Source organism: Limnohabitans curvus, from assembly GCF_003063475.1.
GTDB classification, from domain to species: domain Bacteria; phylum Pseudomonadota; class Gammaproteobacteria; order Burkholderiales; family Burkholderiaceae_C; genus Limnohabitans; species Limnohabitans curvus.
This window is the reverse complement of the sequence record NZ_NESP01000001.1, coordinates 57,672-113,128: the sequence shown is the minus strand read 5'-3', so window position 1 is coordinate 113,128 and position 55,457 is coordinate 57,672. Positions and strand designations below refer to the sequence as shown.

Here is a 55,457-nt window from a genome sequence, read left to right as displayed (position 1 = left end):
TTTGCGCGTGCCGATGTGGAGAAGGTGACCCGTTTGATTCGCATCAACGAGTACAAACGCCGTCAATCGCCCGTGGGGATTCGTGTGACCCATCGCAGTTTTGGCAAGGATTGGCGTTATCCTATAACCAATAAATTTCGCGCCTGACCAGGCCCTTCCATTGAACCCCAAGGATTCGAATCATGAAGCAAATTACCGCTGTTATCAAACCATTCAAACTCGAAGAGGTGCGCGAAGCATTGGCTGAGTGTGGTGTGACCGGTTTGACCGTGACTGAGGTCAAAGGCTTTGGTCGTCAAAAGGGCCATACCGAGTTGTACCGTGGTGCTGAGTACGTGGTCGATTTTTTGCCTAAGGTGAAGATTGAGGTGACCGTGAAGTCCGCTGACGTGGACAACTGCGTGGATGCCATCGTGCGTGCCGCTCGCACTGGCAAGATTGGTGACGGCAAGATTTTCATCACGCCTGTGGAGCGCGTGGTGCGTATCCGCACGGGTGAGTTGGACGAAACAGCGATCTGATTTAGCGATTTAAGTTTCGTTTTTCAAATGCAAAAGCCGCAGCCTATCAGGGCTGCGGCTTTTTTTATGCGTGTGAAATTAGAGGCCGGCCAGTTGAGGTTCAGGCGAAAAACCTGCAGCTTGCACCAGATCTTGCAGCAAGGCGGTTGGCTCTGTGCCGCTGCGAATCAAGTCCATTTGCCAATCGTTTAAAAAGCCTTGATTCACGCTGTTTTGCGCAAACTGCAGTAAGCCGTCGTAATAGCCCTGAGTGTTGAGCAAACCAATGGGTTTGTCGTGATAACCAAGCTGGCGCCAGGTCCACACCTCAAAGAATTCTTCAAAGGTGCCAATCCCGCCTGGTATGGCTAAAAACACATCGGCACGTTCGGCCATCATGTGTTTGCGTTCGTGCATGGTGTCCACCACGTGCAGTTCGGTACATGCGGTGCGGGTGTTTTCTTTGGTTTGAAGTGCTTTTGGGATGATGCCCACCACACGTCCACCCGCGTCAGCGGTGGCTTGTGCCACCAGGCCCATCAAACCGTTGTTGCCGCCGCCGTACACCAGTTGGCCGTTGTGTTGACCAATCCAAGTGCCAACTTGGCGAGCCACATTGGCGTATTCGGGCTGAGCGCCGCTGCGTGAACCGCAGTAGACGCAAACAGAAAAAGCTGGGTTGCTCATGAACGTCTTCAAGCGAAAAAGTTGGCGTAGATGGCTGCGGCCCAAACGGCGATGCAAAGCAGCAAGCTCAACAGCACGGCAGCGCTGCCTGTGTCTTTGGCACGTTTGGCCAGTTCGTGCCATTCGGGGCCAATGCGGTCGATGGCCGATTCAATGCCTGTATTCAGCAATTCAATGACCAAGACCAAGACGACGGTACCCATCAACAAGGCTGTTTCAAGCCAAGTTTGGCCGACGTAAAAAGACAAAGGCACTAAAAAGAATGATCCCATGGCTTCTTGGCGAAAGGCTTTTTCATACCATCCCGCTTTGAGTCCGCTCAGTGAGTAACCGAAGGCGTGCCAGACGCGGTCGAGGCCAGTTCTGTGTTTTTGTGGGTTTGCACTCATGCGTTGAACTGTAACGTTTAGGTCTTGGACTTTATGGGGTCGGCGGGCGCTGCGTTGACCAAGCGTGTGCCAGCCAAAACATCATGCCAAAACTGTCTTTGAGGGTGAAAGCGACTGAGCAAGGCCCAGACGGCCACCCAGCCCATGAACAACACAGTGGTTTCTCCACCAGTGAGTTTGTAGGGGGCGATGATAGCCAAGGGGGGGATGAACCAAATCCAGCTCACGATGTAGCGCGCGAAAGCACGTTTTTGACTGAGTGCATTACCTTGGGCATCAACCACGCGGATATGCCAAGTTTTCATGGCCAAGGTTTGGCCTTTGTGACCAAACCAAGTGAAGTAAATACCGATAACCAGAAAGAGGAAGGCTTGCAGCCCGTGGCGGTTGTCTAGCGCGTGGCGTGATTGGCTGAGGGTGCTGAACAAATAGCCCGAAATAAAGAGCACACCAAACAAAAGCAGGCCCTCATAGATCCAGCAAGCCATGCGGCGACGTAAGCTGGGAGCCCTCAAATCCGAGATCATTGAGGCGTAGCCGTGCTTTCAGAGGCCGGGCTGGTCGGTGCAATTGTGGTTGTCACGGGGGTGGGTAGCAAGGTGGCAGGCGCGGCTTGGTCTGTTGCAATGCGCGGCAATGTTTTATTTGTGTTGGCTATTGGCGATGACGTTAGCTTGGTTGCTGCCACAGGTTTGACTGCTGGTGCGGCCCCTAAAACAGGTTGGTTTTGTTGGGCTGCAAGTTTTTGCTTGGCTTCGGGGGATAGGGCTTGGTAGGCCTCCCATTTTGCTTTCTTGTCTTCTTGTGGCAACTGTTGAGCCCCTGCAAAATTAAGTCTTGCCGCCGTGCGTTGCTGTGGGCTCAGAGCAGCCCAGTCTCGCATGCGGCTTTGCAAGGTGTTTTGCTCATCTGCAGACAATTGTGCAAAGTTTTGGGAAATAGCCAACCATTTGCGCTTGTGTGGCTCGTTCATGGTCGGCCACAGCTGAGACAAGGGGGAGAGCGCTTGTTGCTGAGACTCTGTCAAATCCATCCACAGGGGACGGCCAGGCAAGCTGGGTGCTGCTTTGGCGGAAGTTGGGGATGGCGTTTGGGCACAAACCAATTCGCAGCCGAAGAGTGCTGCGCCGCTCAGTAAGAGCAGTGCGGCGAGCTTGGCAGTGATGGCACGTGACAACATCATGTGGTTTTAGTCTTTGGTGTCGCTGGTGATGGGGTTCTTCAAGAATTGAAGAAAACCAGGATCGGCATAAGCTGCGGGTGGCAAGTCGTCGATAAGGAGGGCTGAGTCAACTTCGGCCAACTCGTTGGCACGGTCATCGTCCATGACGTTTTGAATCAGAGCCAAGCCAGCAACCAATGCAATCAGCGGCAAGAAAGACGCCAAGCGGCTCCAAATACTGAGGCCTTCGCTGCCGCCAAAGTTCAATAAAGCTGCACCGTTTTGGTGAACCACAGATGTGCTGGTTTGTAAGCTGGTTTGCGTCTTCAAGCGCGCAGCAACAGCCCTTGTGCGTGCAGCACGCAGACGCTCAGAAATGTCGTGGGGCAGATCAAGGCTGGCTGAATTCAGTTGGGCAGCAATGCGCAAACCAAACTGGTCTTGGGTCTTTGCGATATGTGTCATGGTTGAATTCCTTTTAGTTTGAGCGCTTTGCTGAGCGCCAGAACAGCCCGAGAGCAGTGAGTTTTGACGCTTCCCTCGGAGCAGCCCATGGCTGAAGCAGTCTCAGAAACGTCTAGGTCCTCCCAGTAACGCAGCAGGAAGGCTTCTCGTTGACGCGCTGGCAAATTTTGTATTTCTTCTTCGATATCGTGGACATTCGCAATGCTGGCGAAATTGTCTTCAGCACTTTGTGTGGTTTGGCTGTCGTTGTCGACGGCCAAAGCTTCTAAAAGATCAAATTCACCTTCTTCTTTGCCTGAATCGAAGTCGCTGAAGTTGCTGAACAATGCTTTACGCGTTTTGTTGCGTCGAAACCAGTCCAAGGTGGTGTTTGACAAAATGCGGTGAAACAACATGGGCAGCTCTGCCGCAGGCTTGTCGCCATAGTGTTCGGCGAGTTTCATCATGCTGTCTTGAACGATGTCGAGGGCCGCTTCGTCATCGCGAACGTGATAGACCGAGCGTTTGAAGGCTCGCTTCTCGACGCTTTTGAGGAAGTCTGACAGTTCTTGTTCGGTGGCCACTGACGAAGGGGTTCAAGGTTGAATCGGGCGCGATTATGGCACTTGGAAATTGTTTTTGTGTGCTTAAGACTGAATCGCGTTTAGGTTGATGCCATAATCTGAGATTGCAATTCGACAAAAAAGGCAAACGGGTCTGGGTCCGGCGCGAACCATGCGTCTATGGCTGAAGGTCCAAAGTTTCGATGCTGCCCCACAAGGGTTCGCCAAGAAGCACCCAAGGTTTTTCGTTGACGAAATTCACTCAGGTTAAAAGGTACAAAAATGGACAATACAAAGTCGGAATCGCATTCCGCAGCCGCCACTGACGGTCAAGCACAAGAACTGATGGGCGCCGAAATCCTCGTGAAGGCGCTGCAAGCTGAAAATGTCAAGCACATTTGGGGCTACCCCGGCGGCTCAGTTCTCTACATTTACGACGCGCTCTACAACCAAAACACAATTCAACACGTGTTGGTTCGCCATGAGCAAGCGGCGGTCCATGCTGCTGATGGCTATGCGCGTGCCACGGGTGACGTGGGCGTGGCGTTGGTCACTTCAGGCCCTGGTGCCACCAACGCAGTCACTGGTATTGCCACAGCGTACATGGACAGCATTCCGATGGTCATCATCACCGGTCAAGTGCCCACGCATGCGATTGGCTTGGACGCTTTTCAAGAGTGCGACACCATCGGCATCACGCGTCCTATCGTCAAACACAACTTCTTGGTCAAAGACGTTCGCGACTTGGCCTTGACGCTGAAAAAAGCGTTCCACATCGCCCGCAGCGGCCGTCCTGGCCCCGTGGTGGTGGATATTCCAAAAGATGTGTCTTTCAAGAAGACCACTTACGAAGGCTATCCTGCTGAAGTTCAAATGCGTTCGTACAACCCCGTGCGCAAAGGCCACGGCGGTCAAATTCGCAAGGCTTTGCAGTTGTTGATGTCTGCCAAGCGCCCTTACATCTACACCGGTGGTGGTGTGTTGTTGGGCAACGCCTCACAAGAGCTACGTACTTTGGTGGACATGTTGGGTTACCCCGTGACCAACACCTTGATGGGCTTGGGTGCCTATCCTGCCAGTGCGCCTAAGTTCTTGGGCATGCTGGGCATGCACGGCACGATTGAAGCCAACAACGCCATGCAAAACTGTGATGTTTTGTTGGCGGTGGGAGCCCGTTTTGATGACCGCGTGATTGGTAACCCCAAGCACTTTGCACAAAACGAACGCAAGATCATTCACATTGACATTGACCCTTCCAGCATTTCTAAACGTGTGAAGGTTGACATCCCCATCGTGGGCGATGTCAAAGACGTGTTGGTCGAAATGATCGACATGATCAAAGAGTCTGGCTTGAAGCCTGATGCCGCAGCCTTGGCGGGCTGGTGGGAAACCATTGAAGCTTGGCGCAAGCGCGATTGTTTGAAATATGACCGTGGTAACACCCAAGTCATCAAGCCACAGTACGTCATTGAGACGCTGCACAACATGACCAAGGGCACTGATACCTACATCACATCCGATGTGGGTCAGCACCAAATGTGGGCGGCGCAGTACTACGGCTTTGACGAGCCACGCCGTTGGATCAACTCTGGTGGTTTGGGCACCATGGGTGTGGGCATTCCATACGCCATGGGTATCAAACTGGCCAAGCCAGACAGCGAAGTGTTTTGCGTGACAGGTGAGGGCTCGGTACAAATGTGTATCCAAGAACTCTCGACTTGCTTCCAGTACAACACCCCCATCAAAGTGTTGGCGCTCAACAACCGATTCCTCGGCATGGTGCGCCAGTGGCAAGAGATCGAATACGAAGGCCGCTACAGCAGCAGCTACATGGACGCTTTGCCTGACTTCGTGAAGCTGGCCGAGGCCTATGGCCATGTGGGTATGTTGATTGAGCGCCCAGAAGATGTGGAGCCCGCACTGCGCGAAGCACGCCGACTCAAAGACCGCACGGTGTTCATCGATTTCCGCACCGACCCCTCGGAGAACGTGTTCCCGATGGTCAAGGCCGGCAAGGGCATCACCGAAATGCTGCTTGGCAGCGAAGACCTGTGAACGGGAAGGATGACACCATGAAACACATCATTTCCCTGATGCTCGAAAACGAACCCGGCGCGCTGTCGCGTGTGGTGGGCTTGTTCTCTGCCCGTGGCTACAACATCGAATCTCTGACCGTGGCGCCTACAGAAGACGCCAGCTTGTCACGCATGACCATTCAAACGCACGGCTCGGATGAGGTGATTGAACAAATCACCAAACACTTGAACCGTTTGATTGAAGTGGTCAAAGTGGTCGACCTGACCGAGGGTGCTTACACCGAACGCGAGCTGATGCTTGTGAAAGTGCGTGCCGTTGGCAAAGAGCGCGAAGAAATGAAGCGCATGGCCGACATCTTCCGTGGTCGCATCATCGATGTGACCGAGAAGAGCTACACCATTGAGTTGACGGGTGACCTGTCTAAGAACGATGCGTTCTTAGAGGCGATTGACCGCAGCGCAATTCTCGAAACCGTTCGCACGGGCGCTTGTGGCATTGGCCGCGGTGAGCGCATCTTGCGCGTGTAAATTCCAACCCTTTTCAAAGTATTTTTTAGGAGAACCCCGTGAAAGTTTTTTACGACAAAGATTGTGATCTGTCCCTCATCAAAGGCAAGACTGTGGCCATCATCGGCTACGGCTCACAAGGCCACGCACACGCACAAAACTTGAACGAGAGCGGCGTCAAAGTCGTGGTCGGTCTGCGTAAAGGCGGCGCTTCATGGGACAAAGTGGCCAAGGCCGGTTTGAACGTGATGGAAGTCAACGACGCTGTCAAAGCCGCTGATGTGGTCATGATCTTGTTGCCTGACGAAAACATCCCCGAGGTGTACAACAACAACGTCGCCCCCAACATGAAGCAAGGCGCTACATTGGCGTTTGCTCACGGCTTCAACGTGCATTACAACCAAGTGATCCCACGTGCTGACTTGGACGTGATCATGGTTGCGCCCAAAGGCCCAGGCCACACGGTGCGTTCTGAGTACCTCAAAGGCGGCGGCGTGCCATCTTTGATCGCTGTGTACCAAGACAAAACTGGCAAAGCCCGTGACTTGGCTCTGAGCTACGCGATGGCTAACGGTGGCGGCAAAGGCGGCATCATCGAAACCAACTTCAAAGAAGAAACAGAAACCGACTTGTTCGGTGAGCAAGCCGTGTTGTGCGGTGGCGCTGTTGAATTGGTGAAGATGGGCTTCGAGACTTTGACCGAAGCTGGCTACGCGCCTGAAATGGCTTACTTCGAGTGCTTGCACGAGCTGAAGCTGATCGTAGACTTGATGTACGAAGGCGGCATCGCCAACATGAACTACTCCATCTCCAACAACGCTGAGTATGGTGAGTACGTGACCGGTACCGAAGTGATCAACGAGCAATCACGCGAAGCCATGCGCAACGCGTTGAAGCGCATCCAAACGGGTGAATACGCCAAGATGTTCATCTTGGAAGGTAAAACCAACTACCCAAGCATGACCGCACGTCGTCGCTTGAATGCTGAGCATGCGATTGAAACCGTGGGTGCCAAATTGCGCGCCATGATGCCTTGGATTTCCAAGAACAAGCTGGTTGACCAAACCCGCAACTAAGCGCTGCTTTTTGCCTCAACAAGGGCCACTTCGGTGGCCCTTGTTGTTTTTGGTCGTGGTTGACGTAGCGCTTACACTGTAGGCCTACTTTTCGGAGCTCAACGAATGTCAGAACAACAAGATCAAACAGAAGAGTTTGTACCTCGCAAGCCCCGCAAAGGCATTTATGTCTTGCCTAACTTATTTACTTTGGCCGCCTTGTTTGGTGGTTTTTATGCCATTGTCATGGCCATGAATGACCGCTATGAGATGGCCGCCATTGGTGTGTTTTGCGCTATGGTGCTCGACAGCCTGGATGGTCGCGTGGCGCGCATGACCAACACGCAAAGCGCATTTGGCGAGCAAATGGACTCCTTGGCTGACATGGTGTCGTTTGGTGCTGCTCCTGCCCTGATCTCTTATGAATGGGCCCTCAAAGGCTTGGGCCGCTGGGGCTGGGTGGCTGCTTTTGTGTATATCTCGTGTGCGGCTTTGCGCCTGGCACGCTTCAACGTGAACACAGCGGTGGTTGACAAGCGCTTTTTCCAAGGCTTACCTTCACCTGCTGCGGCAGCCTTGGTGATGGGGTTCATGTGGCTGATGACCGAAATGGGCATTTCAGGCCCTGACGTGGCTTGGCCTATGTTTGCCATGTGCTTGTATTCAGGCTTGACCATGGTGACCAATGTGCCGTTTTACAGTTTCAAAGATGTGCAAATGAAACAAAGCGTACCGTTTGCCGTTATCGTCATGTTGGCGCTGGTGATTGCCGTGATCAACATTCACCCTCCCATTGTTTTGTTTGCGTTGTTCATGTTTTACGGCTTGAGCGGTTACGCGCTGTACGCTTGGCGCCGTACCAAAGGCATGCAAACCAGTGTCATCAGCACCTCCACCGATGAACCTGACGAAGCAGGTTTGCACAAATGAGACACCTGGTGTGCGCAGGGGTTTGGCTTTGTGCTAAATTCGGTGCATGACAAATTTTTCGCTGGCACTACTGCTTCTATCCCCCAACGGGCGGAGTTGGTAGCGCACGCGCAAACCCCACAAGGCCCGTATGCATCCGCAGCGGGCCTTTTGCTTTGGGGCTAAACCAAACGTTGCAAGTTTTTTAGGAATTCAGGAGTCCAGACCATGACCGACAAGCTCATCATTTTTGACACCACCTTGCGTGACGGCGAGCAATCGCCCGGCGCATCCATGACGCGCGACGAAAAACTGCGCATTGCCCGTCAGTTGGAGCGATTGAAGGTCGATGTCATTGAAGCTGGTTTTGCAGCCAGCTCCAACGGTGACTTTGAGGCTGTGCAAGGCATTGCCAACGCCATCAAAGACTCCACCATTTGTTCGTTGTCACGCGCCAATGACCGTGACATCAGCCGTGCGGCTGAGGCGCTCAAAGGCGCCAACCGTGCTCGCATCCACACCTTCATCGCAACGTCACCGTTACACATGGAGAAAAAGTTGCGCATGTCGCCCGAGCAAGTGCTCGAGCAGGCCAAACAGTCGGTGCGCTTTGCCCGTAATTTGGTCGGTGACATTGAGTTCAGCGCGGAAGACGGTTACCGCAGCGAGATGGACTTTTTGTGTCGCGTGGTTGAGGCGGTGATTGCTGAAGGCGCCACCACCATCAACATCCCAGACACTGTGGGTTATGCCGTTCCAGAGCTGTATGGCAACTTCATCAAGACTTTGCGCGAGCGCGTGCCTAACTCGGACAAAGCCATTTGGTCTGTGCACTGCCACAACGACTTGGGCATGGCCGTAGCAAACTCTTTGGCTGGGGTGAAGATTGGTGGTGCGCGTCAAATCGAATGCACGATCAACGGTTTGGGTGAGCGCGCTGGCAACTGCTCGTTGGAAGAGGTGGTGATGGCGATTAAAACCCGTCGTGACTATTTTGACCTTGACTTGAATATCGACACCAAGCAGATCGTGGCTGCCAGCCGCATGGTCAGCCAAACCACAGGTTTTGTGGTCCAGCCAAACAAAGCGGTGGTCGGCGCGAACGCCTTTGCACATGCCTCAGGCATTCACCAAGACGGCGTGCTCAAGGCCCGTGACACCTACGAAATCATGCGCGCGGAAGACGTGGGCTGGAGCGCCAATAAGATTGTGTTGGGCAAGCTCAGCGGTCGCAACGCCTTCAAACAGCGTTTGGAAGATTTAGGCGTGCAGATGGAAAGCGAAGCTGACATCAACACCGCATTTGCCAAGTTCAAAGAGTTGGCCGACCGTAAGAGCGAGATCTTCGATGAGGACATCTTGGCTTTGGTGAGCGAAGAGTCTGTGAGCAGTGCCAGCGAACAATTCGGCTTTGTTTCTTTGTCGCAACACAGCGAAACCGGCGAGCGTCCACACGCGAGCGTGGTGTTCACGGTGGCAGGCAAAGAAGTGAAGGGTGATTCTGATGGCAATGGCCCCGTCGATGCATCTTTGAAGGCGATTGAGTCCCACGTCAAGAGTGGCGCAGAGATGGTGCTGTACTCGGTCAATGCGATCAGCGGATCGACCGAAAGCCAAGGCGAAGTGACCGTGCGTTTGCAAAACAGTGGTCGCGTCGTCAACGGCGTAGGCTCTGATCCAGACATCGTGGTGGCTTCTGCCAAAGCGTATTTGAGCGCCTTGAACAAACTGCAAAACAAGTCAGATCGGGTGGCTGCCCAAGGCTAAATCACAAAAATTGATATGTCACATCAATTTTGTTAAATAAGTCGCGCAAGTCCTTGATCTTGCGCGACTTTTCTTGGTAGACTCAGCCCCAATATGTATTTCAAGCCAAAGGAACGCCACTTGAAACGACTGCTGATTGCCACTTCTCTCGGATTGTTGACATCGCTGTGCACCATGCACGCCCAAGCGACGACCAATCAGAAAAAACCAACCGTCCAAAAGTCAAAGCCTGTGGTGGTCAAGACGCACGTGCGACGTCAAGTAATCAAGGCAGCACCTGCAGTTCCCTCTTTTGGTCAAAAAGCTGGTTTACATGCCACAGCAAACGACATTTTGGATCTGAAGTCCAGCGTTGCTTATGTGATCGACCAAGACACCCAAGAAGTTTTGCTCAGCAAAAATGACCAAGCTGTGCTGCCTATTGCTTCGATCACCAAGTTGATGACAGGTGTGATCATCAGCGAAGCCAAGTTACCGATGGACGAATCCATCACCATCACACAAGACGATGTGGACACCGAAAAGGGCAGCAGTTCACGTTTGCGCGTGGGCGCCACGTTGACGCGCGGCGAATTGCTGCATTTGGCTTTGATGGCCAGCGAAAACCGCGCCGCCCATGCCTTGGGTCGTACCTATCCAGGCGGCATGTCCTCGTTTGTTGGTTTGATGAACGCCAAAGCTGCTCAATTGGGCATGCGTGATACGCGCTACGTTGAGCCAACCGGCCTGTCCAGCAAAAATCAATCAAGCGCAAAAGACTTGGCAACGCTGGTGGGCAATGCCTACCATGACGCCACTTTGCGTGAGTTGTCGACATCGCCCAGCTACAAAGTGGAAGTGGGCAACCGCACGTTGCAATACAACACCACCAACCGTTTGGTGAAAAACCCCAATTGGGACATCGGCTTGCAAAAGACCGGTTACATCTCTGAAGCGGGTCAATGCTTGGTGATGCAGGCCAAGGTGTCTGGCCGCAAGTTGATCATGGTGTTTTTGGATTCAGCAGGCAAGCTGAGCCGCATTGCGGATGCTGAGCGTGTTCGCAAGTGGGTTGAACATAACCATGGCGCTCGTCCACAAACTTAAGCCGTTATCTACCAATAAAAAAGCCAGCAAACGCTGGCTTTTTTATTAGGTATTTGCATGCGACTCTTTGTAACCGAGGGCATGTGAAATAGCTTGTGTGGTCGCTTGAAGTTTGGGCAACCATCCTTCGTCTAATCGATCAGCAGGGGCCGAAATAGACAAGCCAGCGACTAATTTGCCTTGGTCGTCATAAATCCCTGAGGCCATGCAGCGCACACCGAGTTCAAGCTCTTCGTTGTCTCGTGCGATGCCGTATTGGCGGGCTTTTGAGAGTTCACGCTCTAAGACAGGCAGCTGGGTGATGCTGTTTCGGGTTTGGCCAGCAAGACCTGTGCGGGTCGCATAAGCACGCACACGTTGGGCATCGTCCATGGCCAAAAACAATTTACCAACAGAAGTCAGATGCAGCGGGGCACGGCCGCCAATGGCACGAACCACTTGCATGCCTGAACGTTCGCTGAAGGCGCGCTCGACATACACGATTTCATCACCTTGTCGGACGCTTAAGTTCACAGGTTGCTGAATGAGTTTGTGCAATTCGCGCATGGGCTGGAACGCCACATCGCGCACGTTGAGACGATCTTTCACCAAGTTCCCCAGTTCAAGCAGACGCATGCCTAGCCTGTAACTGCCTGCTTCTGGACGGTCCACGAAGCGACCTACAGCCAAGTCATTCAAAATGCGGTGCGTGGTGGAAGGGTGCAGGCCTGTTCTCTCGCTGATTTCCTTCAGTGAGATGGCTTCTTCGCGTGAAGCCAGGACATCAATGAGTGTGAACATCCGCTCAATGACTTGGATGTTTGGCGTGGCAGGCACAGTAGATTTACGCATGATTTATTTTATCATGTGAAATTAAAAATCAATCCATTCCCCGTCGACTAAGCGTTGTTGCGGTGAGAAATCGGCTTTGTATCGCATCTTCTGGCTGTCTTGAATCCAATAGCCCAAATAAGCGTATGGCATTTCTAGCTCGCGCGCCTGTTGAATTTGCCACATCACGTTGTAAGTGCCGTAACTGGTGTGGGGTTCAGGTTCGTAAAAGGTGTAAACCGCAGACAAACCATCGTTGAGCACATCCACGATGGACACCATTTTGAGAGCGCCCAGTGGGTGTGCGTCGCTGGGTTCTCGAAATTCAATCAGTCGCGTGTTGACCCGACTTTGCAGCAAAAATTGCGTGTATTGCTCTGTGCTGTCTTCGTCCATGCCACCCCCTGCGTGGCGCAGGGTTTGGTAGCGCAGGTACATGGCGTAATGTTCAGGATCGAACCCGAGTTTCAAAACGCGAACTTGCAGATTTCGGTGACGTGACCAGGCGCGACGCTGGCTGCGCGTGGGTTGGTAGGCCGCCGTGTCAACCCGTAACGCGATGCACGCTTTGCAGTTGTCGCAGTAGGGCCGATAAGTGAACAAGCCACTGCGCCTAAAGCCCTGATGCACCAAGTCTGCATAGCCTTCGTTGTTGATCAAATGGCTGGGGGTTGCCACCTGCGAGCGTGCGGTGCGCTCAGGCAAATAGCTGCAAGGGTAGGGTGCCGTGGCGTAAAACTGCACCGTCTGAAGTGGTAAGTCTTGACGGTGGGTCACGGCAATCCTTTCTGGCTCAGGATCTCGCGCCAATATGCGGTATCAAAACGCCAGGTAAGCGCCGCTTCATGATCTGCCTGGCGAATTTTTTGAAGGAACTCAGACCTCAGTATTTCTCTTGCGCCCAATGAGGCCAAGTGCTTGGTGTTTTGTTGGCAATCAATCCACGAGATATGGTGCGCTCGTGCAAATGCCACCAGCGCCGCGAGGGCAATTTTTGAGGCATCGGTTTGATGCGCAAACATGGACTCGCCAAACACCGTATTGCCAATGGCCACGCAATACAAGCCTCCGACCAACTCACCGTCCACCCAAGTTTCAATGCTGTGAGCCCAACCCGCAAGATGCAATGCTTCGTAGGCCGAAATCATCTCCGCCACGATCCACGTGCCGGGCTGCCCAAGACGCGGACTGTTGGCGCAATGGCGAATGACATCGCTGAAGCGGCTGTCAAAACGAATTTCGCAGCGAGGGTTGTTTTGAAAGTGCTGCAAGGTCTTTCGCAGGGAACGGTGTAGTTTGAACTCCGCCGTATGCAGCACCATGCGGGGATCGGGGGACCACCACAAAACAGGCTGGCCGTTGCTGAACCAAGGAAACATGCCCTGTTGATACGCCTCGCACAATCGCGCAACGGATAAGCCGCCTCCGGCCGCCACCAATCCGGCCAACGTTGTGCCTGATTTTTGAGCAGATTCTGGGTGAGGCAGGGGTGTCTCAGCCTCCAGCCATGGAATATTCAGTGACTCATTTTTCGTCATGGCTGACATTGTGAGGTCTGTTTTTCTATCGGAGTTAGCCCAATGGGATTAACTTTCCTTAAAGAGGAATTCTTTGTCATTGATGATGACATATTTGAAAAAATTAAGTGACTTGATTGGAGAGAACTCCCTACAATTCTCTGTTTATGTGTGGGGTAACTCACATGCAAGCTGATAAGTTTTCCGGAGCGATCTATGCAATTGATGTGGGTTTCTGGGCCCACCGCCTCGGTGCGGACCATTTCTATCACAGCGCGTAAAGTGCTGATGGGCATCTGCGCCTCTGCATTTGTGTTGGTCGCTTTTGGTGTGCTGTTGCACTTCATTGGTTTTCGGATTGCGATTGAAATGAGCCCCAGTTTGGCGCGTAGCTTGGGTGGTGTGACCACTGAAGCCGAGCAGCAAAAAGTCGAGGCGGTGTACCGTGAACGTTTGGACAACCTGCGCCAAACCCTCAACACCACCGTACAAGAAATTCGCCAGCTTGAAACCTTGAAAAACCGCTTCATGGAAGTGGCGACCCCCACCAATTTACGCGACAAGTACAGCAAAAAAGACGAGGCACGCGGTGGCCCTTGGGTTGCCCCTCGCTTGCAAAGCACGCCTTCGCGTGATTTGAATCATGATCTTGCCTCCGCGATGGATGAATTTAGCCAGACCCAAGTGGCTGTACGGAATTTGACCCAAAACTGGTCAGCCCAGCTCAGTTGGTTGCACGCTTTGCCTACAGGCATTCCCATGGGAAAAGACTTTCGCGTGACCAGTGGTTTTGGTATCCGCAATGATCCTTTCACCGGTCAATTGGCCATGCATGAAGGTTTAGATTTTGTGGCCGAGGTCGGTTCGCCCATCGTGGCGACGGCAGCAGGCACAGTGACACGCTCAGCATGGGACGCTTCTTACGGCAATGTGGTGGAGGTGAGTCACATTGAAGGTTTCACCACCCGCTATGCGCACCTGAGCAAGCGCTTGGTCGAGGTCGGCCAAAAAGTGCAACGTGGTGACACCATTGCACAGTTGGGCAACACGGGCCGTTCCACAGGCCCGCATTTGCATTACGAAGTGATGCGCAATGACCGCGTGTTGAACCCCACGCAAATGTTGTTGCAAACAGCCACCGTTGCCAGCGCTCAGTGAACGCGTTCACCATCTAAAAGGCCTGCCATGTTTGAAAAACTCAAAGACAAATCGTTGTCGCCTTCGCAAGAACGCTTTGACACCATCATCGGTCGGACGACCCAAATTTATGGTCGTTTGGTGCTGCTTGACAGCGTGCGCATTGATGGCAAAGTGGTGGGTAACATCGAAACGACCAAAGACAACAAAGTCACGGTGGCGATTGGCAAGACAGGTGAAGTGTCTGGCGACATCACGGCACATCGCGTGATGGTGGCGGGCAAAGTCGAAGGCAATATTTATGCGGCCGAACGTGTGGAGTTTCACAAAGACTCCATCGTCCAGGGCGACATTTCGTATGGCTCGATTGCGGTCGAGCACGGCGCGCGCTTGTTGGGCTTGGTCATCCAAAACCCCATCAGTTCTGCCGCGGCCAATAGCAGCACGGATGCCAAGAACGTGATCAAAAAAGCGCAAGAGAGCAGCAGCTGATCACGCGAATCTAATCAGCCATAAAAAAAGCGCCTAAAAAGGCGCTTTTTTACTTTTTGTAGTGGCGGAGCAAGAGGGATTCGAACCCTCGGTGGGCTATTAACCCACACACGCTTTCCAGGCGTGCGACTTAAACCACTCATCCATCGCTCCGAAGCCTAGTATTGTAACAGTGGGCGAGTACACTTCGGCGCTATTGTTTTTTTCAAGCTTCAATGCTCGGAGTCCCGCATGAAATTTCGCTTCCCCATCGTCATCATCGACGAGGATTTTCGTTCTGAAAATACGTCAGGTTTGGGCATTCGTGCGCTCGCCGATGCGATTGAAGGCGAGGGCTATGAAGTCATGGGCGCCACGAGCTATGGCGACTTGAGCCAGTTCGCGCAACAGCAGTCGCGCGCCAGTGCTTTCATCTTGTCGATTGACGATGAAGAGTTCACGCCCGGCCCCGACCTTGACCCTGCTGTTTTGAACTTGCGTAACTTCATCGAAGAAGTGCGCCGCAAGAACTCAGACGTGCCAATTTATGTCTATGGTGAAACCAAAACCTCACGCCACTTGCCCAACGACATCTTGCGCGAGTTACACGGTTTCATTCACATGTTTGAAGATACGCCCGAGTTCGTGGCGCGTCACATCATCCGAGAAGCCAAGAGTTATTTGGAGAGCGTGCAGCCGCCGTTTTTCAAGGCCTTGCTTGATTACGCCGAAGACGGCTCGTACTCATGGCATTGCCCCGGTCACTCGGGTGGCGTGGCGTTCTTGAAGAGCCCCGTGGGCCAGATGTACCACCAGTTCTACGGCGAAAACATGTTGCGTGCCGACGTGTGTAACGCGGTGGAGGAGTTGGGCCAGCTGCTGGACCACAACGGCGCAATTGGAGAGAGCGAGCGTAATGCCGCGCGTATTTTCAATGCCGACCATTGCTTCTTCGTCACTAACGGTACGAGTACCTCTAACAAAATTGTGTGGCATCACACCGTGGCGCCTGACGACGTGGTGGTGGTAGACCGCAACTGTCATAAATCTGTGTTGCACGCCATCATCATGACAGGTGCTGTGCCTGTGTTCTTGAAGCCCACGCGCAACCACTACGGCATCATCGGCCCGATTCCGCAAAGCGAATTTGAGCCAGCCACGATCCAAGCCAAGATCAAGGCTAACCCCTTGCTCAAAGGTGTGGATGCCAAGAATGTTAAGCCCCGTGTCTTGACGCTCACGCAGTCCACCTACGACGGCGTGTTGTACAACACCGAAACCATCAAAACCATGCTCGACGGCTATGTGGCCAACCTGCACTTTGACGAGGCTTGGTTGCCTCATGCCGCGTTCAATCCGTTCTACGGCACCTACCACGCCATGGGTAAAAAGCGCGAGCGCCCCATGCATTCGGTGGTGTACGCCACGCAGTCGATTCACAAGCTGTTGGCTGGTATCAGCCAAGCCAGCCACGTGTTGGTGCAAGACTCGCAAAAGACCAAGTTGGACCGTCATCTGTTCAACGAAGCGTATTTGATGCACACCAGCACCAGCCCGCAGTACAGCATCATTGCCAGCTGTGACGTGGCTGCGGCCATGATGGAGCCGCCCGGCGGTACCGCTTTGGTGGAAGAAAGCATTGCCGAAGCTCTTGATTTCCGCCGCGCCATGCGCAAGGTGGACGACGAGTACGGCAAAGATTGGTGGTTCAAAGTATGGGGCCCAGATGAGCTGGTAGATGACGGTATTGGCCGTGCCGAGAGCTGGATCATCAAAGGCAAAGGCAAGTCATCCAAATGGCATGGCTTTGGTAACTTAGCCGATGGCTTCAACATGTTGGACCCCATCAAGGCCACCATCGTCACGCCCGGTTTGGACTTGAACGGCAAGTTCGACAAAACAGGTATTCCTGCCAGCATCGTGACTAAATTCTTGGCTGAGCACGGTGTGATTGTGGAGAAGACAGGCTTGTACAGCTTCTTCATCATGTTCACCATCGGTATCACCAAGGGGCGTTGGAACTCGTTGTTGACGGCTTTGCAGCAGTTCAAAGACGACTATGACCGCAACCAACCCATGTGGCGCATCCTGCCCGAGTTTTGTCAAAAGCACCGCGCTTATGAGCGCATGGGCTTGCGCGACTTGTGCCAGCACATCCACACGCTTTACGCCAAGTACGACATTGCACGTTTGACCACCGAGATGTACCTGAGCGACTTGACGCCCGCCATGAAGCCCAGCGATGCCTACGCACAAATTGCACACCGCAACACCGAGCGTGTGCCTGTGGACGATTTATTGGGCCGTATCACCACCAGCTTGGTCACGCCATACCCACCCGGTATTCCATTGCTCATTCCGGGTGAAGTGTTCAACAAGAAGATCGTGGACTACCTCAAGTTCGCCCGCGAGTTCAACTTGCAATGCCCGGGTTTTGAAACCGACATCCACGGTTTGGTGGAAGAAGTGGGCGAAGACGGCGTGAAACGCTATTACGCTGACTGCGTCAAAGCCTAAGGTGTTTCATCTGGCGGTCAGCGTTCAATCGCCGGCCTGATGCGCACAAAGCTGGCAAAACGCGGCACGCCTTTGTCTGTCAACCCGCGATAGCGATAAGTGACCCACTGGCCCACGGCTGGTGGGTTTTCTCTTTGGGCGTCATTCAAACCTGTGCCCAGTTTGAAACGCAGACCTTGCGGTGTTTCGACCCACAGCGCCCCGGTGCGTTGGGCGTGCTTGCCTTGGCCCACTTCATGGCCGACCACTTTGGCCTCGGCATCTTCTTGTGGTTTGACCTTCAGCACGTCTGCGTTGCGGCCGCTTTGGTACAGGCTGCTGCCACGGTGCAATACCAAACCTTCACCGCCTGCTTGCACGGTTGTGTGAAGCAAGGCTTTCAAAGCTGCGTGTGTTGGCACTTGGCTTTGTGCCACCGCCTGCACCCACGGTTTGTCAATGTGCTTGACCAGGCCTTGGTAACGCCGCACACGTTCGGTGAAAGTTATGGATGGTGTGAATACGTCGAATACCATGAATCGCATCGCACGCCACGCGTTGTCAGGAGCTTGTTTTTGCTGAATGACAGATGCGGCTTGCTCAAATTGGCCAGGTCCAGCCCAAAGCTCACCTTCAAACGCATGAGCAGGCCAGCCTTGCACAAACCAGGTGGGTGGGTTGAGTGCTTTGCCACTTCGACTTAAAAGTTGGTGGCCATCCCAGTAGCCGCGAATACCGTCATATTTTTCACTCACCCAGTAGTCGGTGAGTTTTTCATGGCCCTGATAAGGGTTGGCCAACCACAGCGCGGGCGGCTGTGTGGCACGTGCGGGTAGATGTGCGAAGCTGCTAAGGCAGCCCAAGGAGAGGTGAGAAAGCAAGTCGCGGCGTTGCATGGTCGTCTCCTTGGGGCTGATCGCACCCAAAAATGGCCACCCGCGTGGCCAGGAGCGCCAGCTTACTCGGCTACAGGCTCGGCAATGCCACCTACAACTTGGCTAAATCCGCCGTCTACATAGGTAATTTCGGCAGTCACGCCTGCGGCCAAATCGCTCATCAAGAACGCAGCCACGTTGCCCACGTCATCGATGGTCACGTTGCGGCGGATGGGTGAAGCTTCAGCCACCACGCTCAAAATCTTGCCAAAGCCTTTGATGCCGCTGGCAGCCAATGTTTTGATAGGGCCGGCGCTGATGCCGTTGGCGCGCAGGTTGCGGCCTTTGGCGCCTAAGGATTCGGCCAAGTAGCGCACAGACGCTTCGAGCGAGGCTTTGGCCAAGCCCATGGTGTTGTAGTTCGGCACGGTGCGGATGGCGCCCAAGTACGACAGGGTCAACACGGCTGATTTGTCGTTGAGGTAGGGCAGAGCGGCTTTGGCCATCGCTGGGAAGCTGTAAGCGCTGATGTCGTGTGCGATAGCAAAGCCTTCGCGTGACAAGCCGTCCAGGAAGTCGCCGGCAATGGCTTCGCGTGGGGCGTAGCCAATGCTGTGCACAAAACCGTCAAACGTGGGCCAGTGGGCCGACAGGTCTTTGAACATTTGTGTGATTTGTTCGTCGCTGCTCACATCGCAGTCAAAAATCAGCTTGGAGTTGAAGTCGGCAGCAAACTCTGTGATACGGTCCTTGAAGCGCTCGCCCACGTAGCTAAAGGCCAATTCGGCACCTTGGTCGTGGCAAGCTTTGGCGATGCCATAAGCGATGGAGCGGTTGGACAACACGCCCGTGATGAGAAGCTTTTTGCCAGACAGGAAACCCGTTTTTGTACTCATGAAATCTCTCCAAAAAAATCTTGCAGAATTGTCGCATGCGTAGCTTCCTGATTTTGTTGGCGTTTTTGTGCTCTGGCCCGTCTTGGGCAGGCCATGCTTACGCGCAATTTGGGGACATCAAATACCCCGCCAACTTCAAAAACTTTGACTATGCCAACCCACTGGCGCCCAAAGGCGGCGAGCTGGTGTTGGTGCCGCCTTCGCGTTTGTCGAGTTTCGACAAATACAACCCCTTCACCCTCAAAGGCAATGCGGCGCCTGGCTTGACGGGCTTGGTGTTCGAGTCCTTGTTGACGGGCACCATGGACGAGCCCACCACAGCCTATGGCTTGTTGGCTGAAGATGTGAGCGTGGCGGCAGACCGCCGTTCGGTGACTTTCAAGCTGCGCCCGCAAGCGCGCTTTCACAACAGCGATGCGGTGATGGCCGAGGACGTGAAGTACTCTTTTGAGCAACTCATCAGCAAGCAGGCGGCCCCGCAATTCCGCACTCTGTATGCCGAGGTAGCCGGTGTGACGGTGGTCGACCCGCGCACTGTGCGTTTTGACTTCAAGCGCGTGAATCCCGAGCTGACCTTGATCGTGGGCGGCATGCCCGTGTTCAGCCGCCAGTGGGGCAGCGAGAACGGTTATCCCAAGCCCTTGGACAAAATCGTCACAGATACCCCCATCGGCAGTGGCCCTTACAAAATGGGTCGCGTGGTGTTTGGCCGCGATGTGAGCTACGAGCGCGACAACAACTATTGGGCCCGCGATTTGAATGTGCGCAAAGGCTTGTTCAACTTTGACCGCATCACCTACCGCTTGTACAAAGACAATACGGCGCAGCTTGAAGGCTTCAAGGCCGGTGAGTTCGATTTGGTGCAGTCCTTCATCGCGCGCGAGTGGGCGAGGGGCTACACGGGCAAACAGTTTGCGACGCGTCAACTGATGAAAAGCGAGTTCAAGCACGGCAATGCGGGTGACTTTCAGGGCTTCATGTTCAACACCCGGTTGCCCAAATTCAAAGACGCGCGTGTGCGTGAGGCCATTGGCCTGGCCATGGACTTTGAGTGGATGAACCGCCAGCTGTTTTACGGGGCTTACCAGCGCGTGCGTGGCTACTTTGTGGCCAGTGATTTTGAAGCCACGGGCATGCCTGACGCCGCAGAGTTGGCCTTGCTCACGCCTTTGCGTGACAAGCTCGCACCGGGGGTGTTCAAAGACGCCGTGCCTCAGCCACCGCGGACCTCGCTAGACCCCAAATCAGGCGAAACCTTGCGTGACCATTTGCGCCGTGCCAAGGCCTTGTTGGCCGAGGCGGGCTGGACTTACCGCGATGGCGCTTTGCGCAACCCACAAGGCGAACCATTCACGGTTGAGTTTTTAGACAACTCAGGCGCCATGGGGCGTGTGATCACGCCGTACACCAAGAACCTAGAGAAGCTGGGTTTTCAGGTGAACTACAAAGTCATCGACTTCGCCATTCTGCAAAAACGCTTGGATGTGTTTGACTTTGAAATCATCAGCAACCGCATTGTGGGCAGCGAGTCACCAGGCACTGAGCTGATGGAGCGCTTTGGCACCAAAGCGGCCACCACTGAAGGCTCGGGTAACTTCATGGGCATCCAAGACCCTGCGGTTGATGCTTTGTTGGAAAACATCACCTCTGCCAAAACTAGGCCTCAGCTCATCACTGCGGTGCGTGCGTTGGACCGTGTGCTGCGCCACGGCCACTACAGCGTGCCGCATTGGTACGGCGGTGTGCATCGGGTCGCATGGCGCAATGGTCGCTTTGAGTTGCCGGCGGTTATGCCTCGCTACTACCAACCCGAAACATGGGCCTCGTCCACGTGGTGGGCCACCATTGACAACCGCGCCACCTTGGCCGCGACCAAAAGAGCGGAGCGTGCGCCATGAGTTCGTACATCCTCAGACGTTTGCTGTTGATGATTCCCACCTTGTTGGGGGTTTTGCTGATGACCTTTGTGGTCATTCAATTTGTGCCGGGTGGCCCGGTTGAGCAAATGGTGTCGCAGCTGCAAGGCCGCGATAGCGGAGGCGAGGGCGCTGCCGTGGCAGGCGCTGGCTACCGTGGCCGCCAAGGCGTGGACGCCGCGCGCATTGAAGAAATTCGCCAGCAATACGGCTTTGACAAACCGCCCACCGAACGGTTTTGGCAAATGCTCAAACAGTTCGCGGTGTTTGATTTGGGTAAAAGCTTTTTCTATCCCAAAACCGTCTGGGAACTAGTGAAAGAAAAAATGCCTGTCTCTATCAGTCTCGGGCTGTGGACGTTTCTCTTGAGTTACCTCATCTCGGTGCCCTTGGGTGTTGCCAAGGCCGTGCGTGCAGGTTCTACGTTTGACTTGGTGACGAGCCTCTTGGTGTTGGTGGGCTTTGCCATTCCCGGCTTTGTGTTGGGCGTGGCCTTGCTGGTGGTCTTTGGCGGTCAGCTGCAGTGGTTTCCGCTCCGCGGTCTGACGTCAGCCAACTGGGAGCAACTCACCTGGGGCGCGCGCATCACCGATTACCTGTGGCATATCGTGTTGCCGGTCGCGTCTAGCGTGTTGGGTGCATTTGCCGTGACCACGCTGTTGACCAAAAACGCCATGCTCGAAGAAATTCGCAAGCAATACGTGCTCACTGCCCGCGCCAAAGGTTTGTCTGAACGCCGCGTCATTTGGAACCATGTGTTTCGCAACGCGCTCATTCCCTTGGTCACAGGTTTTCCTGCGGCCTTCATCGGCGCGTTCTTCACGGGTTCGTTGTTGATTGAAACCTTGTTCTCGCTCGATGGCTTGGGGCTGTTGAGTTACGAAAGCGTCATGCGCCGAGACTACCCCGTGGTGTTGGGGACGTTGTATTTGTTCACGTTGATTGGTTTGGTCACCAAACTCATCAGCGACCTTTGTTATGTATGGGTGGACCCGCGTGTCAAATTCGACTGAAGCATCTTTGTCGCCCACCCAGCGCGCTTGGCTGCGGTTCAGGCACAACCGCCTTGGCTTTTACAGCTTGGTGTTGTTTGTGTTCTTCTTTGGCTTGAGTTTGCTGGCAGAAGTGTTGTGCAACGACAAGCCTTTGCTGGCCCGCTACAACGGCAGCTTTTACATGCCCATCGTGCACAACCAGCCGGAGACGACCTTCGGTGGCGACTTCGACACGCCCACCGACTACCTCGACCCGTTTATTCAAGCTCAGTTTGACAAGCCCGGCAACTGGGCCTTGTACCCGCTCGTTCCTTACCACCACAGCACGCTCAACTACTTTGCTGCCACGCCCAATCCCGCGCCACCTTCGGCGGACAACTGGTTTGGCACAGACGACCGCGGTCGCGATGTACTGGCTCGTTTGCTTTATGGTTTTCGCATCTCTGTCTTGTTTGCCTTGGCGCTGACCTTGTTTGGCACCGTCATTGGCATCTTGACCGGTGCCTTGCAAGGCTTTTTTGGCGGCAAGACCGACTTGGCCATGCAGCGCTTCATCGAGGTGTGGAGCGCCATGCCCGAGCTCTATTTGCTCATCATCTTTTCAGCAGTGTTCGACCCGAGCATCACCTTGTTGCTGATTTTGTTGGGCTTGTTTGGCTGGATGGGCTTGTCTGACTATGTGCGCGCCGAGTTCTTGCGCAACCGTCAGCTTGACTATGTGCGCGCCGCGCGTGCGCTGGGCTTGTCAGACGCGCAAATCATGTGGCGCCATGTGCTGCCCAACAGCTTGACGCCCGTGGTCACGTTTTTGCCGTTTCGCATGAGCGCGGCCATCTTGTCGCTCACTTCCTTAGACTTCTTAGGGTTGGGTGTGCCACCGGGGACGCCCAGCTTGGGTGAGCTGTTGGCACAGGGTAAAAACAACATCGATGCGTGGTGGATTTCTCTGTCCACCTTTGCGGTGTTGGTCGTCACCTTGATGCTGCTGACCTTCATGGGGGACGCGCTGCGCGATGCGCTGGACCCCAGAAAGGCACGCCCATGAGATTGCCTTTGCTTCAGGTGCGCGATTTGCGCATCGGCTTTCAAAATGAAGATGTCGTCAAAGGCATCAGCTTCAACTTAGACCTGGGTGAAAAGCTGGCCTTGGTGGGTGAGTCGGGTTCGGGCAAAAGCGTGACCGCACTCAGTTTTGTGAAGCTGCTTGAAGGCGCGCGCGTGTCTGGCCGTGTGCTGTGGACTGCGCAAGATGCCGACACCCTGCACCCCGAAGCCACCGATGCACCGCACACGCATGACTTGGTCAAGCTCAGCGAGCGTCAGTTGGTCCACATTCGCGGCCAAGACATTGCCTTTGTGTTCCAAGAACCGATGACGGCCTTGAACCCCTTGATGATGGTGGGTGACCAAATCGCTGAGGTGCTAGAGCTCAAACGCGGCATGACGCGCGAAGAAGCCTGGCACGAAGCCGTGGAGTTACTCAACCTCACAGGCATCCCTGAACCGGTGCGCCGTGCCAGTGCCTACCCGCATCAGCTCTCGGGTGGTCAACGCCAACGCGTGATGATTGCCATGGCCTTGGCTTGCCGTCCACGCTTGTTGGTGGCCGATGAGCCGACCACTGCTTTGGATGTGTCGCTGCGTGCGCAAATTTTGGATTTGCTCAACGATTTGCAAAAACGTTTTGGCATGGCCGTGTTGCTCATCACGCATGACCTCAACACCGTGCGTCGTTTTGCGGACCAAGTGTTGGTCATGGAAAAGGGTGTGGTGGTGGAGTCGGGCGCTGTTGATGCGGTGCTGACTTATCCAGAACACCCCTACACACAACGCTTGATCAACAGTCAGCCGCCTCGAAATGTGGTGGACGCCAATGCCAACGCGCCAATCGTCATGCAAGCCAAGGGCTTGCGGGTGAGCTACCCCATTCGGCGCTCAGGCTGGAAAGGCTGGTTCAAAGGCGATCACTTTGTCGCAGTTCAAGCTGCCAGTTTTGACTTGCGTGCTGGGCAAACCTTGGGCGTGATTGGCGAGTCGGGCTCCGGGAAAACCACCTTGGCTTTGGCGGCGCTTGGATTGATGCCTTCCAAGGGCACGCTCACCATCGACGGTGCGGCTTGGCAAGGCAAGTCCGCACAAGACTTATCGCTGCGCCGCAAAGTGCAAGTGGTGTTCCAAGACCCGTTTTCGTCCTTGTCACCCCGCATGAACGTGCAAGAGCTGGTGTCTGAGGGCTTGACTCTGCACGCCCCCGAGCTGGACGCGTTAGGCCGTTTGCGCCGCATTTTGGTAACTTTGGCGGCTGTCGGTTTGACTGAAACCGAATTTCCAGGCCTGTTGCAGCGCTACCCCCACGAATTTTCGGGCGGTCAACGTCAGCGTTTGGCGATTGCCCGTGCTTTGGTGATCGAGCCGCAGGTGTTGGTGCTAGATGAGCCCACCAGTGCCTTGGATGCCACGACCCAGTTGCAGGTCTTGCAATTGCTGCAAAAGCTCCAGCGGGAGCGGGGTTTGAGCTACTTACTCATCACCCATGATGTGTCAGTGATTCGCGCCATGGCACACCATGTGATGGTGATGCAAGCCGGGAAGGTGGTGGAGGCGGGTACGTTTGACCAAATCTTGAACAACCCACAAGCTCCGTATACGAAGATTTTGGTAGGGGCCGAGGCCTAAAAATACCTTTTATCCTTTGATAATCAAGCATTTAGGCGCTACAATGTGCGCTTCACGACCAAACGGGCGGGTAATTACCGCTCGTTTTTTTTGGTCGTTTGTTTTTTGAACACTTGATTTTGAAGGCTATTCGTCGACGTGAGTTTGCAGCAAACCGTAGAACAAACAGTGACCGGCTTAGGTTACGACCTGGTAGAGATTGAACGCTCCGCCGGGGGACTCTTGCGCATCACCATCGACATGCCTTGGACGGCTGACACGCCTGTGCAGCCCATCAATGTGGAAGATTGCGAGCGCGTCACGCGCCAGCTGCAATTTGCGCTGGAAGTCGATGGCGCCGAATACGCCCGCCTTGAGGTGTCCTCCCCCGGCATTGATCGCCCTTTGCGTCACCAAGCTGATTTCGAGCGCTTTGTGGGCGAAGAGGTGGACCTCACGCTCAAAGCGCCTATTGGTGCAGCCGCTGCTGGTCAAGTGTCGGCAACCCGTAAAAAATTCCGTGGCACTTTAGAGCGTACCGACGATGGTGCAGGCTGGCAAATCACCTGGCGTGATGAAGTCAAGGCCAAGCCTGGTCAAAAAGTCAGCCCCAAAAGATTAGCCGAAATGCCAGTTCACGCACTGGGTTTCACGCTGGACGAACTGCGAGAAGCACGTCTGGCTCCGATTGTGGATTTCAAGGGCAAAAAGCCCCGTTGAACATAGGTAAGAGAAGGAGTAACCGATCATGAACCGCGAAATGTTGATGTTGGTCGAGGCAATCTCGCGCGAGAAAAACGTCGAACGCGATGTGGTGTTTGGCGCCGTCGAGTTGGCGTTGGCCCAAGCCACCAAAAAGCTGTACGAAGGTGATGTGGACATTCGCGTGGCGATGGACCGCGACACGGGCGAGTACGAAACTTTCCGCCGTTGGTTGGTGGTGCCTGACGAAGCTGGTTTGCAAAACCCTGAAGCCGAAGAAATGTTGATGGACGCCCGCGAGCGCGTGGCTGACGTCGAAGAAGGCGAATACATCGAAGAGGGCGTCGAGTCCTTGCCCATCGGGCGCATCGGTGCGATGGCTGCCAAGCAAGTGATCTTGCAAAAAATCCGCGACGCTGAGCGTGAGATGCTGTTGAACGATTTCATGTCGCGTGGCGACAAGATTTTTGTCGGTACCGTCAAGCGCATGGACAAGGGTGACCTGATTGTTGAGTCCGGTCGCGTGGAAGGCCGTTTGCGTCGCAGCGAAATGATTCCTAAAGAAAACTTCCGCAGTGGTGACCGTGTGCGCGCCATGATCATGGAAGTGGACTTGACTTTGCGCGGTGCGCCCATCATCTTGTCGCGTTCGGCGCCTGAGTTCATGGTGGAGTTGTTCCGCCACGAAGTGCCAGAAATTGAACAAGGCATGTTGGAAATCAAATCATGCGCCCGTGACGCGGGTTCACGCGCCAAGATCGCTGTGATCTCTCATGACAAACGCGTGGACCCCATCGGTACTTGCGTGGGCGTGCGTGGCACCCGCGTGAACGCGGTGACCACCGAGCTCGCTGGCGAACGCGTGGACATCGTGTTGTGGAGCGAAGACCCAGCTCAATTCGTGATTGGTGCTTTGGCGCCTGCCAACGTCAGCTCCATCGTGGTGGACGAAGAGCGTCACGCCATGGACGTGGTAGTGGACGAAGAAAACCTCGCCATCGCCATCGGTCGTGGCGGCCAAAACGTGCGTTTGGCTGCTGAGTTGACCGGCTGGAAAATCAACATCATGGATGCCGCTGAGTCTGCTCAGAAGCAAGCTGACGAAACGTTCAGCATCCGTGAATTGTTCATGGCCAAGTTGGACGTGGACCAAGAAGTCGCTGACATCTTGATTGAAGAAGGTTTCACCAGCCTCGAAGAAGTGGCTTATGTGCCATTGCAAGAGATGTTGGAAATCGAAAGCTTTGACGAAGACACCGTCAACGAGTTGCGCACACGTGCCAAGGATGCGCTGCTCACCATGGAAATTGCACGCGAAGAGAGCGTCGAAGAAGTTTCGCAAGATTTGCGCGACCTCGAAGGATTGAATGCGGAGTTCTTGCCCCAGTTGGCTGAGAGCGGCGTACACACCCGTGACGATTTGGCCGATTTGGCCGTAGACGAGCTCACAGCCATTACCGGCCAAAGCGAAGAAGAGGCCAAAGCCCTGATCTTGAAGGCACGTGAACATTGGTTCACGGGTCAAGAGTAATGGTCATGGCGAGGAAGATCACATATGTCCAGTACGACCGTAGCCGAGTTTGCCAGCGAACTCAAAAAACCAACCGACACCCTGCTTGACCAGCTCAAGGCAGCCGGTGTTGCCAAAGCTTCTGCCAGCGATGTGCTGACAGAGGGCGACAAACAAATGCTCTTGAGCCACTTGCAAGCCAGCCATGGCACAGCATCGCCCGAGCGCAAGAAAATCACCTTGGTCAAGAAATCGACCACCGAGATCAAACAAGCCGACGCCACAGGCAAAGCCCGCACCATCCAAGTGGAAGTGCGTAAAAAACGCACCTTCGTCAAGCGCGATGAAGACGAGGCGGCAGAAGTCCAAGCCGCACCCGCACCTGTTGCAGTGCAAGAGCCTGTTGTGCCTGCGATTGACCATGCCGAGTTGGCCCGACGTGAAGAAGAAGCACGCCGCCAAGCTGAGCTGATCCGTCGTCAAGAAGAAGAGCTGGCCGAAAAACGCCGTCTGCGCGAAGAGCAAGAAGCCAAAGAGCAGGCCAAACAAGAAGCCGCCAAAGCCAAAGCGCAAGCCGAAGCTGCTGTGGTGGTGGAAGCTGTTGCGTCCGAAGCCAAAGCTGAACCCTCTGAACCCGTTGTCGACGCCAAAGCGCAAGCCGCTGAAGCTGCGCGTGTGGAAGCCGCTGCGGCTTCTAAGGCACGTGCCGATGAAGACACGGCTCGCGCTGCTGATTTGGATTCTCGTCGTCGCAAAGCCTTGGCTGAAGCCGAAGCGATTCGCTTGATGATGAGCACGCCACAAAAGCAGATGGTGGCTAAAAAGCCTGAGCCAACGCCAGACCCCAAAGCCATCAAAGGTACGCTGCACAAGCCGGCAGGCACTCCAGGTGCCCGTCCAGGCGCACCTGCAGCCCCTGGCACCGCCGCTGCACCTGGCAACAAAGAAGTCAAGAGCGCCAAGCTGTCTTCCAGCTGGGCCGACGAACAAGCCAAAAAGAAAGCCATCAAAACACGCGGTGACGCGAGTGGTGGTGTGGGCCGCAACAGCTGGCGTGGAGGCCCCAAAGGCCGCCGTGACCGCGACCGCGACGATGACCGCGCACCACAAGCACCCGTCGAAGCACGCGTGCTCGAAGTGCACGTGCCAGAAACCATCACCGTGGGCGAGTTGGCCCACAAGATGGCCATCAAAGCCTCTGAAGTGATCAAACAGTTGATGAAACTTGGACAAATGGCCACCATCAACCAGCCTTTGGACCAAGACACCGCCATGATTTTGGTGGAAGAGTTGGGTCATAAGGCCGTGATTGCTGCACTGGACGATCCAGAAGCCTTTACCGAAGAAGAAGCGTCCGGCCATCAAGCCGAGTCTTTGACACGCGCCCCTGTGGTGACGGTCATGGGCCACGTGGACCACGGTAAAACCTCGTTGCTGGACTACATCCGTCGCGCCAAAGTTGCGTCGGGCGAAGCCGGTGGCATTACCCAACACATTGGCGCTTACCACGTGGAAACACCACGCGGCATGATTTCCTTCTTGGACACGCCCGGTCACGAGGCCTTCACGGCCATGCGTGCACGCGGTGCCAAAGCCACCGACATCGTCATCTTGGTGGTGGCGGCGGACGACGGCGTGATGCCGCAAACCAAAGAAGCCATCAAGCACGCGAAAGCGGCGGGTGTGCCAATCGTGGTGGCGGTCAACAAGATCGATAAGCCCGGTGCCAACCCAGAGCGCGTCAAAGGCGAATTGGTGGCTGAAGAAGTGGTGCCTGAAGAGTTCGGTGGTGATTCACCGTTCTGTGAAGTCTCTGCCAAAACCGGTGCCGGCATCGACGAGTTGCTGGAGCAAGTGCTCTTGCAAGCCGAAGTGCTCGAACTCAAAGCGCCTGTCGACGCCATGGCCAAAGGCTTGGTGATCGAAGCGCGTCTGGACAAAGGTCGCGGTCCTGTGGCCACGGTGCTGGTTCAGTCCGGTACGCTCAATGTTGGCGACGTGGTCTTGGGCGGTCAAACCTATGGCCGCGTGCGCGCCATGTTGGACGAGAACGGCAAGCCGATCAAATCGGCTGGCCCATCCATTCCAGTCGAGATTCAAGGCCTCACCGAAGTGCCACAAGCCGGTGACGAATTCATGGTCATGACCGACGAGCGTCGTGCCCGCGAAATCGCAACTTACCGTGCAGGCAAAGTGCGCAACACCAAGTTGGCCAAGCAACAAGCGTCGAAGTTGGAGAACATGTTCTCCGACATGACGTCTGGCGAAGTCAAGCTGTTGCCCATCATCGTCAAAGCCGACGTGCAAGGTTCGCAAGAAGCTTTGGCTGCCTCGCTGCTCAAGTTGTCGACCGACGAAGTCAAAGTTCAGTTGGTGTACGCCGCTGTGGGTGGCATCAGCGAGAGCGATGTCAACTTGTCGATCGCTTCTAAGGCCGTGATCATTGGCTTCAACACCCGTGCCGATGCCGGTGCGCGCAAGTTGGCCGAGAGCAATGGCGTGGACATTCGTTACTACAACATCATTTATGACGCTGTGGACGAACTCAAAGCTGCCATGTCTGGCATGTTGACGCCCGATAAGAAAGAAGAAGTCATCGGTACTGCCGAGATTCGCCAAGTGCTGCGCGTCAGCAAGATTGGTGCGATCGCGGGTTGTATGGTCACCTCTGGTTTCGTACGTCGCAACGCGAAGTTGCGTTTGTTGCGCAACAACGTGGTGGTCTTCACAGGCGAACTCGACAGCTTGAAGCGTTTCAAAGACGACGCCAAAGAAGTCAAAGAAAACTTCGAGTGCGGTTTGACCATCAAGAACTACAACGACATCGTCGAAGGCGATGTGTTGGAATTCTTCGAAATCAAAGAGGTGGCACGTACGCTGTAAAGCGTCAGTGCAATGAAGCATGGCACGTAAACCGAGCAGCACCCCCAACCGCAGCTACCAAGTGGCCGACCAGATCCAGCGCGATCTGGCCGAGTTGATCGCGCGTGAGTTGAAAGACCCGCGCGTGGGCATGGTCACGCTGCAAGGCGTGGAAGTCACGCCTGATTACGCCCATGCCAAAGTGCATTTCAGCGTGTTGAATGGCGACCCTGCGAAAACAGGGGAGGGCTTGAACCAAGCCGCAGGTTTCCTGCGCAATGGCTTGTTCAAGCGCTTGCACATTCACACCGTGCCTACCTTGCACTTTGTGTACGACCGCACGCCGGAGCGTGCGTCAGACATGAACGCCTTGATTGCCAAGGCCGTCGCCTCCAAAGCGAAGGACGACTGACATGAGCGCCGTTGGGCAGTCATCAGGGAGTACCCAAGCTCCCAGCACACGTATGCCGCGCGTACGGGTGCAACGACGCCCTGTGCATGGCGTGTTGCTGCTGGATAAGCCCATCGGTTTGTCTAGCAACGATGCCCTGCAAAAAGCCAAGTGGTTGTTGCGTGCTGAAAAAGCAGGCCATACCGGCACGCTCGACCCTTTGGCGACGGGTGTGTTGCCTTTGTGTTTTGGTGCCGCCACCAAATTCAGTCAGCTCCATTTGGATGCTGACAAAACCTACGAAACCACAGTGCGCTTAGGTGTGAAAACCAGCACTGCGGATGCCGAAGGTGAGATCATTGAACAGCGCCCTGTCACTTGTACCGTGGGTCAAGTGGTGGAAGTGCTGGACCGTTTCATGGGCCCGATCACGCAAGTGCCGCCCATGTACAGCGCCTTGAAAAAAGATGGCAAGGCCTTATATGAATATGCCCGTGCAGGCGAGACCGTCGAGCGCGAGCCTCGTCATGTGGTGATTCACGACTTAGAGCTGCTCGAGATGCAGCTCGAAGGTGATGCGCCATTTTTGCGTTTGCGCGTGACGTGTAGCAAAGGCACCTACATCCGCACCTTGGGTGAAGACATTGCTGAGGCTTTGGGTTGCTGTGGCCATTTGAGCGCTTTGCGCCGCGTGGCGACGGGGCCTTTTGACGAGGCGGATTGTGTGACCTTGGAAGACCTGACCGCCATGGACGAGCCCCAACGCGAAGCGCGTTTGATGCCTGTGCAGTGTCTGTTGTCAGATCACACGGCTGTCACGTTGGATGCTGAGAATGCAGGTCGCTTCTTGAGCGGCGTGCGTCGTCGCGGTGCTTGGGCAGACCAGGACCGCGTGAGTGTGTTTGGAGAAAACCCACACGCTTTGCTGGGCAGTGCCCATGTCAAAGCGGGGGAACTGATTCCGGGACGATTGTTGAGTCCCCTTGAAATTCAACAAATTTTGGAAAGATCGCCTGTCAACCAGCCCCTGCTGGCCCAACAGGCATAAAGGAAGAGAGAAGCATGAGTAAGCAAATTCGCAACATCGCCATCATCGCCCACGTTGACCACGGTAAAACCACCATGGTTGACCAATTGCTGCGTCAATCTGGCACCTTCGCCGACCACGAAAAAGTGGTGGACACCGTGATGGACAACAACGCCATCGAACGCGAGCGCGGCATCACGATTCTTGCAAAGAACTGTGCCGTGAGCTGGGAAGGTACCCACATCAACATCGTTGACACCCCCGGTCACGCGGACTTCGGTGGCGAAGTGGAACGTGCGTTGTCGATGGTTGACGGCGTTGTGTTGTTGATCGACGCGCAAGAAGGCCCCATGCCTCAAACTCGTTTCGTGACCAAGAAAGCTTTGGCTTTGGGCTTGAAGCCCATCGTCGTGGTGAACAAAGTGGACAAGCCCGGTGCGAATCCAGACAAAGTGGTGAACGCCGCTTTTGACTTGTTCGACAAACTCGGCGCGACCGACGAACAACTCGACTTCCCTGTGGTGTATGCCTCAGGTATCAACGGCTGGACGTCTCTCGAAGAAGGTGCACCTGGCGAGCAGTGGGGCCCAGACATGTCGGCCTTGTTCAACACCGTGTTGAAGCACGTGCCACCCCAACAAGGTGACCCTGCTGCACCGTTGCAATTGCAAATTTCTGCGCTCGACTTCTCCACCTTCGTGGGTCGTATCGGCGTCGGCCGTATCAGCCAAGGTACTGTCAAGCCCATGATGGACGTGATGGTCATGGAAGGCCCAGATGGCACCGCCGTCAAAGGCCGCGTCAACCAAGTGTTGAAGTTCCAAGGTCTGGACCGTGTGCAAGCCACTGAAGCTGGCCCTGGCGACATCGTGTTGATCAACGGTATTGCTGACTTGAACATTGGCGTGACTGTGACAGACCCTGTCAATCCAGCACCGTTGCCAATGCTCAAGATTGACGAGCCAACCCTGACCATGAACTTCTGCGTGAACACCAGCCCCTTGGCCGGTCGTGAAGGCAAGTACGTGACCAGCCGTCAGTTGTGGGACCGTTTGCAAAAAGAACTGCAACACAACGTGGCTCTGCGCGTCAAAGAAACCGACGAAGAGGGCGTGTTTGACGTCGCCGGTCGCGGTGAATTGCACTTGACCATTTTGTTGGAAAACATGCGCCGTGAAGGCTACGAATTGGCTGTGTCTAAGCCACGCGTGGTGTTCCGTGACATCGACGGTGTGCGCCACGAACCTATCGAATTGGTGACGGCTGACATCGAAGAAACCCATCAAGGCGGCGTCATGCAAGCTTTGGGCGAGCGCAAAGGCGAACTCGTCAACATGGAACCCGATGGCCGCGGCCGCGTGCGTTTGGAATACCGTATTCCAGCCCGTGGTCTGATTGGTTTCACCAACGAATTCTTGAACTTGACCCGTGGTTCAGGTTTGATCTCCAACATCTTCGACAGCTACGAGCCACACAAAGGTGACATCGGCGGCCGTAAGAACGGTGTGTTGATCTCTATGGATGACGGTGAAATCTTCACTTACGCCTTGGGCAAGTTGGATGACCGTGGCCGTATGTTCGTCAAGGCGAACGACCCTGTTTACGAAGGCATGATTGTGGGTATCCACAGCCGTGACAACGACTTGGTGGTGAACGCCACGCGTACCAAACAGCTGACCAACTTCCGTGTGTCTGGCAAAGAAGACGCGATCAAGATCACGCCCCCGATTGACCTCACCCTCGAATACGGCGTGGAATTCATTGAAGACGACGAGTTGGTGGAAATCACACCGAAGAGCGTGCGTCTGCGTAAGCGCTTCTTGAAAGAGCACGAGCGCAAGCGCAACAAGTAATCCACTTGTTTGTACGAAAAGCCGAGGTTGATGCCTCGGCTTTTTTTACGTCTCGACTTTCGATGTGTCGCGCGGGTTCATGTGAGGTGTTCGCGGCGATATTGAATTGAAGAAAATACAAGCAAAGTATTTGACGAAGGAGTCACCATGTCCACTTACACCCCCGATGTGCACGCCGAGCGTGTGGGCCATTTAGGCCTGATCACCCTCAATCGCCCCAAGGCTTTGAATGCGCTCTCGCTGGCCATGGTGCGCGAGCTCAACCACGTGTTGCAACAGTGGCAAGACGATGCGCAGGTGAGGGCGGTGGTGGTGCGCGGCAGCAACAAAGAAGGTCCCTTCGGTGCGTTCTGCGCCGGCGGTGACATTCGTTACTTTCACCAAGCGGCGATGAGCGGTGATGTGACGTTGGAAGATTTCTTCACCGAGGAGTACAGCCTCAACCATTTGATTCAAAACTACCCCAAACCCTACATCGCGTTGATGGATGGCATCGTCATGGGCGGCGGCATGGGCATCAGCCAAGGCGCTGCGCTGCGCGTGGTCACCGAGCGAACCAAAATGGCCATGCCTGAGACGCACATTGGTTTGTTTCCTGATGTAGGTGGCGGTTATTTCTTAGGCCGTTGCAGTGGTCCTACATGCCCAGAGCACATGGGTGAATATTTGGCGCTTACCGGTCATGTGCTGCGTGGCGGCGAATCGCTGCATGTGGGCTTGGCCGATGTGTGTATGGATTCATCCACATTGCCCGCGTTATGGGACGGTTTGTGCCAGCAAGATTGGGCAAGTGGCGAAGCTGTGGTGGCTTGGTGGCGTGCACAAAGCAAGACTGCGACAGAGCAAGCTTTGGCTCAAACGCCTGCGTGGCAAAACGCACCCATCGCCAATGTGTTTGGCTTAGCCACAGTCGCTGAGATGGAACAAGCCTTGCAAGGTACAGATGAATGGTCGGTGCAAACCTTGAAGGCCTTGCACCATCAATCGCCGCTGATGCTGTGTGTCACGCTCGAGCAAATTCGCCGTGGCCGCCACATGACACTGGCTGAAGACCTGCGCATGGAGCGCGATTTGGTGCGTCATTGTTTTCAGACAGACCACCTGTCACGCCGAGGTTTGAGCAGCGAAACGGTGGAGGGGATTCGCGCTTTGGCAGTGGACAAAGACCACGCACCCAAATGGCAGCCTGCTCACATTGCCGATGTGACGCCCGCGATGGTGCAGCCGTTTTTTGAAAGCCCTTGGCCTGCATCAGCGCATCCATTGCGCCATTTGAGCTAAGCCCACCCCGCCGTTCGCATGGACGGCAGTGACTTGACGCGTGTTTTAGCGCGGCAACGTGTGCAGCGGAATGTCTTTGCTGTTGGCCAGCTTCTCGAGTTGTGCGCGTGTTTGCAGTGCCAAGAACTGTGCAATTGCTTCATGCGTGCTGCGCTTGTGCATGTGTGTCGCGGCTTGTTTGGGCAAGCCTGCGGCCTCACACAAACGCACCGCAAAGTGCGGCTCTAGGGCCGCCAAGGCCACGCGCCCGTTTTTGCAAGGGTAGACCTTATAACCCGCGTGTGCGCCGCCTACATCGCCGCTGGGCAGCGTGAGGCCCCATGCGCGCGGCAAGGCGAGGTATGAGGATGCATCGCACAACGCAACTTCATGAAACACACCTTTGCCTTGCGCTTTGCCTGGCCGTTGACGTAACAGCAGCGCTTGCAATACCGCTTCGGTGGCAAACAAGGAGCCGCCCATATCGGCATACAAGCTGGCAGGCATTTCAAGGCCATTGACCAAGCCACTGTCGGCTTGGTAGGTCAAATCGTGTCCAGGTTCTTCCGCGCGTTCACCTGGGGCACCCACGATGCTCACCACGCACAAAGCAGGGTAGCGCTTGTGCAACTCTTTCCAAGCCAAGCCCAGCTTGACCAAGGCCGAAGGGCGGAAGGAGGTGATGAGCACATCGGTTTGTACCAATTGTTTGTGCAGTGCTGCTTGGCCACGTTCAGACTTCAAGTCGGCTTGCAACACCTTCAAGCCTTGGTGCATCACCTCGTAAGCGGCAGGCTTGTAGATGCCCATGGGGTCTGCCGTGCTCATGCCGCTAGGCGCGAGTGGTTCGAGCTTGGTGCACTTGGCGCCCATGGCCTGCAGCCGCATCACAGCGGCTGGGCCTGGTAGGTTCAAAGCGAGGGTGAGAACGCGCACCCCTTTGAGGGGCGCGGCAGAGGAGGAGGGGTGATGTGCAGCAGTCATCCCGCCATTATCGGGCGGCGACGGGGTCTAAACCGGTTTGACGAATCGTCTCTGCGACTTCGGGAGATTGGAAAAATTTAATCAGTTGCTTGGCTGTGTCTTGCTCGGTGGAGCCTTCGACCAAGCCTGCTGAGAAAAAGATGGTTTGCTGCACAGACTCGGGCAAGGTGCCAATGAAATCGAGCTCTTTGAAATAAATCAACTCGCTCACTTGCTGAAAGCCCAGCTCGGCATCGCCGCGTGCCACGACAGCGCCCACGCGTTCGCTCATGATTTTCTTGGCGGTGTCTTTGAGTTGCTCCGCCACGCCGAGTTTAGGGAACAGCTCAGTCGACAAATAGGTGCCACTGGCACTGGCCGAGTAAGCAATGGACTTGGCGTTGAGCAAGGTTTGTTTCAAAGCCGCTACCGTGCTGATGTCGGGCTTGGGGGTGCCTTTGCGAACTGCAGCGCCAATTTGCGATCGCACCAAATCCACGCGACTGCCTTGGATGACATTGCCTTTTTTTATCATCGCCTCTAAGCCGCCGTCCGACAAAATAATCAAGTCAAACTTTTCACCGCGCGAGAAGCGGGTGGGAATGGCGTCAGGGGCATTGCCTACGGATGCACCAAACGCGCTGATGACTTTGTGGCCGGTTTGTTTTTCAAACTCAGGCACGAGTTGTTTGTAGGCTTCGGTGAATGCGCCTGAGGTGATGACGCGAATCTCGGCAGCTTGGGCAATCTGCGCGGCAGCTAAAAATAACCCAACGCCAACCAGTAGCAGGCGGCGGGTGATGTGGTGTGTCAATGTCATGTGTTGTCTCCGTTTGGTTATTTTTTATTCGCCTGTGATTTTTCGTTCACGAATCACACGTCCCCATGTGGCCGATTCTTTGGCGATGTACTTGGCCAATTCATCGCGCGTACCTGGCTGTGGGGTGAGGCCGTGGCTGTTGAGTTGCTCCACCACATCGGGTGACTTCAATACTTTGACTAGCTCTGTGTTCCAACGGTCCAAGATGGGCGCAGGCACTTTGGATGAGGCGACAAAGGCATACCAGTTGGTTGCGCTAAAACCTGGGTAGCCAGACTCAGCCACGGTCGGAATTTTTGGGAGTTGTTTCAGGCGTTGCGCTCCGGTGCTGGCCAAAGGAATGAGCTTACCGTTGTCGATGTAGGCTTGCGACGTGGAGTAGGTCGAGAAGTAAGCGGCAACACGACCACCTAACAAATCCTGCAAGGCAGGTGCGCCGCCTTTGTAGGGTACGTGCACGGTGTCTATCCCTGCCATGTCGTCTAGCAACTCACCAGCGAGGTGAGAGGCTGAGCCAGGCCCTGTCGACGCATAGTCGAGTTTGCTTGGATTCTTCTTCGCGTAGGCGATGTACTCTGCAAAGGTCTTGATGCCTGTGCCTGCGTGCACCACCAACACGTTAGGAAAGTTCACACCCATGGTGATGGGCGAGAGGTCTTTGACGGGGTCGTAGGGCAGCTTCATCATGTGCGGTGCGATGGTGAGCGGGCCGACCGAACCAAACAAAATCGTGCTGCCGTCGGTCGGGCCATTGGCAGCAAATTGGTGAGCAATGTTGCCGCCTGCACCGCCCCGGTTGTCAATGACCACCGACGCGCCGATGTTGTCTCCCAATTTTCTGGCGATGATGCGCGCCGCTGTATCCGCTGCACCGCCGGCTGCAAAGCCGACCAACATGGTGATGGTTTTCTTGGGTGGAAACTCTTGGGCGTGGGCGGTCAAAACCGATGCGCCGAATGCGAGCAACATGCAGTTGCGAAGGAAGTTACGTTTTTTCATGGGTTGTCCCTTTCAAATTATTCGCTGCCCAAGCCGAGTTGGTTGGGTTGTCGTTTTTCAACGGCATGGCGTAGCAATGCCGCCGTTCTAAAAATACCGTGCGCAAACTTGCCGTAGGGCAGGGTGGCAAACAAGGCCATCACCACACCCAAATGAATGGCCAACAGCGCAGGTAAGGCGGCGCTACCGCGGCCCAACCACAAGGCCAGGCCGCTCAGACTGGTGAAAAACAGCAAGGCGATGAAGCCCAAGTCCATCGGTTTTTGCGCCGCATCGCCGTGCATGGGGTGGCGTTGCCGGTGGAGCTTGGACAGGCCTGCCGTGCCCAACAACAAACTCACGCCACCGATCGCGCCCAGTAGTTTGGGCATGCTGGGGAGGTCATAAGGGGCGATCCAGCCGAAGGCATAGTGATACACCGTGCCTAAGCTGGTGGCGGCAAAGCAAAGCATGAACCCGTAAAAAGTGAGGTGGTGTGCGCGACGGCGCGACAGCGTGAACGCATCGTCTTCGTTGTGACAGCCTTCGCCGTGTCCGCCATCTAGGTATTTCAGTCGCAACACGTCTTGCGTGGCTTCACTGGCTGCAGGTGGGGTCACCGCAGCACCGCTGGTGGCGGGGGTGATGTCACGCCAAAAACGTCGCACGCCTAAGCTCAATGCCAATGCGGCAAACAAGAACACGGGCGCGAACAAGCTGACCAACAAATTGTGCGGAAACACGTCGTAGAAGTTGCCCGGCAGCTTGCTGGCCCACAAGGTGCCATTCATTTGCAGGGCGAGCAGCAAAAACAGCGACAAGCCAGCGGCCAAAGCTAATGACAAAGTGAGGCCATTGCGCTTGTAGAGCGCGCCTAAGGCAGAAGGCCATGCGTAGTCGGCATACGTTTGGCCGCGCACCTGCGCCATGGCTTGCGGCACATTGACCGCAAACTCGTGCGGCGGTGCGTATTGGCAGGCATGCAAACAGGCGCCGCAGTTGTGGCAGAGGTTGGCGAGGTAATGGATGTCGGCTTTGCCAAATTCCAAGCGACGCGTCATCGCGGGGAACATGGCGCAAAAGCCTTCGCAGTAGCGGCAGGCATTGCAAATTTGCAGCTGTCGCGCCACTTCGGTTTCAGGCGCAGACAGTACAACTTCGCCATTGGCCAAAGCACGTGCGTCGCGTGTGAGGGCATCAAGCGTTTGCATGTGCAGCCTCCTTGGAAGCTAAAGCAGCTTGGGCAGCTTTGGCGGCTTGTGTGCCAGCAATGCGGCCAAACGCTGTGCCAATCGACATGCCCACACCTGCGGTGTAGCCCTTGCCCAGCACGTTGCCAGACATCATTTCGCCCGCCACAAACAGGTTGTCGCTGGGTACATCGTTAAAGCGCACCGCGGCTGTTTCATCGGTTTTGAGACCAAGGTAAGTAAAGGTGATACCAGGGCGCAAGGCGTAGCCATAGAACGGACCGGTGTCGATGGGGCGAGCCCAATGCGTTTTGGCAGGCGTCACGCCTTCGGTGTGGCAGTCGTCCAAGCTGGTGTGGTCAAACGTGCCGATGCGGCACGCGCGGTTGTAGTCGTTGAGGGTTTGCATGAAGGTGTCCACAGGCAAGCCAAGTTTTTGCGCAAGCTCTGGCAAGGTGTTGGCTTGCACACCGGGAAACACTGGCGGCATGAAGCGGCCAATGGCTTTGGCATCGATGATTGAATAGCCAATTTGCCCCGGCTGCTGTGCCACCAAACGGCCCCAAATGGCGTAGCGCTTTGGCCAGAAGTCTTCGCCTTCGTCATAGAAACGTTGGCCTTCGCGGTTGACCACCACGCCGAGCGACACGCAGTCAATGCGGGTGCAAATGCCACCGTCATAGAGCGGGGCGCGTGCGTCAATCGCCACCATATGGGCTTGGGTGGGGTCGCCAATGCGGTCCGCGCCATGGGCCAACATGTGTTTGAGCAACACGCCTTGGTTGAATTTCGTGCCACGGATGAGGAAGTTGTCGGCAGGCCATTCACCGCGCTCGTTTTGGCCCCATGCTTCGCGCAGCCATTCGCGATTGGACTCAAAGCCACCAGCTGCCAACACGCAGGCTTTGGCCGTGATGCGCTCTTGGCCGATGTATGCCGCGACGAAGCGGCCATCTTCAATGTCGAGTTTGTCGACGGACGCGTTGTAGCGAATTTGTACACCCAGTTTTTCAGCGCTGCGGTAATACGCATTGACCAAGGCTTTGCCGCCACCCATGAAAAACGCGTTGGTGCGTGCCACATGCAGGGCGCCTGAGAGAGGTGGCTGAAAGTGCACCCCGTGTTTGCGCATCCAATCGCGACAAGTGGAAGAGGCACGGATGACCAAGCGGGCTAGTTTCTCGTTGGTGATGCCGCCCGTGACTTTGAGCAAGTCTTGCCAATACTCTTCTTCTGGGTAGGCTTCGATCAGCACGTCTTGTGGTGCGTCGTGCATGCAGCGCAGGTTGCGGGTGTGGCCTGAATTGCCACCACGCCATTCGCGTGGCGCTGCTTCGAGCATCAAGACCGATGCGCCTGCTTCGGCCGCCATGAGTGCGGCGCATAGGGCGGCATTGCCGCCGCCAATCACCAGCACATCAGGCTGTTTTGTACTTGCTTTGGTTGTCATGCCCGAGAGTGTCGGACGAAACAGTTATGTTGAGAAGTGAAATATATGCTTTGATTATTTCGTTTTTCGCATCAATTGGGTTTTTGATGTCTTGGGCTTGAGGTGTGCTTTTTGAATCAACTCATAAAAGGCTTGGGCGGCTGGCGAAAGGCTGGTGTTTTTGTGGCGCAGCAAAGCCACTCTGCGTTTCACCACAGGCCCAGTCAAGGTGATTTTGCGCACATGGGCGCGGTCACCTTCTAGCAAGGTGGAGGAAGGCAGGATGGCGCAGCCCACACCTGCTGCGACCAGATTGATAGCCGTGGCGTGGTGTTGAACTTCATAGTTGCCGTTGAGCCGGATGCCGTGCTTGGCCAACTGGTAGTCCATGAACACACGGGTGGCCATGAAGTTGCTCACCACAATCAAGTCGGCTTCGCGCATGTCTGCCCATGTCACGGTGTCTTTGCCTTGCAGTGGATGCGTGTCTCGACAAATGAAGACCAAGGGGTCGTCAAACAAAGGGGTTTCAATGAGGTCGGGGTGAACTTCGCCGTTCACCGCAATGCCAATTTCGGCTTGGTGGTTGAGTACAGCCTCACGCACTTCGTAAGAAGCCGCATCCAAGAGACGAATGCGGTTACCCGGGCACTCATCGGCATATTGACGAATCAGCTCAGGCAGCATGTGTGCGGCCATGCTGGGCACGCAGGCGAGGGTGAAGTTGCCTTTCGCATGCTGTGACATGTCTTTGAGACGGCCCACTGCAGAGGTCATTTCATTCACGATGGCGCGGGCTTGGGGTAAAAAGTCACGGCCAACAGCGGTCATCTCGACGCGACGCGTGGTGCGGTCAAGCAGCTTTAAGCCCAAATAAGCCTCGAGTTTTTGCACCCGGCGTGTGAGTGCGGTTTGCGTGATGTGTAGCTGGTCGGCGGCTTTGTTGAAGCCGCCGAGTTCTGCCGTCACCACAAATGCTTGTATGCCATCAAAATCAATTTTCACGTCTCAATTGTGAATCAACATCGCCACTAGATTTTCATTTCGATCGCGACTGAAAAGAGGTCATTTGCGAGTTACAATAACCAAATCGGGGCGTAGCGCAGCCTGGTAGCGCATCTGGTTTGGGACCAGAGGGTCGTAGGTTCGAATCCTATCGCCCCGACCACAAAAGCAAAAAAGGCCTCGAATTTCGAGGCCTTTTTTCATTTCTGTCCGTAGCTCAGTTGGATAGAGCAACAACCTTCTAAGTTGTGGGTCACAGGTTCGATTCCTGTCGGACAGGCCACCTTTTGAAACACGTCACTTAGTTGAATAACCAGTCTGGGTTCAACGCCACGTAGCAGTTCTTTTCTCCAAGTAACTGGCCATCTGGGCTCACGCAGAAATTGGCACGACGGAACTTCTTTTCGTCGGTCAGCACGTAAGAGCGGTAGAGCTCTTTGCTCTTGATGCCTGTTTTGTCTTTAGGGTGCAACATCATGAGACGTGTCGAACCACATTCGCCTTTTTTGATGCATTCTTTTTCGGCTTTGTCGTCGACATAAAACTCAATGTAAATCGCACCCGGAAACTTTGTTTTGGGTTTGGCCACCTTGATCATGCAAGGCATGTCTTGCGCGTGGGGTAGGCCCATGCGATCGGCAAAGGTGTTCATCTCAGACAGCACCGTGTCACGGTATTTGGCTTTGATGGTTTTGTGACACACAAAGTAATCGGCATACGTATTCGTAAACACCACGGGCGTGAGCGGTCGGTTGTTGCTATCGAGCTGGATGATGGCAGCGTCGTAAATGGCACTCACAGCAGGGGGGGGGGCCTTTTTATCGGCTTTGCCGTGACCTCCGCCGTGACCATCACCACCTTTTTTGGCGTCCTTTTTAGGGTCACCATGGCCATCGTCTTTCTTCTTTTCGTCCTTTTTAGGAGGAGCACCGTGGCCATCGTCCTTTTTCTCTTCTTTTTTAGGCGCACCGTGGCCGTCGTCTTTTTTGCCGTGGTCGTCTTTGGGTTCTGGCTTATGCGCTTCTTTGGGCTCAGCTTTAGGAACTTCTTGGGGCTCCTCAAACTTCGGTTTAGCCACGCGTTTGTAGATGTAACCGCTGCGTCCAACTTCACCATTTTCTTCGATGTAGTCGAATTTCGGCTTAGGCGGTTCCTCTTTGGCCGCAGCCTTCTTAGGCGGATCATTCGCAAACGCTGGCGAGCCCATGAGGCTCGTCATCAGCAGAGTCGTCGCGAGAAGTGTGAAGGTTGAAAAACGCATATCCCTAGAAGATCGACTGTTCAAGGGGAGGCTTTAGCTCCGCAGGCAAAAAAGCCTTAAGGGACGGTATAACAAGTGGTGTCTGTGAACAACTTGCCTTTGTCTGTGACGCATTGTTGAGAGATGAGCTTGCGTGACATATCTGACAAGAAGTAAGAACGGTAAAGCACTTTGTCTTTAGGAATCAGGCTGATGCTGCGAAACACCGGGCATTGTTCGTTGCGCACGCAAGCCGTCAAGCGCTGCTGGTTCACATAAAGGTGAATGTTGATACGCCCAGGTGTCAAGCTTTTGTCGGTGCCAATACTCACCACGCAGGCATCACCTTTGACGAATGGCAAATCAACCAATTCGGCAAAATAGTTCATCTCTGCCACGACCAGTTCACGAAACCAAGGTGCCACGATACCGTTGCAATCAAAGTAGTCGAGCTTGGTGGTGTGAACCAAGATTTCGGTGTAGGGACGATTCTTCGGCCCCAGCAACAACATGGGTTCGGCCCCAGATTGAGGTGGGCGAGCCAACAGAGCACGTGATGCAGTCGGTTTGTCTTGCGCAAGCACACCCGTCCACACGGACAGGAGCAGGCAGGTCAACAGGAAAAACTTCTTAAACATGACGTCTTATGAATCGGTTGTAACAGGGTTAACTTTATCAGTTTGTGGTTCGTGCACGTTCTCGTAAATCAAGTAAAGTGAATTCGAGTCGATTCAATGAACAGAATGAATATAAAACGGTCAATCTGGATGGGTGTGTTAGCTGCAGCTTTACTAGGCTGCGGTGGGGGCGGGGGTGGAGGCAGCCCAGCCGTCGTCAATTCGCAACCGCCTGTGACCCCGCCAGTGCCCGTGGCTTCCGTCTCAGTATTTGGCCCAACGATTGCTGCGCCTAAACATTTGGTATTTTCTGGTGCCAATCTTTATGTAGCGTATCAATCGGGAATTCTTGTTTTGAATTCAACAGGGAGTTTTGTCACTTCTTATTCTGTCGCCGATGCCGTGGGCATCGGTGTGCAGTCGGGACTGGTTTATCACACAGGAAATATCACTAGCGGCGAAGATACGATTTTCGAATTAGGCAGCTTGACGCCCAAAGTGGCCTATGCCTTGAATAATTTTGATGGCATGGTTTTTTATGCCTCCAATATGTTGTTTGTCGCCAATAGCAGCAATGTGTTGGCGTACACAAATTTTTCAAATCCTGTTTTCATCACAGGCTTAGGCGCTACACCGATGGCGATGGCTGCAGACACTCTCAACGCACGTATTTACTTGACTTTAGATGACAACAAAATTGGTTTTCTGAATCCCACCAACCCTAGTGCTGGATTAACTGTTTTGACCGAGGTCACACCTGCGAAGTGGGGGCCTTTACAAAAACCTAATGGCGTTGTGGTGTCGTCTACTGGTTTTGCGTACGTTGTGAATCAAGGTGATCCGAATGGCACGGGTGGTTACATCAGCAAAATCAATACAACCACTGGAGCGACAGAAACTCTGTTGAGCGATAGCGTTGGCAATTGGGGCTCGCTCGCTGTAGGATTTTGTGGTCCTATCGGCATCACTTTGGATGGCACTCAAGAAAATTTGTACGTCACAAACGGCAGTTGTTTGTCCAGCTATTCTGGCTATGGAAACAGCAACAAGATTTTGAAAATCAAACTGCCTTAACGCTCTGAGTTTTTAGCGTTTCGCAAATTGCGTTGATCCAAACAAAACTTCTTTGGCCTTGTCATCGTGCAACGGCTTACGCAAGTCAGCCAGCACCTGCACGCCGCGCTGTACCGCAGGTCGTGCTGCAATCAAATCAAACCAAGCTTTGAGGTGAGGGTAGTCGGCCCAATCAATGCCTTGGTTTTGCCAACTGCGTAGCCAGGGGAAGATGGCAATGTCAGCAATGCTGTAGCTGTTGCCAGCGATGAACTTGGTTTTTTGCAGTTGCTTGTCCATCACGCCATACAAGCGTTTGGCTTCGTTGGTGTAGCGGTTGTAGGCGTAGTCAATCTTCTCGGGGGCATAGATGCGAAAGTGGTGCGCTTGGCCCAGCATGGGGCCCACGCCACCCATTTGAAACATCAGCCATTGCAGTACTTCAAATTTGGCGCGATCGCTCTTGGGTAAGAGCTTGCCCGTCTTGGAGGCGAGGTACAACAGAATCGCGCCCGATTCAAACAGGCTGATGGGTTTGCCGTCTGGTCCATGTGGATCGACGAGTGCCGGGATTTTGTTATTGGGGCTGATCTTCAAAAACTCAGGCGTGAATTGTTCGCCTTGACCGATGTTCACAGGATGCGCCACCCAATCGCGGCCTAATCGCAAGCCACACTCTTCGAGCATGATGTGTACTTTGTGTCCGTTGGGCGTGGCCCATGAGTAAACGTCGATCATTGGTTTTCCTTAGCAGCCGCGTGTGACGGGCATTTCAACTTCTTGTGATGCGGTGGTGAGGTGCCGCGCAAGTTCGAGTTTAGCGATGGATTGGCGATGTACCTCATCTGGACCATCGGCCAAACGCAACCAACGTTGGGTGCAATAAGCGTAGGCCAGTGGGAAGTCGTCCGAGATGCCCGCTGCGCCGTGGGCTTGGATGGCCCAATCAATCACTTGACTGGCCATGTTGGGTGCAATCACTTTGATCATGGCAATTTCAGCGCGTGCTTCTTTGTTGCCCACGGTGTCCATCATGTAGGCGGCTTTGAGGGTGAGCAAACGTGCTTGTTCAATCTTGATGCGCGACTCGGCGATACGCTCATGCCACACGCCCTGAGTCGATAAAGGTTTGCCAAATGCCACGCGGCTGTTGAGGCGTTGGCACATCAGTTCTAGAGCACGCTCCGCTGCGCCAATGGAGCGCATGCAGTGGTGAATACGACCTGGGCCTAAGCGGCCTTGGGCGATTTCAAAACCACGGCCTTCGCCGAGCAACAGGTTTTCAACGGGCACACGCACATTGGTGAGGGTGACTTCCATGTGACCGTGCGGCGCATCGTCGTAGCCAAACACGCTCAAGGGGCGCACCACTTTCACGCCCGGCGTGTTGGCAGGCACCACCACCATGCTTTGTTGCGCGTGCTTGGGTGCCGTGGTGTCGGTCTTGCCCATCACGATGTACACCGCACAGCGCGGGTCACCCGCGCCAGAGCTCCACCACTTGGTGCCATTGATGACGTAGTCGTTGCCTTCGCGAACGATGCTGCATTGGATGTTGGTGGCATCTGACGAGGCCACAGCTGGCTCGGTCATCAAGAAGGCTGAGCGAATCTCGCCGCGTAGCAAAGGCTCAAGCCATTGCACCTTCAGGGCTTCGCTGGCGTAGCGTTCAAAGGTTTCCATGTTGCCGGTGTCGGGGGCCGAGGAGTTGAACACTTCGGCTGCGAAGGACACGCGACCCATGATTTCGCACAGAGGGGCGTATTCCAAATTGCTCAAACCATCGGGCACGCGTGGGCTGTGAGGAATGAACAAATTCCACAGGCCGGCAGCGCGTGCCTTGGGCTTGAGTTCTTCCACCAACGCGGTTGGAATCCAAGCATTGCCTTTGGCGCGGTTGGCGGCAATTTCTTCAAAGAAGCGTTGTTCGTTGGGGTAGATATGCTCGTCCATGAAGGCGAGCAGGCGCGTTCGCAGGCCTTTGACTTTGTCGCTGTAATCGAAGTTCATGTGATGTATTCCTTGACGCTGTTATTCTTTTAGGCTTGTTGTGCAAATTTCCATGCCAGCTCGGCCATGGGGCGCGCAGCTGCGCCGTTGGCTTTGGCTTGGTCGCTAGACGCTGTTCCAGCTTCCACGCGCTTGGCGATGCCTTGCAAGATGGCCGCGATGCGGAACATGTTGTAGGCGAGGTAAAAGTTCCAGTCGGCCTTCAGGTCTGCCGGTGTGGCTAAGCCTGTGCGGTCGCAATAGCGGTAGATGTTTTCGCTCTCGCTGGGAATGCCGAGTGCGGCAATGTCCACGCCGCCAATGCCCCTGAAGGTGCCGGGCGGGATGTGCCAGCCCATGCACAGGTAGCTGAAGTCTGCCAGTGGGTGACCGAGGGTGGACAACTCCCAATCGAGCACAGCCAACACGCGTGGCTCGGTGGGATGGAACATCAAGTTATCCAAGCGATAGTCGCCGTGCACGATGCTGACTTTGTTTTCGTCCTTGGCGCTCGCGGGCATGTTGGCAGGCAGCCATGCCATGAGATGGTCCATTTCAGGAATAGGCTGCGTGACGGAGGCCAGGTATTGCTTGCTCCAGCGACCAATCTGGCGCTCAAAGTAATTGCCGGGGCGGCCATAGCTCTCTAGCCCGCGCCCAGCAAACTTCACGGTGTGCAGGGCTGCGATGACGCGATTCATTTCGTCGTAAATTGCACCACGCTCGGTATTGCGCATGCCAGGCAGTGTTTGGTCCCACAGCACACGCCCTTGAACAAACTCCATGGCGTAGAAGGCTCGGCCAATGATGGACTCGTCTTCACAGAGCACATGCATTTGGGGTACGGGCACATCGGTGCCGTACAGGCCTTGCATCACTTTGAACTCGCGTTCAATCGCATGGGCCGAAGGCAGCAGCTTGGCCACAGGGCCCGGCTTGGTGCGTAGCACGTAGCTCTTGGTTGGCGTGATGAGTTGGTAAGTGGGGTTGGATTGCCCGCCCTTGAACATCTCTAGCGAGATCGGGCCTTCAAAGCCCGGCAACTTGGCGCTCAGCCAAGCTGCCAATGCTGCGGTGTCTATGGGGTGTGCCGCTTGCACGGGCTGGGCGTTTGCTGTGTCGTCCCGGCTCATGCGTGGGCTCCTGTCAGTGGTCGGCTTCGCTGATGTGTAGCAAAGCGTCGCGGTTGCGAATCACCAAGCCACCCGGCTCGATGCGAATGGCTTCCTCGCGTTCCATGGCTTTGAGTTCTTGGTTCACACGTTGGCGTGAGGCACCCAAGAGTTGCGCCAATTCTTCTTGCGCCAGATGCAAACCAATGCGAATTTCTTGCGCGTTGGTCAGACTCTGCACACCGTAGCTGCGTGCCAAGTGCAGCAGTTGTTTGGCCAAGCGCGAGCGCAAGGGCAGGGTGTTGAGGTCTTCCACCAAACCAAACAGTTGGCGAATGCGGCGTGCTTGCAAGCGCAGCATGGCTTCGTAGAACTCCACATGCTGGCTGAGAATTTTTTGAAAGTCTGCTTTGGCCACGCAAAGAATGGTGGTCTCGCCGTGGGCGTACACATCGTGCGTGCGACGGTCCCCGTCGAGGATCGCCACGTCGCCAAACCATATGCCAGGCTCCACATACGTGAAGGTGATCTGCTTGCCCGACAAGGAGGTTGAGCTCACGCGCACCGCGCCACGCGCGCAAGCCATCCACTCTTCGGCTGGGTCGCCGCGAGCTGCGATCAAGTCGCCGTCTTTGCATCGTTTGACGTAAGCGCATCGAAGAATGTCGTGCCTGAGTGAAGGTGAAAGAGAAGAGAACCAACGTCCTGCGTTGATGGCCTCGCGTTCTTCGATGTTAAGAATAGGATCGTCCATAGCCTGTCTTTTGTGTGACCTGAAAGTAAGAATTTGTCACTCAGGAGACCCGCGCTTTGTGTGGGCCTGAGTGGGTGGTGAAGTGCTTAGCTTTCGACGTGCATCAAGCTCAAGCCCAACGCGCCACGGCGACGCAGCCATGGGCTAGGGCGGTAGCGTGTGTCACCGTAAACGGTTTGAACGTTGAACAGCACTTCCAAAATTTCAGTGGGGCCGTATTTGTCGCCCATCGCCAGCGGGCCCATCGCATGGCCCAAGTCGGCCCCGCCTGTGGCTTCGAGTTCTTGCGGTGTGCACATGCCTTGTTGGCACATGTCACATGCGATGTTGATGATGTTGGCAACTACGCGTTGTGTCACAAAGCCGCCGCTGTCGCGAATCACTGTCACCGCTTTGCCGTCACGTGCAAACAGCGCGTGTGCGGCATCACGCATGTCAGCGCGTGTCGCGGGGCTGGTGGCCAGCACGCGGCGTTGTGTGAGCTTGTCGTCAATGAGCATGTCGATGCCCACGGTGCGTGCTGGGTCCAAGCGCTCCACGATGGCCACGGTGGTCACGTCAAAACCCAAAGGTGCAACGATCGACAGCGCTTGAGCTGAAGGCGATGCGCCAGTTTCAATCTTTGCACCCAAGTCTTTTAGCAATTGCAGCAATTCGGGACGGCGCATGGCACGGGTCGATACCCAGACAGAGGGCATTTCTGCCACCGTTGGCACGGCTGGCTCTGGCGGCATGTGTGCCTCGCCATCGACGTAGTCGTAAAAGCCTTTGCCCGTCTTTTGTCCTGCTGCACCAGCGGCTAAGCGCTGCACGCTGATCGCGCTTGGACGGTAGCGAGGCTCAGACCAATGCGATTGATAAATCGAGGTCATGGCCTCGTGTGCCACGTCCAGACCGGTGAGGTCTAAGAGTTGGAAAGGGCCAAGTTTGAATCCGGCATGGTCGCGCAAGATGCGGTCGATGGTGGCGAAATCTGCCACGCCTTCTGATGCGATTTGCAGCGCCTCTGTGGCGCCTCCTACGATGCCAATGGTTTTGTAGATAGAACTCATGGCAAAGATTATGGCTGAGCCGTGCCACTTTTTTGAGTTGTGGTTGCGTGAAACGCGCTATGTCAAAATGAAACGAACCTTTGTCCATTTGGAGCGCCTTCATGACCCTCAAACTTTGCGGTTTTGCTGTCAGCAACTACTACAACAAACTCAAAATTCAGCTGCTTGAAAAAGTAGTGCCATTTGAGGAAGAGTTGGTGTGGCTCAAACCTCTAGAGTCCTCAACTCTGCTGCGTTCGCCTATGGGCAAAGTGCCCTTTTTAGAGACACCGCATGGTTGCATCAGCGAGTCAGCAGTGTGCGCTGAGTACATCGAGCAAGCATATCCGCATCATCCTTTGATGCCTGCTGAGCCTTTTGAAGCGGCGAAGGTGCGCGAAATCATCACGTATCTAGAGCTGCATGTGGAATTGGTGGCACGCGAGCTGTACCCGCAAGCATTCTTTGGTGGCGCGGTGGACGAAGCCACGCAAACGCGTGTGCGAAAACAACTCGCCAAAGGCGTGGAAGGCTTGAGCAATCTGGTGAAGTTCTCGCCCTATATTGCCGGCGATATGTTCACGCTCGCTGACTGCTCCGCGATTGTGAATTTACCGCTGGTGTCCATGGCGTCCAAAGCGGTGTACGGAGAAGATATGTTGGCGCATCTGCCAGTCAAAGCCTACAACCAGCAAATGGCGGAACGTGCGTCGGTGCAACATGTCAACGCAGATCGCAAGGCATGCATGGCGTTGATGGCTGAGCGCGCAGCCAGCAAGGCCAACTAAAACGTCATCGGCGTACTTGCAATGCGCCCGGATTGACAATGTTGGTGGGCGTGCCTTTGATGAAGTTCACCACGTTGTCAAAGGCTGTGCCGAAATACAGCTCGTAGCTGTCTTGCTCCACATAGCCGATGTGTGGCGTGCAGATGCAGTTTTCCAAGCGTAGCAGGGCGTGGCCTTGCATGATGGGTTCGCTTTCAAACACGTCGATGGCAGCCATGCCAGGGCGACCGCGGTTGAGACCCGTGATGAGTGCGTCTGGCTCAATCAACTCAGCACGGGAGGTGTTCACCAACAAAGCGGTGGGTTTCATGCGGTTGAGGTCGGCCAACTTGACGATGCCGCGGGTCTCGTCGACCAAGCGCAGGTTCAAGGTCAGCACATCGCATTCTTCGAAGAAGGTTTCTCGTGATTCGGCCACGTTCAGGCCATCTTTGGCTGCGCGTTCGCGTGAGGCCTCGCTGCCCCACATCAACACGCGCATGCCGAATGCTTTACCGTAGCCGGCCAAAATTTGTCCAATCTTGCCGTAGCCCCAAATACCCAGAGTCTTGCCACGTAGGACTTGGCCGAGGCCAAAGTTGGTGGGCATCGAACCCGCTTTGAGGCCTGCTTGTTGCCAAGCCCCGTGTTTGAGGTTGCTGATGTATTGGGGCAAACGGCGCATGGCGGCCATGATCAACGCCCAAGTCAACTCAGCAGGGGCAATCGGTGAGCCCGAACCTTCTGCCACGGCAATGCCGCGTTCGGTGCAGGTCGCGATATCAATGTGGCTGCCTATTTTTCCAGTTTGAGAGATGAGTTTGAGTTTGGGCAACTTTTCAAGCAACTGGCGTGTGAGCTGGGTGCGCTCACGAATCAACACCAACACTTCGGCGTCTTTAAGTCGGACCGACAACTGGCCAACGCCCTTGATGGTGTTGGTGTAAACCTTGGCGGGGTAGGCTTCTAATTTGGACGCGCAAGCCAACTTGCGCACGACATCTTGGTAGTCGTCGAGGATGACAATGTTCATCCCCTAATTGTGCCTTGTGCCACGGGGCTTCACGCTGGGCGCGTGAGCCCTATTTCAAATATCAGTGACGGTTTTCTAGCTCGGCCAAACGGTCGAGTTCGGCGCACACATCGGCCATGCGGCCCGAGATGACCATGCGCCCTGCGTTTTTGCGGTTGTGTTGCGCTTCCATCACGCGAGCGACGCGCAGTGGCAAGTGGCGAGGTGTGCTTTGCAGGGCTTGTGCAGGCATGAAGCCGCGGACCACGTTTTGCAGAGGATTGAGGAGGCGGTAGGCGCCAAAAAGTGCGAGGCTCATGGTCGTTCTTTCTTTACATCATCATGGTGTTACGGATCAGGCCAACGGCCAAACCTTCAATTTCAAAGGGCTCGCCCGGTTCAACCAAAATGGTTTTGAAGTCTGGGTTTTCGGGGAGCAGTTCAATGTGGCTGGCGGTTTTGCGAAAGCGTTTGACGGTCACTTCTTCGCCCAAACGGGCCACCACGATCTGCCCGTTTTTGGCATCACGGGTGGATTGCACAGCCAGCAAGTCGCCGTCCATGATGCCGGCGTCGCGCATGGACATGCCGCGCACACGCAGCAAGTAGTCAGGCTTGCGTTGGAATAAGCTGCTTTCTACAAAATAGGTTTGGTCCACATGTTCTTGCGCCAAGATGGGCGAGCCTGCAGCCACACGGCCTACCAGCGGCAACGAGAAGCCTGAGGGTGAAGCGCTGAAGGTGCTTTCTTGGTAGCTGCGTTGGTTGCCACCTTTGAGGCGAATGCCACGAGATGTGCCGCTCACCAGCTCAATCGCACCTTTGCGGGCCAAGGCTTGCAAATGTTCTTCGGCGGCGTTGGCAGACTTGAAGCCAAGCTCAGCTGCAATTTCGGCGCGTGTGGGGGGCGAACCGGTGTTGGCAATGGCAGACTGGATAAGCTCCAAAATCTGTTGCTGACGGGCGGTAAGTTTTGGCATTTCAATCATCGGTTCGACTCCTGCACAATGTGTGTCTTAAGAGATGCAACTGTTTGCGCATCCAGTAACTGTATTTTTAACCAGCTTTTTGAGTTTGGCAAGCTATGAATGCAAAAAAAACTAAAAAAATCGTTGTTTTAGCCACAGGTGGCACGATTGCTGGCTTGGCAAGCGATGCAGCCCAGCCTCAAAACTACACAGCTGGCCAAGTGGGCGTGGACGATTTGCTGCAGGGCGTTGCCCATGAAGGCATTGAACTGTTGAGCGAACAGGTGGCCCAAATCGACAGCAAAGACATGTCGTTTGCGGTCTGGCAAAGCCTGCTGGCTCGCGTGTCGCACTGCTTAAAACAAGACGATGTGCAAGGCATGGTCATCACGCACGGCACAGACACACTCGAAGAAACAGCCTACTTTTTGCAAACTGTGTTGCAGCCTACCAAACCTGTGGCCATCACCTGCGCCATGCTGCCCGCCAATGCGCCTGACAGCGATGGCCCTGGCAATCTCAAGGACGCTTTGGCTTGGGTGCAACAGCCCGATGCATCAGGTGTGTCTGTGGTGTGCGCAGGTCAAGTTTATGCAGGAAACGCTGTGCAAAAAAGCCATAGCCATCAGCGCAATCCCTTCGCTTCGCAAGCAGGCGTGACGCACCCCGCCGCGTTACGTGTGCCCAGCGTGGCGCAGGTGTTGGCTTGCACGCATTGGCCACGCGTGGAGCTGGTGTTCAACCATGCAGGCGCCGATGGCCGCTTGGTCCGCTCGCTGACGGCGCACGATGCACCGCAGGGCTGGGTGGTGGCAGGCACGGGCAATGGCACTTTGCACCATGACTTAGAGGCTGCTTTGCTGGACGCGCAAAAGCAGGGCGCTCAGGTGTTGCGTGCCTCACGTTGCGCACAAGGTGGCGTGCAGTTGCGTGAAGCTGATGTGTTGCCACATGCGGGGGGCTTGACCGCTGTGCAGGCCCGCGTGGCTTTGCTGATGCATCTTGTGGCGCAGCAAGCGTAGTCAAAGCAAGTCGCCAACAAAAAAGCCGCTCTGTTGAGCGGCTTTTGTTTGCAAGCGCAGCGCTTGAATCGGTTTAAGCCGAAAGGGCTTGAAACGCGCGTTCTTTGATTTCTTCCACAGTGCCGGTGCCGCTGATAGCGCGGTACTTGGGGGCTGCAGTGGCGTCGGCCTTGGCCCAGCCAGAATAGTAGTCCACCAAGGGGCGGGTTTGGGCGCTGTACACGTCCAAACGCTTCTTGACGGTTTCTTCTTGGTCGTCAGCACGTTGCACCAACGGCTCACCTGTTTCGTCGTCTTTGCCTTCCACTTTCGGTGGATTGAATTTGACGTGATACGTGCGGCCAGAAGCGGGATGTGAACGGCGGCCGCTCATGCGCTCGATGATGGCGTCAAAAGGCACGTCGATTTCCAACACGTAGTCCAGCTTCACGCCAGCCGCCTTCATGGCATCAGCTTGAGGAATCGTGCGTGGGAATCCGTCGAACAAGAAGCCGTTGGCGCAATCAGCTTGGGCGATGCGTTCTTTGACCAGGTTGATGATCAGGTCGTCGCTGACCAAACCGCCGGCATCCATCACTTTTTTGGCTTCAATGCCCAGTGGTGTGCCTGCTTTCACAGCAGCACGCAACATGTCGCCGGTGGAGATTTGAGGAATGCCGTATTTTTGGCAAATGAAGGTGGCCTGTGTACCTTTACCGGCACCGGGAGCGCCCAACAAAATCAGTCTCATGCTTGGTCCTAGTTGTATCTATACGTTTTATTACTTAGGCGAGGATATCACGCGCTTCCCTTCGAAAGCCTTACGCAACAGCGCTCAGCAGGGCTCTGACACGTGCCAAGTCCTCAGGCGTGTCGACGCCGGGGCCTGGTGAATGCTCGGTGACGTGGACGGCGATGCGGTGGCCGTGCCACATGGCGCGCAGCTGTTCGAGTGATTCGGTCACTTCAATCGGGGCTTGGGCCAGCTTTGGGAATTCGCGCAAAAAACCAACGCGGTAGCCGTACAAACCCACATGGCGCAGCGGCGCGGGGGTGGGCAGGGCCGTCATACCTTGGGTAAATCCATCGCGCCACCACGCAATCGGGGCACGGCTGAAGTACAGCGCTGTGTTGCGGGCGTCGAGCACTACTTTCACCACGTTGGGGTTGGCAAAGTCTTCCACGTTGTCGATGGTGTGGGCCAGTGTGCTCATGCTGCAGTCATTGCGTGTTTGCAGCAACTGGGCCGCCGCGTCAATGGAGGCGGGATCGATCAGGGGCTCGTCGCCCTGAACATTCACGACCACGTCGCTGTCTTGCAGCTTCAATAAATCACAGGCTTCAGCCAAACGGTCGCTGCCAGAGGGGTGGTCGGTTCGGGTGAGCACGGCGTCAATGGCGTGGGCTTGGCAAGCGGCGACGATGCGGGCGTCATCGGCTGCCACCACCACGCGTGAGGCACCTGAGAGCTTGGCGCGTTGCGCCACGCGCACCACCATGGGGACACCGGCAATATCGGCCAAAGGCTTGTCGGGCAAGCGCGACGAGGCCATGCGCGCTGGAATGAGAACGCAAAACGACATTTAGGCTTTCAGTTCAGCGTCGGTCAGTGGGCGTGCTTCGTTTTCTAGCAGCACAGGAATGCCGTCGCGAACGGGGTAAGCCAAACGCGCGCTGCGAGAGATGAGCTCTTGCGTGTCGCGGTTGTATTCAAGGGGGCCTTTGGTCACGGGGCAGACCAAGAGTTCAAGCAGTTTGGTGTCCATGGGGTGATGATAACTTTGCGTGTGGTGAGGCTGCGAGGTGCTGGGCAATGGCGCTCAGCAGCGCAGCAGGTAAGGTGGTTTGCAAGGGCACGGCCCAAGCGTGTGGGTGATGCGCCCAGAGTTTGACCGCATCTTTTTCGGTACACAGCACATCGCCTTGTGAGGCGTCGATGTGCAGTTGCTGCAAGTCGGCATGGTCGGGCAGGGCTTGCGAGCGGGTCAGCGTCAGGCCTTTGTCGCGCAGCATGGCAAAAAAAACCTCGGGTTTGGCAATGCCCGCCAAGGCTTGCACGGGCGTGTGGCTCCAGCTGCTGAGTGGGCGCTGTGTGCCATCGGCTTGCACGGCGACATCGGCCAAGCGGCGCTGCACGGCAAACTCATGTGGGCCAACGTTGCCAGAAGTTTTCAGCACCCAGCAAGGTACGGCATTGCCCGATGTGGCTTGAGGCATCGCTTTGCGCGGCCAGTTTTCACGTAGCGGGCCTGCGGGCAGCAAGTGGCCGTTGCCCACGCCGCGTTCGTCAAACACGCACAGCTCTAGGTCGCGTGCCAGTTGCCAGTGCTGCAAACCGTCGTCACACACCAGCACTTGCACCTCGGGGTGCTGTGCCAGCAGCGCATGTCCTGCGTCCACACGCCTAGCGCTGACAAACACCGGCACTTGGCAGCTGCGGGCAATCAGCAAAGGTTCGTCGCCCACGTCGGGGGCAAGGCTTGTCGGTGTCACCGCTTGGATGCCCGTCGTGCGGCGACCATAGCCGCGTGACAGCACACCCACACGCCAACCTTGTTCGGTCAAATGTTTCACCAAAGCCATGGTGATGGGCGTTTTGCCCACGCCACCCACCATCACATTGCCCACCACGAGGACGGGCACAGGCAAGGTTTGTGTTTTGTAAAAACCGTGCTGGTACAGCGCGCGGCGCATGGCCACGAGGCCCGCAAATAGCCAGCTCACGGGCAACAAAGCGAAGGCCAGTGCTTCACCCCAACCGCCTTGGCCATTCCAAGCCTGCATCAATGCTTGGCGCATGCGGGTCATGGGCGTCAGTCGGCTTTGCCGCCAGAGGACTGGGCTGCGAAGGTGAGTTGGTTTAGGCCATTGCGGCGAGCCGCTTCCATCACCAGCATCACCGATTGGTGGCTGGCTTGCGCGTCTGCGCTGATGATGATCATGGGGCTGTCTATGTTTTGTGTGGCTTGGGCCAAGGCTTGGCTCAGGCCCTGCACGTCGCGGGTGTTGACCAAATTGCGGTTCACGCTGAACTGGCCTTCGCTGCTGAT

At 55.3% G+C, this 55,457-nt stretch carries 56 protein-coding genes, 3 tRNA genes and 1 pseudogene (2 of these 60 cut by a window edge); 27 read left to right on the top strand and 33 right to left on the bottom strand.

The features are described from left to right. Positions 1 to 147, top strand: partial view of an NAD+ synthase gene (locus tag B9Z44_RS00460; protein ID WP_108401394.1) — the 3' end only. Its footprint begins 1,548 nt before the window's first position; the window shows 147 of its 1,695 coding nt (coding positions 1,549-1,695); its start codon lies off the left edge, out of view; its stop codon occupies positions 145 to 147. A 35-nt stretch (positions 148 to 182) separates the two neighbouring features. Next, on the top strand, positions 183 to 521 hold the full coding sequence (locus tag B9Z44_RS00455; RefSeq protein WP_108358740.1) for a P-II family nitrogen regulator: 339 nt from the start codon (positions 183 to 185) through the stop codon (positions 519 to 521). Positions 522 to 599: 78 nt separating this feature from the next. Here the strand turns inward: B9Z44_RS00455 and B9Z44_RS00450 are convergent, their stop codons facing one another. The 6 genes from B9Z44_RS00450 to B9Z44_RS00425 are packed head-to-tail and all read right to left on the bottom strand — an operon-like array spanning position 600 to position 3,766. Next, positions 600 to 1,187 (bottom strand): LOG family protein, encoded by a 588-nt coding sequence (locus B9Z44_RS00450; protein WP_108358895.1) that lies wholly within the window; start codon positions 1,185 to 1,187, stop codon positions 600 to 602. Between the two features lie 8 nt (positions 1,188 to 1,195). Further along, a complete protein-coding gene (locus B9Z44_RS00445) occupies positions 1,196 to 1,576 on the bottom strand; it encodes a diacylglycerol kinase (protein WP_108358739.1) in 381 nt (126 codons plus the stop codon). A gap of 17 nt (positions 1,577 to 1,593) precedes the next feature. Further along, on the bottom strand, positions 1,594 to 2,103 hold the full coding sequence (locus tag B9Z44_RS00440) for an RDD family protein (RefSeq protein WP_108358738.1): 510 nt from the start codon (positions 2,101 to 2,103) through the stop codon (positions 1,594 to 1,596). Beyond that, entirely contained in the window at positions 2,100 to 2,759 is a 660-nt protein-coding gene (locus B9Z44_RS00435; RefSeq protein WP_108358737.1) for a DUF3106 domain-containing protein, read from the bottom strand. The genes B9Z44_RS00440 and B9Z44_RS00435 overlap by 4 nt, the downstream gene beginning before the upstream one ends. A 6-nt stretch (positions 2,760 to 2,765) precedes the next feature. Further along, positions 2,766 to 3,203, bottom strand: coding sequence for a DUF3619 family protein (locus B9Z44_RS00430; protein WP_108358736.1), 438 nt, complete (start codon positions 3,201 to 3,203; stop codon positions 2,766 to 2,768). Further along, complete coding sequence (locus B9Z44_RS00425; RefSeq protein WP_108401393.1) at positions 3,200 to 3,766, bottom strand: RNA polymerase sigma factor; 567 nt, start codon at positions 3,764 to 3,766, stop codon at positions 3,200 to 3,202. The genes B9Z44_RS00430 and B9Z44_RS00425 overlap by 4 nt, the downstream gene beginning before the upstream one ends. A gap of 261 nt (positions 3,767 to 4,027) precedes the next feature. Here B9Z44_RS00425 and B9Z44_RS00420 point away from each other — a divergent pair, with 261 nt between their 5' ends. From B9Z44_RS00420 to B9Z44_RS00395, 6 genes are all read left to right on the top strand, one after another. After that, positions 4,028 to 5,800, top strand: coding sequence for an acetolactate synthase 3 catalytic subunit (locus tag B9Z44_RS00420; protein WP_108401392.1), 1,773 nt, complete (start codon positions 4,028 to 4,030; stop codon positions 5,798 to 5,800). Positions 5,801 to 5,817: 17 nt separating this feature from the next. Continuing rightward, positions 5,818 to 6,309 carry an acetolactate synthase small subunit gene (gene ilvN / locus B9Z44_RS00415; protein WP_104797333.1) on the top strand — a complete coding sequence of 164 codons (492 nt, stop codon included), beginning with the start codon at positions 5,818 to 5,820 and terminating at the stop codon, positions 6,307 to 6,309. A gap of 38 nt (positions 6,310 to 6,347) precedes the next feature. After that, on the top strand, positions 6,348 to 7,364 hold the full coding sequence (ilvC, locus tag B9Z44_RS00410; RefSeq protein WP_108358733.1) for a ketol-acid reductoisomerase: 1,017 nt from the start codon (positions 6,348 to 6,350) through the stop codon (positions 7,362 to 7,364). Between the two features lie 105 nt (positions 7,365 to 7,469). Beyond that, a complete protein-coding gene (gene pssA, locus B9Z44_RS00405; RefSeq protein ID WP_108358732.1) occupies positions 7,470 to 8,273 on the top strand; it encodes a CDP-diacylglycerol--serine O-phosphatidyltransferase in 804 nt (267 codons plus the stop codon). Between the two features lie 207 nt (positions 8,274 to 8,480). Next, positions 8,481 to 10,019, top strand: coding sequence for a 2-isopropylmalate synthase (locus B9Z44_RS00400; RefSeq protein ID WP_108358731.1), 1,539 nt, complete (start codon positions 8,481 to 8,483; stop codon positions 10,017 to 10,019). A gap of 120 nt (positions 10,020 to 10,139) precedes the next feature. Further along, entirely contained in the window at positions 10,140 to 11,105 is a 966-nt protein-coding gene (locus B9Z44_RS00395; protein ID WP_233246858.1) for a serine hydrolase, read from the top strand. Between the two features lie 45 nt (positions 11,106 to 11,150). Here B9Z44_RS00395 and B9Z44_RS00390 read toward each other — a convergent pair whose 3' ends face one another. The 3 genes from B9Z44_RS00390 to aat are packed head-to-tail and all read right to left on the bottom strand — an operon-like array spanning position 11,151 to position 13,453. After that, the gene (locus B9Z44_RS00390; protein WP_108358730.1) at positions 11,151 to 11,936 is read right to left on the bottom strand and encodes an IclR family transcriptional regulator; all 786 of its coding nucleotides are present in this window, start codon (positions 11,934 to 11,936) and stop codon (positions 11,151 to 11,153) included. Positions 11,937 to 11,957: 21 nt separating this feature from the next. Beyond that, positions 11,958 to 12,692 (bottom strand): arginyltransferase, encoded by a 735-nt coding sequence (locus tag B9Z44_RS00385; protein ID WP_108358729.1) that lies wholly within the window; start codon positions 12,690 to 12,692, stop codon positions 11,958 to 11,960. After that, positions 12,689 to 13,453, bottom strand: a complete 765-nt coding sequence (aat, locus tag B9Z44_RS00380) for a leucyl/phenylalanyl-tRNA--protein transferase (RefSeq protein ID WP_108402747.1) — start codon at positions 13,451 to 13,453, stop codon at positions 12,689 to 12,691. Before aat ends, B9Z44_RS00385 begins: the two co-directional genes overlap by 4 nt. 195 nt (positions 13,454 to 13,648) lie before the next feature. Between aat and B9Z44_RS00375 the strand changes: the two genes are divergently transcribed. Both B9Z44_RS00375 and B9Z44_RS00370 read left to right on the top strand, forming a co-directional pair. Continuing rightward, entirely contained in the window at positions 13,649 to 14,590 is a 942-nt protein-coding gene (locus B9Z44_RS00375; protein ID WP_108358728.1) for a M23 family metallopeptidase, read from the top strand. A 27-nt stretch (positions 14,591 to 14,617) separates the two neighbouring features. Further along, positions 14,618 to 15,061, top strand: coding sequence for a bactofilin family protein (locus B9Z44_RS00370; RefSeq protein WP_108358727.1), 444 nt, complete (start codon positions 14,618 to 14,620; stop codon positions 15,059 to 15,061). Between the two features lie 62 nt (positions 15,062 to 15,123). Here B9Z44_RS00370 and B9Z44_RS00365 read toward each other — a convergent pair. Then, positions 15,124 to 15,214: transfer RNA gene (locus tag B9Z44_RS00365), tRNA-Ser, on the bottom strand. A 78-nt stretch (positions 15,215 to 15,292) separates the two neighbouring features. Here B9Z44_RS00365 and B9Z44_RS00360 point away from each other — a divergent pair. Beyond that, positions 15,293 to 17,557 carry an arginine/lysine/ornithine decarboxylase gene (locus tag B9Z44_RS00360; protein WP_108401391.1) on the top strand — a complete coding sequence of 755 codons (2,265 nt, stop codon included), beginning with the start codon at positions 15,293 to 15,295 and terminating at the stop codon, positions 17,555 to 17,557. Between the two features lie 17 nt (positions 17,558 to 17,574). Here the strand turns inward: B9Z44_RS00360 and B9Z44_RS00355 are convergent, their stop codons facing one another. Both B9Z44_RS00355 and fabI read right to left on the bottom strand, forming a co-directional pair. Next, positions 17,575 to 18,432 carry a DNA ligase gene (locus tag B9Z44_RS00355; protein WP_108358725.1) on the bottom strand — a complete coding sequence of 286 codons (858 nt, stop codon included), beginning with the start codon at positions 18,430 to 18,432 and terminating at the stop codon, positions 17,575 to 17,577. A gap of 62 nt (positions 18,433 to 18,494) precedes the next feature. Then, complete coding sequence (fabI, locus tag B9Z44_RS00350; protein ID WP_108358724.1) at positions 18,495 to 19,307, bottom strand: enoyl-ACP reductase FabI; 813 nt, start codon at positions 19,305 to 19,307, stop codon at positions 18,495 to 18,497. A gap of 35 nt (positions 19,308 to 19,342) precedes the next feature. Here fabI and B9Z44_RS00345 point away from each other — a divergent pair, with 35 nt between their 5' ends. From B9Z44_RS00345 to B9Z44_RS00295, 11 genes are all read left to right on the top strand, one after another. Further along, positions 19,343 to 21,205: an extracellular solute-binding protein gene (locus B9Z44_RS00345; protein ID WP_108401390.1), complete on the top strand. Its 1,863-nt coding sequence runs from the start codon at positions 19,343 to 19,345 to the stop codon at positions 21,203 to 21,205. Continuing rightward, positions 21,202 to 22,236 (top strand): microcin C ABC transporter permease YejB, encoded by a 1,035-nt coding sequence (locus tag B9Z44_RS00340; RefSeq protein ID WP_108401389.1) that lies wholly within the window; start codon positions 21,202 to 21,204, stop codon positions 22,234 to 22,236. The genes B9Z44_RS00345 and B9Z44_RS00340 overlap by 4 nt, the downstream gene beginning before the upstream one ends. Further along, positions 22,202 to 23,263 (top strand): ABC transporter permease, encoded by a 1,062-nt coding sequence (locus B9Z44_RS00335; protein ID WP_108401388.1) that lies wholly within the window; start codon positions 22,202 to 22,204, stop codon positions 23,261 to 23,263. The genes B9Z44_RS00340 and B9Z44_RS00335 overlap by 35 nt, the downstream gene beginning before the upstream one ends. After that, the gene (locus tag B9Z44_RS00330; RefSeq protein ID WP_108401387.1) at positions 23,260 to 24,894 is read left to right on the top strand and encodes an ABC transporter ATP-binding protein; all 1,635 of its coding nucleotides are present in this window, start codon (positions 23,260 to 23,262) and stop codon (positions 24,892 to 24,894) included. The genes B9Z44_RS00335 and B9Z44_RS00330 overlap by 4 nt, the downstream gene beginning before the upstream one ends. A 138-nt stretch (positions 24,895 to 25,032) precedes the next feature. Further along, positions 25,033 to 25,593, top strand: coding sequence for a ribosome maturation factor RimP (gene rimP / locus B9Z44_RS00325; protein WP_108358719.1), 561 nt, complete (start codon positions 25,033 to 25,035; stop codon positions 25,591 to 25,593). Between the two features lie 28 nt (positions 25,594 to 25,621). Continuing rightward, on the top strand, positions 25,622 to 27,106 hold the full coding sequence (nusA, locus tag B9Z44_RS00320; protein ID WP_108358718.1) for a transcription termination factor NusA: 1,485 nt from the start codon (positions 25,622 to 25,624) through the stop codon (positions 27,104 to 27,106). 24 nt (positions 27,107 to 27,130) lie between these two features. Then, positions 27,131 to 29,968, top strand: coding sequence for a translation initiation factor IF-2 (gene infB / locus B9Z44_RS00315; protein WP_108358717.1), 2,838 nt, complete (start codon positions 27,131 to 27,133; stop codon positions 29,966 to 29,968). A 19-nt stretch (positions 29,969 to 29,987) separates the two neighbouring features. Next, a complete protein-coding gene (rbfA, locus tag B9Z44_RS00310; RefSeq protein ID WP_108358716.1) occupies positions 29,988 to 30,359 on the top strand; it encodes a 30S ribosome-binding factor RbfA in 372 nt (123 codons plus the stop codon). Position 30,360: 1 nt separating this feature from the next. Beyond that, a complete protein-coding gene (truB, locus tag B9Z44_RS00305; protein WP_245912730.1) occupies positions 30,361 to 31,386 on the top strand; it encodes a tRNA pseudouridine(55) synthase TruB in 1,026 nt (341 codons plus the stop codon). A gap of 14 nt (positions 31,387 to 31,400) precedes the next feature. After that, positions 31,401 to 33,218, top strand: coding sequence for a translational GTPase TypA (typA, locus tag B9Z44_RS00300; RefSeq protein ID WP_108283873.1), 1,818 nt, complete (start codon positions 31,401 to 31,403; stop codon positions 33,216 to 33,218). A 147-nt stretch (positions 33,219 to 33,365) separates the two neighbouring features. Further along, on the top strand, positions 33,366 to 34,499 hold the full coding sequence (locus tag B9Z44_RS00295; RefSeq protein WP_108401385.1) for an enoyl-CoA hydratase/isomerase family protein: 1,134 nt from the start codon (positions 33,366 to 33,368) through the stop codon (positions 34,497 to 34,499). Positions 34,500 to 34,544: 45 nt separating this feature from the next. Here B9Z44_RS00295 and B9Z44_RS00290 read toward each other — a convergent pair whose 3' ends face one another. Genes B9Z44_RS00290 through B9Z44_RS00265 form a run of 6 tightly spaced genes read right to left on the bottom strand, consistent with a single transcriptional unit; the run spans position 34,545 to position 40,863 of the window. Then, positions 34,545 to 35,462 carry a CoA transferase gene (locus tag B9Z44_RS00290; protein ID WP_108401384.1) on the bottom strand — a complete coding sequence of 306 codons (918 nt, stop codon included), beginning with the start codon at positions 35,460 to 35,462 and terminating at the stop codon, positions 34,545 to 34,547. Positions 35,463 to 35,469: 7 nt separating this feature from the next. Continuing rightward, positions 35,470 to 36,261 (bottom strand): molybdate ABC transporter substrate-binding protein, encoded by a 792-nt coding sequence (gene modA / locus B9Z44_RS00285; protein ID WP_108401383.1) that lies wholly within the window; start codon positions 36,259 to 36,261, stop codon positions 35,470 to 35,472. 24 nt (positions 36,262 to 36,285) lie between these two features. Continuing rightward, on the bottom strand, positions 36,286 to 37,260 hold the full coding sequence (locus tag B9Z44_RS00280) for a Bug family tripartite tricarboxylate transporter substrate binding protein (protein WP_108358711.1): 975 nt from the start codon (positions 37,258 to 37,260) through the stop codon (positions 36,286 to 36,288). 17 nt (positions 37,261 to 37,277) lie between these two features. After that, on the bottom strand, positions 37,278 to 38,450 hold the full coding sequence (tcuB, locus tag B9Z44_RS00275; RefSeq protein WP_108401382.1) for a tricarballylate utilization 4Fe-4S protein TcuB: 1,173 nt from the start codon (positions 38,448 to 38,450) through the stop codon (positions 37,278 to 37,280). Continuing rightward, on the bottom strand, positions 38,437 to 39,879 hold the full coding sequence (gene tcuA / locus B9Z44_RS00270) for an FAD-dependent tricarballylate dehydrogenase TcuA (RefSeq protein WP_108401381.1): 1,443 nt from the start codon (positions 39,877 to 39,879) through the stop codon (positions 38,437 to 38,439). Before tcuA ends, tcuB begins: the two co-directional genes overlap by 14 nt. Before the next feature lie 54 nt (positions 39,880 to 39,933). Next, positions 39,934 to 40,863 (bottom strand): LysR family transcriptional regulator, encoded by a 930-nt coding sequence (locus tag B9Z44_RS00265; protein WP_108358708.1) that lies wholly within the window; start codon positions 40,861 to 40,863, stop codon positions 39,934 to 39,936. Positions 40,864 to 40,949: 86 nt separating this feature from the next. Between B9Z44_RS00265 and B9Z44_RS00260 the strand changes: the two genes are divergently transcribed. Further along, a tRNA-Pro gene (locus B9Z44_RS00260) sits at positions 40,950 to 41,026 on the top strand. Positions 41,027 to 41,069: 43 nt separating this feature from the next. Then, positions 41,070 to 41,146 (top strand) — tRNA-Arg (locus B9Z44_RS00255). An 18-nt stretch (positions 41,147 to 41,164) separates the two neighbouring features. Here the strand turns inward: B9Z44_RS00255 and B9Z44_RS00250 are convergent. After that, the gene (locus B9Z44_RS00250; RefSeq protein ID WP_108358707.1) at positions 41,165 to 42,082 is read right to left on the bottom strand and encodes a hypothetical protein; all 918 of its coding nucleotides are present in this window, start codon (positions 42,080 to 42,082) and stop codon (positions 41,165 to 41,167) included. 98 nt (positions 42,083 to 42,180) lie between these two features. Next, positions 42,181 to 42,720: a hypothetical protein gene (locus B9Z44_RS00245; protein WP_146179018.1), complete on the bottom strand. Its 540-nt coding sequence runs from the start codon at positions 42,718 to 42,720 to the stop codon at positions 42,181 to 42,183. Between the two features lie 117 nt (positions 42,721 to 42,837). On the opposite strand from B9Z44_RS00245, the gene B9Z44_RS00240 reads away from it, so the two are divergent. Then, on the top strand, positions 42,838 to 43,794 hold the full coding sequence (locus B9Z44_RS00240) for a YncE family protein (protein ID WP_146180564.1): 957 nt from the start codon (positions 42,838 to 42,840) through the stop codon (positions 43,792 to 43,794). 12 nt (positions 43,795 to 43,806) lie between these two features. Here the strand turns inward: B9Z44_RS00240 and B9Z44_RS00235 are convergent, their stop codons facing one another. The 5 genes and pseudogenes from B9Z44_RS00235 to B9Z44_RS00215 form a co-directional block, all read right to left on the bottom strand. Continuing rightward, the gene (locus B9Z44_RS00235; RefSeq protein WP_108401379.1) at positions 43,807 to 44,511 is read right to left on the bottom strand and encodes a glutathione binding-like protein; all 705 of its coding nucleotides are present in this window, start codon (positions 44,509 to 44,511) and stop codon (positions 43,807 to 43,809) included. Positions 44,512 to 44,520: 9 nt separating this feature from the next. Next, complete coding sequence (locus tag B9Z44_RS00230; RefSeq protein ID WP_108401378.1) at positions 44,521 to 45,783, bottom strand: acyl-CoA dehydrogenase family protein; 1,263 nt, start codon at positions 45,781 to 45,783, stop codon at positions 44,521 to 44,523. A 29-nt stretch (positions 45,784 to 45,812) separates the two neighbouring features. Then, positions 45,813 to 46,895 (bottom strand): phosphotransferase, encoded by a 1,083-nt coding sequence (locus B9Z44_RS00225; RefSeq protein ID WP_108358702.1) that lies wholly within the window; start codon positions 46,893 to 46,895, stop codon positions 45,813 to 45,815. A 13-nt stretch (positions 46,896 to 46,908) separates the two neighbouring features. Further along, positions 46,909 to 47,628, bottom strand: coding sequence for a Crp/Fnr family transcriptional regulator (locus B9Z44_RS00220; RefSeq protein ID WP_108358701.1), 720 nt, complete (start codon positions 47,626 to 47,628; stop codon positions 46,909 to 46,911). Between the two features lie 86 nt (positions 47,629 to 47,714). Beyond that, positions 47,715 to 48,647 (bottom strand): annotated as a pseudogene (locus B9Z44_RS00215) (3-hydroxyacyl-CoA dehydrogenase family protein); the annotation flags it as partial. A gap of 134 nt (positions 48,648 to 48,781) precedes the next feature. Here B9Z44_RS00215 and B9Z44_RS00210 point away from each other — a divergent pair. Further along, entirely contained in the window at positions 48,782 to 49,447 is a 666-nt protein-coding gene (locus B9Z44_RS00210; protein WP_108401376.1) for a glutathione S-transferase family protein, read from the top strand. Between the two features lie 4 nt (positions 49,448 to 49,451). Here the strand turns inward: B9Z44_RS00210 and B9Z44_RS00205 are convergent, their stop codons facing one another. The 3 genes from B9Z44_RS00205 to lexA form a co-directional block, all read right to left on the bottom strand. Continuing rightward, complete coding sequence (locus B9Z44_RS00205) at positions 49,452 to 50,459, bottom strand: D-2-hydroxyacid dehydrogenase family protein (RefSeq protein WP_108358698.1); 1,008 nt, start codon at positions 50,457 to 50,459, stop codon at positions 49,452 to 49,454. Between the two features lie 61 nt (positions 50,460 to 50,520). Beyond that, positions 50,521 to 50,757 carry a hypothetical protein gene (locus B9Z44_RS00200; RefSeq protein ID WP_108358697.1) on the bottom strand — a complete coding sequence of 79 codons (237 nt, stop codon included), beginning with the start codon at positions 50,755 to 50,757 and terminating at the stop codon, positions 50,521 to 50,523. 13 nt (positions 50,758 to 50,770) lie between these two features. Next, positions 50,771 to 51,427: a transcriptional repressor LexA gene (lexA, locus tag B9Z44_RS00195; protein WP_108358696.1), complete on the bottom strand. Its 657-nt coding sequence runs from the start codon at positions 51,425 to 51,427 to the stop codon at positions 50,771 to 50,773. 95 nt (positions 51,428 to 51,522) lie between these two features. On the opposite strand from lexA, the gene B9Z44_RS00190 reads away from it, so the two are divergent. Further along, positions 51,523 to 52,428 carry an asparaginase gene (locus B9Z44_RS00190; RefSeq protein WP_108401374.1) on the top strand — a complete coding sequence of 302 codons (906 nt, stop codon included), beginning with the start codon at positions 51,523 to 51,525 and terminating at the stop codon, positions 52,426 to 52,428. A gap of 73 nt (positions 52,429 to 52,501) precedes the next feature. Here B9Z44_RS00190 and adk read toward each other — a convergent pair whose 3' ends face one another. The 5 genes from adk to B9Z44_RS00165 all read right to left on the bottom strand — a co-directional run. Further along, positions 52,502 to 53,158, bottom strand: coding sequence for an adenylate kinase (gene adk / locus B9Z44_RS00185; RefSeq protein ID WP_108358694.1), 657 nt, complete (start codon positions 53,156 to 53,158; stop codon positions 52,502 to 52,504). Positions 53,159 to 53,228: 70 nt separating this feature from the next. Further along, entirely contained in the window at positions 53,229 to 53,990 is a 762-nt protein-coding gene (gene kdsB, locus B9Z44_RS00180; protein ID WP_108401373.1) for a 3-deoxy-manno-octulosonate cytidylyltransferase, read from the bottom strand. Further along, positions 53,991 to 54,173 carry a Trm112 family protein gene (locus B9Z44_RS00175; RefSeq protein ID WP_108358692.1) on the bottom strand — a complete coding sequence of 61 codons (183 nt, stop codon included), beginning with the start codon at positions 54,171 to 54,173 and terminating at the stop codon, positions 53,991 to 53,993. After that, the gene (gene lpxK, locus B9Z44_RS00170) at positions 54,154 to 55,215 is read right to left on the bottom strand and encodes a tetraacyldisaccharide 4'-kinase (protein ID WP_233246856.1); all 1,062 of its coding nucleotides are present in this window, start codon (positions 55,213 to 55,215) and stop codon (positions 54,154 to 54,156) included. The genes B9Z44_RS00175 and lpxK overlap by 20 nt, the downstream gene beginning before the upstream one ends. Before the next feature lie 5 nt (positions 55,216 to 55,220). Then, a protein-coding gene (locus B9Z44_RS00165) for an ExbD/TolR family protein (protein WP_108358891.1) crosses the window boundary here: on the bottom strand, positions 55,221 to 55,457 show its 3' portion. 189 nt of this gene lie beyond the right edge of the window; only the last 237 of its 426 coding nucleotides appear in the window; the start codon falls outside the window, past its right edge; it ends in the stop codon at positions 55,221 to 55,223.

Excerpts from the sequence above, each read along its gene's own strand:
- B9Z44_RS00455 (WP_108358740.1), top strand. The coding sequence starts at position 183 with ATGAAGCAAATTACCGCTGTTATCAAACCATTCAAACTCGAAGAGGTG.
- B9Z44_RS00450 (WP_108358895.1), bottom strand. The coding sequence starts at position 1,187 with ATGAGCAACCCAGCTTTTTCTGTTTGCGTCTACTGCGGTTCACGCAGC.
- B9Z44_RS00445 (WP_108358739.1), bottom strand. The coding sequence starts at position 1,576 with ATGAGTGCAAACCCACAAAAACACAGAACTGGCCTCGACCGCGTCTGG.
- B9Z44_RS00440 (WP_108358738.1), bottom strand. The coding sequence starts at position 2,103 with ATGATCTCGGATTTGAGGGCTCCCAGCTTACGTCGCCGCATGGCTTGC.
- B9Z44_RS00435 (WP_108358737.1), bottom strand. The coding sequence starts at position 2,759 with ATGATGTTGTCACGTGCCATCACTGCCAAGCTCGCCGCACTGCTCTTA.
- B9Z44_RS00430 (WP_108358736.1), bottom strand. The coding sequence starts at position 3,203 with ATGACACATATCGCAAAGACCCAAGACCAGTTTGGTTTGCGCATTGCT.
- B9Z44_RS00420 (WP_108401392.1), top strand. The coding sequence starts at position 4,028 with ATGGACAATACAAAGTCGGAATCGCATTCCGCAGCCGCCACTGACGGT.
- ilvN (WP_104797333.1), top strand. The coding sequence starts at position 5,818 with ATGAAACACATCATTTCCCTGATGCTCGAAAACGAACCCGGCGCGCTG.
- pssA (WP_108358732.1), top strand. The coding sequence starts at position 7,470 with ATGTCAGAACAACAAGATCAAACAGAAGAGTTTGTACCTCGCAAGCCC.
- B9Z44_RS00400 (WP_108358731.1), top strand. The coding sequence starts at position 8,481 with ATGACCGACAAGCTCATCATTTTTGACACCACCTTGCGTGACGGCGAG.
- B9Z44_RS00390 (WP_108358730.1), bottom strand. The coding sequence starts at position 11,936 with ATGCGTAAATCTACTGTGCCTGCCACGCCAAACATCCAAGTCATTGAG.
- aat (WP_108402747.1), bottom strand. The coding sequence starts at position 13,453 with ATGACGAAAAATGAGTCACTGAATATTCCATGGCTGGAGGCTGAGACA.
- B9Z44_RS00375 (WP_108358728.1), top strand. The coding sequence starts at position 13,649 with ATGCAATTGATGTGGGTTTCTGGGCCCACCGCCTCGGTGCGGACCATT.
- B9Z44_RS00370 (WP_108358727.1), top strand. The coding sequence starts at position 14,618 with ATGTTTGAAAAACTCAAAGACAAATCGTTGTCGCCTTCGCAAGAACGC.
- B9Z44_RS00360 (WP_108401391.1), top strand. The coding sequence starts at position 15,293 with ATGAAATTTCGCTTCCCCATCGTCATCATCGACGAGGATTTTCGTTCT.
- B9Z44_RS00355 (WP_108358725.1), bottom strand. The coding sequence starts at position 18,432 with ATGCAACGCCGCGACTTGCTTTCTCACCTCTCCTTGGGCTGCCTTAGC.
- fabI (WP_108358724.1), bottom strand. The coding sequence starts at position 19,307 with ATGAGTACAAAAACGGGTTTCCTGTCTGGCAAAAAGCTTCTCATCACG.
- B9Z44_RS00345 (WP_108401390.1), top strand. The coding sequence starts at position 19,343 with ATGCGTAGCTTCCTGATTTTGTTGGCGTTTTTGTGCTCTGGCCCGTCT.
- B9Z44_RS00340 (WP_108401389.1), top strand. The coding sequence starts at position 21,202 with ATGAGTTCGTACATCCTCAGACGTTTGCTGTTGATGATTCCCACCTTG.
- B9Z44_RS00335 (WP_108401388.1), top strand. The coding sequence starts at position 22,202 with ATGTATGGGTGGACCCGCGTGTCAAATTCGACTGAAGCATCTTTGTCG.
- B9Z44_RS00330 (WP_108401387.1), top strand. The coding sequence starts at position 23,260 with ATGAGATTGCCTTTGCTTCAGGTGCGCGATTTGCGCATCGGCTTTCAA.
- nusA (WP_108358718.1), top strand. The coding sequence starts at position 25,622 with ATGAACCGCGAAATGTTGATGTTGGTCGAGGCAATCTCGCGCGAGAAA.
- infB (WP_108358717.1), top strand. The coding sequence starts at position 27,131 with ATGTCCAGTACGACCGTAGCCGAGTTTGCCAGCGAACTCAAAAAACCA.
- rbfA (WP_108358716.1), top strand. The coding sequence starts at position 29,988 with ATGGCACGTAAACCGAGCAGCACCCCCAACCGCAGCTACCAAGTGGCC.
- truB (WP_245912730.1), top strand. The coding sequence starts at position 30,361 with ATGAGCGCCGTTGGGCAGTCATCAGGGAGTACCCAAGCTCCCAGCACA.
- typA (WP_108283873.1), top strand. The coding sequence starts at position 31,401 with ATGAGTAAGCAAATTCGCAACATCGCCATCATCGCCCACGTTGACCAC.
- B9Z44_RS00295 (WP_108401385.1), top strand. The coding sequence starts at position 33,366 with ATGTCCACTTACACCCCCGATGTGCACGCCGAGCGTGTGGGCCATTTA.
- B9Z44_RS00290 (WP_108401384.1), bottom strand. The coding sequence starts at position 35,462 with ATGACTGCTGCACATCACCCCTCCTCCTCTGCCGCGCCCCTCAAAGGG.
- modA (WP_108401383.1), bottom strand. The coding sequence starts at position 36,261 with ATGACATTGACACACCACATCACCCGCCGCCTGCTACTGGTTGGCGTT.
- B9Z44_RS00280 (WP_108358711.1), bottom strand. The coding sequence starts at position 37,260 with ATGAAAAAACGTAACTTCCTTCGCAACTGCATGTTGCTCGCATTCGGC.
- tcuB (WP_108401382.1), bottom strand. The coding sequence starts at position 38,450 with ATGCAAACGCTTGATGCCCTCACACGCGACGCACGTGCTTTGGCCAAT.
- tcuA (WP_108401381.1), bottom strand. The coding sequence starts at position 39,879 with ATGACAACCAAAGCAAGTACAAAACAGCCTGATGTGCTGGTGATTGGC.
- B9Z44_RS00250 (WP_108358707.1), bottom strand. The coding sequence starts at position 42,082 with ATGACGAGCCTCATGGGCTCGCCAGCGTTTGCGAATGATCCGCCTAAG.
- B9Z44_RS00240 (WP_146180564.1), top strand. The coding sequence starts at position 42,838 with ATGAACAGAATGAATATAAAACGGTCAATCTGGATGGGTGTGTTAGCT.
- B9Z44_RS00235 (WP_108401379.1), bottom strand. The coding sequence starts at position 44,511 with ATGATCGACGTTTACTCATGGGCCACGCCCAACGGACACAAAGTACAC.
- B9Z44_RS00230 (WP_108401378.1), bottom strand. The coding sequence starts at position 45,783 with ATGAACTTCGATTACAGCGACAAAGTCAAAGGCCTGCGAACGCGCCTG.
- B9Z44_RS00225 (WP_108358702.1), bottom strand. The coding sequence starts at position 46,895 with ATGAGCCGGGACGACACAGCAAACGCCCAGCCCGTGCAAGCGGCACAC.
- B9Z44_RS00220 (WP_108358701.1), bottom strand. The coding sequence starts at position 47,628 with ATGGACGATCCTATTCTTAACATCGAAGAACGCGAGGCCATCAACGCA.
- B9Z44_RS00210 (WP_108401376.1), top strand. The coding sequence starts at position 48,782 with ATGACCCTCAAACTTTGCGGTTTTGCTGTCAGCAACTACTACAACAAA.
- B9Z44_RS00205 (WP_108358698.1), bottom strand. The coding sequence starts at position 50,459 with ATGAACATTGTCATCCTCGACGACTACCAAGATGTCGTGCGCAAGTTG.
- B9Z44_RS00200 (WP_108358697.1), bottom strand. The coding sequence starts at position 50,757 with ATGAGCCTCGCACTTTTTGGCGCCTACCGCCTCCTCAATCCTCTGCAA.
- lexA (WP_108358696.1), bottom strand. The coding sequence starts at position 51,427 with ATGATTGAAATGCCAAAACTTACCGCCCGTCAGCAACAGATTTTGGAG.
- B9Z44_RS00190 (WP_108401374.1), top strand. The coding sequence starts at position 51,523 with ATGAATGCAAAAAAAACTAAAAAAATCGTTGTTTTAGCCACAGGTGGC.
- adk (WP_108358694.1), bottom strand. The coding sequence starts at position 53,158 with ATGAGACTGATTTTGTTGGGCGCTCCCGGTGCCGGTAAAGGTACACAG.
- kdsB (WP_108401373.1), bottom strand. The coding sequence starts at position 53,990 with ATGTCGTTTTGCGTTCTCATTCCAGCGCGCATGGCCTCGTCGCGCTTG.
- B9Z44_RS00175 (WP_108358692.1), bottom strand. The coding sequence starts at position 54,173 with ATGGACACCAAACTGCTTGAACTCTTGGTCTGCCCCGTGACCAAAGGC.
- lpxK (WP_233246856.1), bottom strand. The coding sequence starts at position 55,215 with ATGACCCGCATGCGCCAAGCATTGATGCAGGCTTGGAATGGCCAAGGC.